This is a genomic window from Pseudomonas sp. SWI44, from assembly GCF_002947915.1.
Classification (GTDB): Bacteria; Pseudomonadota; Gammaproteobacteria; order Pseudomonadales; family Pseudomonadaceae; genus Aquipseudomonas; species Aquipseudomonas taiwanensis.
In genome coordinates this window covers 5,011,807-5,069,477 of sequence record NZ_CP026674.1, presented here as the reverse complement: position 1 = coordinate 5,069,477, position 57,671 = coordinate 5,011,807, and the positions used below count along the sequence as shown (strand labels likewise).

50 protein-coding genes (1 of these 50 running past the window's edge) are annotated in these 57,671 nt (G+C 61.0%); 28 read left to right on the top strand and 22 right to left on the bottom strand.

All coding sequences use genetic code 11. The annotated features are described in order from the left end of the window. Window position 1 precedes the first annotated feature (1 nt). Together C4Q26_RS23975 and C4Q26_RS23970 are read left to right on the top strand one after the other, a co-directional pair. Window positions 2-730: a TIGR03747 family integrating conjugative element membrane protein gene (locus tag C4Q26_RS23975; protein WP_104883709.1), complete on the top strand. Its 729-nt coding sequence runs from the start codon at window positions 2-4 to the stop codon at window positions 728-730. A gap of 259 nt (window positions 731-989) precedes the next feature. Further along, window positions 990-1,607: a hypothetical protein gene (locus C4Q26_RS23970; RefSeq protein ID WP_104883708.1), complete on the top strand. Its 618-nt coding sequence runs from the start codon at window positions 990-992 to the stop codon at window positions 1,605-1,607. A gap of 231 nt (window positions 1,608-1,838) precedes the next feature. On the opposite strand, the gene C4Q26_RS23965 is transcribed toward C4Q26_RS23970, so the two are convergent. Beyond that, a complete protein-coding gene (locus C4Q26_RS23965; protein WP_104883707.1) occupies window positions 1,839-2,048 on the bottom strand; it encodes a hypothetical protein in 210 nt (69 codons plus the stop codon). A 216-nt stretch (window positions 2,049-2,264) separates the two neighbouring features. Here C4Q26_RS23965 and C4Q26_RS23960 point away from each other — a divergent pair, with 216 nt between their 5' ends. From C4Q26_RS23960 to C4Q26_RS23880, 15 genes are all read left to right on the top strand, one after another. Then, on the top strand, window positions 2,265-2,591 hold the full coding sequence (locus tag C4Q26_RS23960; protein WP_104883706.1) for an RAQPRD family integrative conjugative element protein: 327 nt from the start codon (window positions 2,265-2,267) through the stop codon (window positions 2,589-2,591). Continuing rightward, window positions 2,578-2,817: a TIGR03758 family integrating conjugative element protein gene (locus C4Q26_RS23955; protein WP_104883705.1), complete on the top strand. Its 240-nt coding sequence runs from the start codon at window positions 2,578-2,580 to the stop codon at window positions 2,815-2,817. The genes C4Q26_RS23960 and C4Q26_RS23955 overlap by 14 nt, the downstream gene beginning before the upstream one ends. A gap of 15 nt (window positions 2,818-2,832) precedes the next feature. After that, window positions 2,833-3,210 (top strand): TIGR03745 family integrating conjugative element membrane protein, encoded by a 378-nt coding sequence (locus tag C4Q26_RS23950; protein ID WP_104883704.1) that lies wholly within the window; start codon window positions 2,833-2,835, stop codon window positions 3,208-3,210. Between the two features lie 7 nt (window positions 3,211-3,217). Then, the gene (locus tag C4Q26_RS23945) at window positions 3,218-3,619 is read left to right on the top strand and encodes a TIGR03750 family conjugal transfer protein (protein ID WP_104883703.1); all 402 of its coding nucleotides are present in this window, start codon (window positions 3,218-3,220) and stop codon (window positions 3,617-3,619) included. Continuing rightward, window positions 3,616-4,254 carry a PFL_4703 family integrating conjugative element protein gene (locus C4Q26_RS23940; protein ID WP_104883702.1) on the top strand — a complete coding sequence of 213 codons (639 nt, stop codon included), beginning with the start codon at window positions 3,616-3,618 and terminating at the stop codon, window positions 4,252-4,254. Before C4Q26_RS23945 ends, C4Q26_RS23940 begins: the two co-directional genes overlap by 4 nt. Continuing rightward, a complete protein-coding gene (locus C4Q26_RS23935; RefSeq protein WP_104883701.1) occupies window positions 4,254-5,060 on the top strand; it encodes a TIGR03749 family integrating conjugative element protein in 807 nt (268 codons plus the stop codon). Before C4Q26_RS23940 ends, C4Q26_RS23935 begins: the two co-directional genes overlap by 1 nt. Further along, complete coding sequence (locus C4Q26_RS23930; protein WP_104883700.1) at window positions 5,050-6,558, top strand: TIGR03752 family integrating conjugative element protein; 1,509 nt, start codon at window positions 5,050-5,052, stop codon at window positions 6,556-6,558. The genes C4Q26_RS23935 and C4Q26_RS23930 overlap by 11 nt, the downstream gene beginning before the upstream one ends. Further along, window positions 6,521-6,940: a TIGR03751 family conjugal transfer lipoprotein gene (locus C4Q26_RS23925; RefSeq protein WP_104883699.1), complete on the top strand. Its 420-nt coding sequence runs from the start codon at window positions 6,521-6,523 to the stop codon at window positions 6,938-6,940. The genes C4Q26_RS23930 and C4Q26_RS23925 overlap by 38 nt, the downstream gene beginning before the upstream one ends. Beyond that, complete coding sequence (locus C4Q26_RS23920) at window positions 6,940-9,681, top strand: conjugative transfer ATPase (RefSeq protein ID WP_104883698.1); 2,742 nt, start codon at window positions 6,940-6,942, stop codon at window positions 9,679-9,681. The genes C4Q26_RS23925 and C4Q26_RS23920 overlap by 1 nt, the downstream gene beginning before the upstream one ends. A 293-nt stretch (window positions 9,682-9,974) precedes the next feature. After that, on the top strand, window positions 9,975-10,886 hold the full coding sequence (locus C4Q26_RS23915; RefSeq protein ID WP_371919610.1) for a TIGR03756 family integrating conjugative element protein: 912 nt from the start codon (window positions 9,975-9,977) through the stop codon (window positions 10,884-10,886). Beyond that, entirely contained in the window at window positions 10,883-12,238 is a 1,356-nt protein-coding gene (locus C4Q26_RS23910) for an integrating conjugative element protein (protein ID WP_104883696.1), read from the top strand. The genes C4Q26_RS23915 and C4Q26_RS23910 overlap by 4 nt, the downstream gene beginning before the upstream one ends. Continuing rightward, window positions 12,235-12,540: a hypothetical protein gene (locus C4Q26_RS23905; RefSeq protein WP_104883695.1), complete on the top strand. Its 306-nt coding sequence runs from the start codon at window positions 12,235-12,237 to the stop codon at window positions 12,538-12,540. Before C4Q26_RS23910 ends, C4Q26_RS23905 begins: the two co-directional genes overlap by 4 nt. 9 nt (window positions 12,541-12,549) lie before the next feature. Further along, window positions 12,550-14,088, top strand: a complete 1,539-nt coding sequence (locus C4Q26_RS23900) for a conjugal transfer protein TraG N-terminal domain-containing protein (RefSeq protein WP_104883694.1) — start codon at window positions 12,550-12,552, stop codon at window positions 14,086-14,088. 833 nt (window positions 14,089-14,921) lie between these two features. Then, complete coding sequence (locus C4Q26_RS23890; RefSeq protein WP_104883692.1) at window positions 14,922-15,287, top strand: DUF3085 domain-containing protein; 366 nt, start codon at window positions 14,922-14,924, stop codon at window positions 15,285-15,287. A gap of 701 nt (window positions 15,288-15,988) precedes the next feature. After that, window positions 15,989-16,927: an ArdC family protein gene (locus C4Q26_RS23880; RefSeq protein ID WP_104883690.1), complete on the top strand. Its 939-nt coding sequence runs from the start codon at window positions 15,989-15,991 to the stop codon at window positions 16,925-16,927. Window positions 16,928-17,007: 80 nt separating this feature from the next. Here the strand turns inward: C4Q26_RS23880 and C4Q26_RS23875 are convergent, their stop codons facing one another. Both C4Q26_RS23875 and C4Q26_RS23870 read right to left on the bottom strand, forming a co-directional pair. Beyond that, entirely contained in the window at window positions 17,008-17,373 is a 366-nt protein-coding gene (locus C4Q26_RS23875) for a histone-like nucleoid-structuring protein, MvaT/MvaU family (protein ID WP_104883689.1), read from the bottom strand. A 127-nt stretch (window positions 17,374-17,500) separates the two neighbouring features. Beyond that, window positions 17,501-17,695, bottom strand: coding sequence for a hypothetical protein (locus C4Q26_RS23870; protein WP_104883688.1), 195 nt, complete (start codon window positions 17,693-17,695; stop codon window positions 17,501-17,503). 221 nt (window positions 17,696-17,916) lie between these two features. Here C4Q26_RS23870 and mobH point away from each other — a divergent pair, with 221 nt between their 5' ends. Beyond that, on the top strand, window positions 17,917-19,650 hold the full coding sequence (gene mobH / locus C4Q26_RS23865; RefSeq protein WP_104883687.1) for a MobH family relaxase: 1,734 nt from the start codon (window positions 17,917-17,919) through the stop codon (window positions 19,648-19,650). A gap of 103 nt (window positions 19,651-19,753) precedes the next feature. Here mobH and C4Q26_RS23860 read toward each other — a convergent pair whose 3' ends face one another. The 6 genes from C4Q26_RS23860 to C4Q26_RS23830 form a co-directional block, all read right to left on the bottom strand. Further along, on the bottom strand, window positions 19,754-21,976 hold the full coding sequence (locus C4Q26_RS23860; protein WP_104883686.1) for a DEAD/DEAH box helicase: 2,223 nt from the start codon (window positions 21,974-21,976) through the stop codon (window positions 19,754-19,756). Further along, entirely contained in the window at window positions 21,973-23,616 is a 1,644-nt protein-coding gene (locus C4Q26_RS23855; RefSeq protein WP_305888035.1) for a dsDNA nuclease domain-containing protein, read from the bottom strand. Before C4Q26_RS23855 ends, C4Q26_RS23860 begins: the two co-directional genes overlap by 4 nt. Window positions 23,617-23,863: 247 nt before the next feature. Beyond that, complete coding sequence (locus C4Q26_RS23850) at window positions 23,864-26,086, bottom strand: hypothetical protein (RefSeq protein WP_104883685.1); 2,223 nt, start codon at window positions 26,084-26,086, stop codon at window positions 23,864-23,866. 1 nt (window position 26,087) lies between these two features. After that, window positions 26,088-27,248 carry an ATP-binding protein gene (locus C4Q26_RS23845; protein ID WP_104883684.1) on the bottom strand — a complete coding sequence of 387 codons (1,161 nt, stop codon included), beginning with the start codon at window positions 27,246-27,248 and terminating at the stop codon, window positions 26,088-26,090. A gap of 995 nt (window positions 27,249-28,243) precedes the next feature. Beyond that, the gene (locus tag C4Q26_RS23835) at window positions 28,244-28,936 is read right to left on the bottom strand and encodes an aldo/keto reductase (RefSeq protein WP_104883683.1); all 693 of its coding nucleotides are present in this window, start codon (window positions 28,934-28,936) and stop codon (window positions 28,244-28,246) included. Window positions 28,937-29,093: 157 nt separating this feature from the next. After that, window positions 29,094-30,257 (bottom strand): MFS transporter, encoded by a 1,164-nt coding sequence (locus tag C4Q26_RS23830; RefSeq protein WP_256583316.1) that lies wholly within the window; start codon window positions 30,255-30,257, stop codon window positions 29,094-29,096. A 393-nt stretch (window positions 30,258-30,650) separates the two neighbouring features. Here C4Q26_RS23830 and C4Q26_RS23825 point away from each other — a divergent pair, with 393 nt between their 5' ends. The 3 genes from C4Q26_RS23825 to C4Q26_RS23815 all read left to right on the top strand — a co-directional run bounded on the left by C4Q26_RS23825 (window position 30,651) and on the right by C4Q26_RS23815 (window position 34,380). Continuing rightward, on the top strand, window positions 30,651-31,550 hold the full coding sequence (locus tag C4Q26_RS23825) for a helix-turn-helix domain-containing protein (RefSeq protein ID WP_104883681.1): 900 nt from the start codon (window positions 30,651-30,653) through the stop codon (window positions 31,548-31,550). 154 nt (window positions 31,551-31,704) lie between these two features. Further along, a complete protein-coding gene (locus C4Q26_RS23820) occupies window positions 31,705-33,336 on the top strand; it encodes an NAD(P)/FAD-dependent oxidoreductase (protein ID WP_104883680.1) in 1,632 nt (543 codons plus the stop codon). A 48-nt stretch (window positions 33,337-33,384) separates the two neighbouring features. Then, window positions 33,385-34,380: an alpha/beta fold hydrolase gene (locus tag C4Q26_RS23815; protein ID WP_104883679.1), complete on the top strand. Its 996-nt coding sequence runs from the start codon at window positions 33,385-33,387 to the stop codon at window positions 34,378-34,380. Between the two features lie 348 nt (window positions 34,381-34,728). Here C4Q26_RS23815 and C4Q26_RS23810 read toward each other — a convergent pair whose 3' ends face one another. The 4 genes from C4Q26_RS23810 to C4Q26_RS23795 all read right to left on the bottom strand — a co-directional run bounded on the left by C4Q26_RS23810 (window position 34,729) and on the right by C4Q26_RS23795 (window position 39,037). Beyond that, window positions 34,729-35,628, bottom strand: a complete 900-nt coding sequence (locus C4Q26_RS23810) for a phytanoyl-CoA dioxygenase family protein (protein WP_104883678.1) — start codon at window positions 35,626-35,628, stop codon at window positions 34,729-34,731. A gap of 100 nt (window positions 35,629-35,728) precedes the next feature. Beyond that, the gene (locus C4Q26_RS23805; RefSeq protein WP_104883677.1) at window positions 35,729-37,036 is read right to left on the bottom strand and encodes an alginate export family protein; all 1,308 of its coding nucleotides are present in this window, start codon (window positions 37,034-37,036) and stop codon (window positions 35,729-35,731) included. Between the two features lie 229 nt (window positions 37,037-37,265). After that, the gene (locus C4Q26_RS23800; protein ID WP_104883676.1) at window positions 37,266-38,294 is read right to left on the bottom strand and encodes an AraC family transcriptional regulator; all 1,029 of its coding nucleotides are present in this window, start codon (window positions 38,292-38,294) and stop codon (window positions 37,266-37,268) included. A gap of 101 nt (window positions 38,295-38,395) precedes the next feature. Continuing rightward, window positions 38,396-39,037 (bottom strand): TetR/AcrR family transcriptional regulator, encoded by a 642-nt coding sequence (locus C4Q26_RS23795; protein ID WP_104883675.1) that lies wholly within the window; start codon window positions 39,035-39,037, stop codon window positions 38,396-38,398. A gap of 311 nt (window positions 39,038-39,348) precedes the next feature. Here C4Q26_RS23795 and C4Q26_RS23790 point away from each other — a divergent pair, with 311 nt between their 5' ends. Then, complete coding sequence (locus C4Q26_RS23790) at window positions 39,349-40,419, top strand: AraC family transcriptional regulator (RefSeq protein WP_104883674.1); 1,071 nt, start codon at window positions 39,349-39,351, stop codon at window positions 40,417-40,419. Between the two features lie 63 nt (window positions 40,420-40,482). Here the strand turns inward: C4Q26_RS23790 and C4Q26_RS23785 are convergent, their stop codons facing one another. The 4 genes from C4Q26_RS23785 to C4Q26_RS23770 all read right to left on the bottom strand — a co-directional run bounded on the left by C4Q26_RS23785 (window position 40,483) and on the right by C4Q26_RS23770 (window position 45,151). Next, a complete protein-coding gene (locus C4Q26_RS23785; protein WP_158664912.1) occupies window positions 40,483-41,958 on the bottom strand; it encodes a cytosine permease in 1,476 nt (491 codons plus the stop codon). Window positions 41,959-42,341: 383 nt separating this feature from the next. Then, window positions 42,342-43,817 carry a cytosine permease gene (locus tag C4Q26_RS23780; protein WP_104883672.1) on the bottom strand — a complete coding sequence of 492 codons (1,476 nt, stop codon included), beginning with the start codon at window positions 43,815-43,817 and terminating at the stop codon, window positions 42,342-42,344. 13 nt (window positions 43,818-43,830) lie between these two features. Continuing rightward, window positions 43,831-44,055 carry a hypothetical protein gene (locus tag C4Q26_RS23775; protein WP_104883671.1) on the bottom strand — a complete coding sequence of 75 codons (225 nt, stop codon included), beginning with the start codon at window positions 44,053-44,055 and terminating at the stop codon, window positions 43,831-43,833. Between the two features lie 217 nt (window positions 44,056-44,272). After that, window positions 44,273-45,151: an NAD(P)-dependent oxidoreductase gene (locus tag C4Q26_RS23770; RefSeq protein WP_158664911.1), complete on the bottom strand. Its 879-nt coding sequence runs from the start codon at window positions 45,149-45,151 to the stop codon at window positions 44,273-44,275. A 272-nt stretch (window positions 45,152-45,423) separates the two neighbouring features. Between C4Q26_RS23770 and C4Q26_RS23765 the strand changes: the two genes are divergently transcribed. The 6 genes from C4Q26_RS23765 (at window position 45,424) to C4Q26_RS23740 (ending at window position 51,332) form a co-directional block, all read left to right on the top strand. After that, window positions 45,424-46,410 carry an aminotransferase class IV gene (locus C4Q26_RS23765; RefSeq protein WP_104883669.1) on the top strand — a complete coding sequence of 329 codons (987 nt, stop codon included), beginning with the start codon at window positions 45,424-45,426 and terminating at the stop codon, window positions 46,408-46,410. 65 nt (window positions 46,411-46,475) lie between these two features. Then, window positions 46,476-47,345: a phytanoyl-CoA dioxygenase family protein gene (locus C4Q26_RS23760; RefSeq protein WP_104883668.1), complete on the top strand. Its 870-nt coding sequence runs from the start codon at window positions 46,476-46,478 to the stop codon at window positions 47,343-47,345. Window positions 47,346-47,400: 55 nt separating this feature from the next. Continuing rightward, a complete protein-coding gene (locus tag C4Q26_RS23755; protein ID WP_158664910.1) occupies window positions 47,401-48,282 on the top strand; it encodes an NAD(P)-dependent oxidoreductase in 882 nt (293 codons plus the stop codon). 24 nt (window positions 48,283-48,306) lie between these two features. Continuing rightward, window positions 48,307-48,834, top strand: a complete 528-nt coding sequence (locus C4Q26_RS23750) for an NAD(P)-binding domain-containing protein (RefSeq protein WP_104883666.1) — start codon at window positions 48,307-48,309, stop codon at window positions 48,832-48,834. Window positions 48,835-49,341: 507 nt separating this feature from the next. Beyond that, entirely contained in the window at window positions 49,342-50,430 is a 1,089-nt protein-coding gene (locus tag C4Q26_RS23745) for an AraC family transcriptional regulator (protein ID WP_104883665.1), read from the top strand. A 101-nt stretch (window positions 50,431-50,531) separates the two neighbouring features. Beyond that, window positions 50,532-51,332 carry an SDR family NAD(P)-dependent oxidoreductase gene (locus C4Q26_RS23740; protein WP_256583315.1) on the top strand — a complete coding sequence of 267 codons (801 nt, stop codon included), beginning with the start codon at window positions 50,532-50,534 and terminating at the stop codon, window positions 51,330-51,332. Between the two features lie 166 nt (window positions 51,333-51,498). On the opposite strand, the gene C4Q26_RS23735 is transcribed toward C4Q26_RS23740, so the two are convergent. The 5 genes from C4Q26_RS23735 to C4Q26_RS23715 all read right to left on the bottom strand — a co-directional run. Next, window positions 51,499-51,957 carry a transposase gene (locus tag C4Q26_RS23735; protein ID WP_104883664.1) on the bottom strand — a complete coding sequence of 153 codons (459 nt, stop codon included), beginning with the start codon at window positions 51,955-51,957 and terminating at the stop codon, window positions 51,499-51,501. A gap of 616 nt (window positions 51,958-52,573) precedes the next feature. Beyond that, on the bottom strand, window positions 52,574-53,344 hold the full coding sequence (locus C4Q26_RS23730; RefSeq protein ID WP_177429847.1) for an SDR family NAD(P)-dependent oxidoreductase: 771 nt from the start codon (window positions 53,342-53,344) through the stop codon (window positions 52,574-52,576). Then, window positions 53,344-54,528, bottom strand: coding sequence for an acetyl-CoA C-acyltransferase (locus C4Q26_RS23725; protein ID WP_104883662.1), 1,185 nt, complete (start codon window positions 54,526-54,528; stop codon window positions 53,344-53,346). The genes C4Q26_RS23730 and C4Q26_RS23725 overlap by 1 nt, the downstream gene beginning before the upstream one ends. A gap of 24 nt (window positions 54,529-54,552) precedes the next feature. After that, window positions 54,553-56,664: a 3-hydroxyacyl-CoA dehydrogenase NAD-binding domain-containing protein gene (locus C4Q26_RS23720; RefSeq protein WP_104883661.1), complete on the bottom strand. Its 2,112-nt coding sequence runs from the start codon at window positions 56,662-56,664 to the stop codon at window positions 54,553-54,555. A 28-nt stretch (window positions 56,665-56,692) separates the two neighbouring features. Next, window positions 56,693-57,671 carry the 3' portion of an acyl-CoA dehydrogenase gene (locus C4Q26_RS23715; RefSeq protein WP_104883660.1) on the bottom strand. It continues 815 nt past the right edge of the window, so the window shows 979 of its 1,794 coding nt (coding positions 816-1,794); its start codon lies off the right edge, out of view; it ends in the stop codon at window positions 56,693-56,695.

Genomic DNA, 57,671 nt, shown 5'->3' with positions numbered 1-57,671 from the left:
TATGCCCACTACCCCACCTAGCCAACCTCCCGCACAACGACGTCCGGGGCTCATTTTCGGTACGCTCGAGCTATGCCTAAGGCTACTGGGCCTGCTGTTCGCCGCGCTGGTGTTCTCCATCGTGCTGGAGTTCGCGGGCATGCTGTGGTTCTGGCCGGAACAAGGCTGGCATCACAGCTATGCCATGTGGCAGACCGAGCTCGGCTGGCTCAGCAGCCACTTTAAGAGTTCGTTGCTCGTGCAAGAGCCGGCGCAAGTGACCGCGAAAATCCTTGAGCACCTGAACGACTGGATCGTAGTCCGTTCCGGCTGGGCGCAATCCGACGACTACTTGAAGCTGCTCAGTCACGCCCCCTCGCTTCAGGGGCAGTTTGCTCAAGTGTACGTCGTGGTACAGGACTACCTACTGGCGGCCATATTCATAGTCTTCACGTTCGTAGTGCGCCTGACCGTCCTCACCCTGGCCATTCCCCTCTTCCTCCTCGCTGTGCTCACCGGTGCGGTCGACGGGTTGATGCGCCGCGACTTGCGCAAGTTCGGAGCGGGCCGAGAGAGCAGCTTTGTCTACCACAGAGCAAAACGGGCATTGCGACCACTGATGGTCAGTCCCTGGATGATCTACCTCTCGTTGCCGTGGTCAATCAATCCCAACTGGATACTCCTACCCTGCGCCGCACTACTCGGTCTTATGGTCGCCATTACCGCCGCGGCATTCAAAAAGTATCTCTAACTGGCCGCAGTGCCTAATCGATTTTTTCGTTGTAGTGATGCGGCTAGAATTTCTGGATATTGATCTTCTGTTGAGCCGACGCGGTCTGTGTACCTATAAAAGGCCCTGGAGCCCACTGAACAAGAAAATCCGTTTCACCTACGCATCTTGAAGCCTCCGGCATTTTTTGACAGCCTTGTGTTGTCGATACTGCACCCCTCCAGACCGGCAATCTCTCAGACCCCGGAAACGTATTTGCACCGCACAGGCAGACCACACTGTGATTGAAATAAAGAAGCCGAAAGAAGAGGCTGTCGAACTTTTCACCCTACTGAAACAACTGTTCATCCTCGCGAACAGGCACTCGATCACTCGCAAGATGCTAATGGCAGCAGTGGGGATTGCGATTTCTGGCAGTTATCTTGGCACCGCGACCTACCAACTCCAAGATTATAGAGCGCGATCGGAAGCGTATTACAAGGCATACAGTTCACTAGAGGAAGAGCGGCGCATTCAGCACGCCCTGGATTACGTTCAACTGTGCATCGACACCCCAAAAGATCCAGAGACGCTATCCGCGTATTACTGCAAGCAGGCAGTCGATGCCTATCAGAACCTTTTTGCCCACTACCCCGGCAGTTACGGTGCGGAGAACATAGAGCGAGCAGCATATGGAGCTATGAAAGTCGATTTGAACAACAAACTGCGTTACGAACAGATCGACCGAACGCTCGGCGACACTCCACAAATGCAGGAGTTGCTCAAATATCTGCTCACCACTGCGGGTTTAGTAATTGCCCTGTTGCTGACCGTCACAGCGATGATTACCACCTATTACTTTTTCTACCGCATGAATCGCTCCTCCGTATCCACTACCGACGAGCCGAGCGATGCCTGATAAATTCTTGGCTTTCAGCCCCTAGAACCCGCTTATGGCGAATCACTCGTTGCGAAACAACTTACTTACCGCCATCCTCAACTCAACGCACATAGCTGGCTCCCGCCACGTCACCGCCGCGTGCGACCGAAATCATCAAGACAGGGCAGACCAACAGGTGATCTTCGCTGGTATCCCGTCAGCGAAGCCGTGGGCATGTCCGCAATCAAGGGATGAAAATGATTGAGCTTGTCAGTGAGACTCGCCAGCAGGTCCGCCTAGCGCTTTGAGCTGGTATTCGTTGACCGCCTGGAACTGTGCCTCGGCGATCAGGCGCAAACGCTCAACTTCCTCAGCAGGTTTGCCCGCAGCTTGCGCCTCGTGGAATCGCTTCATTGCGGTCACAGCATCTGTATACATGGGATGGTCTGGGTACAGGACTGGCGGTAACTTGTTATTCATCTGTTCTCCAAGCAGGCACGGGCGGACATTACATCATAGATGGACTTCAGTGCCGGGATGAACTGACTGCTTGGATATTCCCGGCATTCCTGCCCTACGACGATCCCAATCTATTGCGTCGATGCTCTAAAGCGAAGACCGGAAAATCCCTTTAGTTCATGCCAAAAACTGCCTGATGCCTCAGGGTAAACGCCAGATACACCGCGGGATTCCGCCATGAAGACTATTCATTATTTCTTTCTACTTACCTGTTTGGTGACTCTTGGTGCTGCGGCTCAAGACGTTCGCGAGCGCTCGGACCTGGGGCTTGCGCAGCGGCAAATCATGGCGATCGAACAGATGGCTGATCGCGCACGGAGCAGCCAGGTCAATGCTGATGGGGCTCGCTATCGCTTCGACTATCAGAGGTTTGCTGCGGATCTCCAACGCGTGCGCCAGGGCATCCACAAATACCTGTCGCCCTCCCGTGCACAGCCGGCCGAACTTACCGGTGATTATCGCGCTGAGACGCCCGATGCGGGGTCGTCCGATGAGCATGACTGACGTCCAACTCAGCGCGTTCTCGGCCGTGGCCGGGTTTACCCCGCAGCTCAGCTCGGTGCTATGGCGCTCATCGGTGCTGGTGCTGTCGTTGCTCTGGTGCGCCTGGGCTTTGTGGACAGGCTACCGCGGCTGGGCTGCCGGCAACCTCAATTTCGGCGCACTTGGCGGCAGCACGCTGCGCCTGGCGTTAGCACTGATCGTGCTGATGTTTTTCATGCTGTCGTAACCAGGAGACCTTGCCATGAACCTCTCCCGTCGTTGCCATCGCCCGCTCACCCTGCCGCGGAAGAGCTGTTCGAAAATCCTGCTCGGCGCCCTAGTGCTGCTGAGCTCGACGCTCACCTGGGCTGATCTGCCGACCATGGAAGCACCCTCGCGCGGCGAAGGAGCGGGACTGATCGACACCATCAAGAACTACGCCTACGACGGTGGGATCCTGCTCGGTCTGTTGATCGCGACCCTCGCCTTCCTGGGCGTGGCCTGGCATTCGCTCACCGTCTACGCCGACGTGCAGAACCAGCGCAAGACCTGGAAGGATCTCGGCGCCGTGGTCGGCGTCGGCGCGCTGCTGGTGGTGGTGATCCTGTGGTTCCTCACCAAAGCTGCGACGATCCTGTGAGGTTTCCATGTCCGACGCCCCTGCAACCCTGCCTGACGGCACGCTGACGTTCCTGCCTGAGCGCCTCAACCGCGACCCGGCTGTTTTGCGTGGCCTCACCAACGACGAGATGTGGGTCGCGCTGATTGTCGGTACCGGGCTGGGTGTGATCCTCGGCGCGCCGCTGGCGGTGGCCACCGCTTCCATCGCCACCCTTCCCACCTGCATGTTCCTCTGCATGGCGTTGGTATTGCTCGGCGGCGGCAAGCTGCTGCGCCGGGCCAAGCGTGCTCGTCCCGAAACCTGGTTGTACCGGCGCCTGCAGTGGCACCTGGCGGCGCACTGGGGCATCGGTAGCCACCAACTGATCCTGCATTCGGGTCCTTGGACCGTTCGGCGCACGCGCCGACCTGCGAGGACCGCCCCATGAGCCGCTTCCGCAACAAGGTGGATGCGCAGCAAGCGCATATCCTCAGCCTGCGCCTGGCCGTGGCGACCCTGGCGCTGCTGTGCAGTGTGCTCTGGTACGGCTGGCAATCCGCACCTTCCGAACTGACCATCCACGTGCCTCCGGATCTGCGCTCCGGCAGCACGCGCAAATGGTGGGATGTGCCGCCGGAAAACATCTATGCCTTTGCGCTGTACATCTTCGGCCAGCTCAACCGTTGGCCCACCGACGGCGAGGTCGACTACCACCGCGCCATTTTCGCCCTGCAGCCCTACCTGACACCGGCGTGCAAGACCTTCTTCGATGGCGACTTCGAGTACCGCAAGGCGGCCGGCGAACTGCGCGGCCGCGTGCGCGGCGTGTACGAGGTGCTGGGCCGCGGCTACAGCGATGATCCCGACCTGCGGGTAAAGCAGCTGGATAAGCACAGCTGGCTGATCAAGCTCGACCTCAATGCCGACGAGTACTACGCCGCCGAACCGGTGAAACGTGTGGTGGTGCGCTACCCATTGCGCGTAGTGCGCTTCGACGTCGATCCCGAGCACAACAAGTGGGGCCTGGCCCTGGACTGCTACGAAGGCACACCGCAGAAGCTGACGCTGCCTGGAGGTGCGTGATGATGCGTGTCTTGATCCTGTTTCTGGTGTCGGTGGCCGGGTGGTGTTCTGCCGCAGCCGCCGTCGAGGTCAGGTACTGGGACCGCCTGCCGCTCGCTGTGCCGCTGACGGTAGGTCAGGAACGTATCCTGATGGTGGATGAGGATGTCCGCGTCGGGTTGCCGAGTGCGATCACCAGCAAGCTGCGCGTGCAGTCGGTCGGCGGAACGGTGTACCTGCGTGCGTCGGAAGCCATCTCCCCTACTCGACTGCAGCTGCAGTCGGTGAAGTCGGGGGACATCATCCTGATCGATATCGAAGCACTAGAGGGTAGCGAGTCACTGGAGCCGGTCAAGATCGTTGCCCAGGCGCAGGCGCCGGACGTAGAAACTGCGAAGGATGCAGCGCCTGCAGCGACGCCAGTACCGATTGTGCTGACTCGCTATGCGGCGCAGAACCTTTATGCGCCGCTGCGCACCGTGGCGCCCTTGCCTGGTGTGCGTCGAGTCCCGCTAGGCGACTCCTCTGCATTCAGCACATTGCTGCCGACCGAGCACGTGGCTATCAAGGGCATCGCCGCCTGGCGGCTGGGTGAGTATTGGGTGACGGCGGTGAAGATCGTCAACCGTGGGCCGGCCAAGGTCACACTGGACCCACGTCACCTGCAGGCCATGCTGTACGCCGCCACCTTCCAGCACGAGCACCTGGGGCGCGCCGGCACACCTGAAGACACCACGGTGGCGTACCTTGTCACCCAGGGCGGCGACCTGAAGCACGCGCTGCTGCTGCCACCTCCAGCAACGGAGGCCGCCGATCATGAAAGCTAACGGTTTGCTGAAATGGCTGGTACCCGGGGTCCTGCTGGGGATTGTGCTGATCATCGGCAAATCCTGGGTGTCTGCGCCGGATGCTCAACCTGCCCATGATCCCGAAAACGCTGCCCTCAGTCCGGAACAGGCCAAAGCACTCGGCATCGCCGGCGACACGCCGCGCGATACCGTGGCCACGCTGATCGGGCAGGTCAAGGCGATGCGTAGCGAGATGCTGTCGCTGAAGAAAGGCAATGAGGCACTGCAGAACGAGAACAACCGGCTGCGCACGCGCGAGGGCAACATCGACAGCCGTATCCAGAGCACGCTGAGCAGTGTCACCCAGCAAGTCTTCGAGCAACGCCAGCAGGCCAACGATGCTCGTCAGAAGGCTGATCAGCAACACCGCGAGACCCAAGGATTGCTGTCCCGGCTCAAGGACCAGCTCACCAGCAAGCCCACCACGAAGTCCGACGTGCCGGTGGGCTTCGGTCTCGAGCCGGGTGACGAGCAACAATTCTCCGGGGCGCAACCACCGGCGGATGCAGTGCAGTGGATCGAACCGTCGAATACGCACGCCAGCCAGAAAGGGGCCGGCAACGCCGAGGGGCCATTATCGGCGCTGACGTCGAAGTTCAAGGATCTGCATGGCCTGGACAACAATGCGATCGATCGCGGCCAGGATCATCTACGTGCCGTAGCCAAAGGCGAGCGCGACCTGGGAAACACTCAGGATTGGGCCGAGGGTGCCAAGCCGGTCTACACCATCCCGGAGAACTCGACCCTGATGGGCTCGATCGCCATGACTGCCCTGATTGGCCGGGTGCCGGTGGACGGCACGGTGAACGATCCCTATCCGTTCAAGGTGCTGGTGGGGCCGGACAACCTCACCGCCAACGGCATCGACCTACCGGACGTGGTCGGCGCCGTCATGAGCGGTACCGCCGCCGGCGACTGGACCTTGTCGTGCGTGCGCGGCCAGGTCGAGTCGATCACCTTTGTCTTCAGCGACGGCACCGTGCGCACGGTACCGCAGCCGCAGAAGGTGGTCAGCCGCAACCGTAGCAGCACCCAGACCTCGGATACCGAAAAGACCCACGGGGGCCTGGGCTACATCTCCGACCCTTACGGCATTCCCTGCATCTCCGGCGAGCGCCGCTCCAACGCCCAGCAGTACCTGGGCAGTCAGAGCCTGATCACCGCGGCCGGCGCCGGCTTCGCTGCGGCGCTCGGCAGCGAGCAGACCAACACTTCCTTCATCAACTCGGCCAGCGGCAGCCTGGGGCTGAGCCAGAACAGTGGCAACAGCGCGCTGAACTCGGTCATCAGCGGTGGTATCGGCGACATCCGTGACTGGGTCAACAAACTCTACGGCGAAGCCTTTGCCGCCATCTACGTTCCACCAGGGGCCAAAGTGGCGTTGCACCTGGATCACGAAATCAGCATCGACTACGAACCCAAAGGCCGGAGAGTGAACCATGAAAGCCCATCCGTTTCGGTACTGGACCTGGATTAGCCTGCTGCTTTGCCTGCACATGGCGGGCTGCACCACCAGCAAGGACGAAATGTTGCCCCACGGCGAGCAAACCATGCTGGATATCTGGAACAGCGGCGGCTCGGTTGGCACGCAGCAGCAGTTACAGGAAGCGCGCGGCGAACTGCGCCGGCCGGTGCTCGATCCCGAGCGCCTGATCAAAGACCAGAGCGCCTACACCCGCACGGCGGCCAATGAGATCCGCGCCCAATTCCCGCGGCTGCCCAACCCGGACCTGGTGATGTACGTCTACCCGCACCTGGCCGGCACCCAACAGGCGCCAGTACCCGGCTACTCGACCGTATTCCCGCTGTACGAGAAGGTCCAGTACGCGCTGCCCGGCGAACGCCTGGACGATCTGTGATGGACGATGACGCAGATCGCGCCCCGCCACGCTGGCAGCCCTGGCGCGCGGCGCAGCGTCGGCGCGCAACGCGTGCGGATGAGGCCGCCCAGTATGCGCACAACCCCAGCTTCACCGACCACTTGCCCTGGGTCGAATACCTCGAGGAGCAGCAGTGCTTTCTGCTCGACGACAACCGCTCGGTCGGCGCCGTGTTCGAGTTGCAGCCGATCGGGACCGAGGGCCGTGAGCCCGAATGGCTGATGGCGGCACGCGATACGCTGGAGGATGCGCTGCAGGACAGCTTCGACGAGCTCGACCAAGCGCCTTGGGTGGTGCAGTTTTTCTGCCAGGACGACAGTGATTTTTTGCCGTACCTGCAGCGCTTGGAGCAGTACGTTACACCACGAGCGACAGGGACGCCGTTCACCCAAGCCTTCCTCGCGTCGATGCAACGACACCTGGACGCCATCGCCAAGCCGGGTGGTTTGTTCGACGACCATGTCGTGTCACATCTGCCCTGGCGCGGCAGCAATCGACGGATTCGGCTAGTGGTCTATCGCTGGTTGGGCGACCAGGCCGACGACGACGGGCAGAGCCCGGCTCAACTGCTGGGGAGGACCTGTGACAGCCTGGTGGCCTCATTGCAGGCCTGCGGGGTCAATCCTCACCGGCTTAACGGACGGGACTTCTACGCCTGGTTGCTGCCCTGGTTCAACCCGGCCCCTACCCTCACTGGCGAATCACCGGCGGCGTTCTATCAACACGTGCCCTACCCCGAGGCCGATGACGGCGATGGCCTGTCGCTGCCGTTCGACCATGACTTTGCCGAGCGACTGTTCTTCCATGAGCCGCGCTCGGACAGCGAGCAGGGGTTGTGGTACTTCGATAACCAGCCGCACGCCGTGATGGTGGTCGACAAACTGCGCAGACCGCCCCATATCGGCCAACTGACCGGCGAGACCCGCAAAGGCGAGGCGCTCAACGCGTTGTTTGACCAATTGCCGGAGCAGGCCGTCATGAGCCTGACCTTGGTGATCACGCCCCAGGACGTACTCGAGGAGCAGCTCAACCGCCTGGCGCGCAAAGCCATCGGTGAAAACCTGGCCTCGACCCAGACTCGCCAGGATGTGGAAGAAGCTCGCGCGCTGATCGGCCGCCAGCACAAGCTGTACCGCGGAACCTTGGCGCTGTACCTGCGTGGCACTGACGAACAACAACTGCGCCAGCGCTCGATCCAGGCGGCCAATGTGCTGCTCGGCGCCGGTCTGCAGCCGGTCCGCGAGGGTGATGAAGTCGCCGCGTGCAACAGCTACCTGCGCTGGCTGCCGATGGTCTACAACCCCGCCCGCGATACGCGCAACTGGTACACCCGATTGTTGTTTGCCCAACATGTCGCCAACCTGCTACCCCTGTGGGGACGCAGCATCGGTACCGGCAATCCGGGAATCACCTTTTTCAATCGTGGTGGTGCGCCCGTGTCGTTCGATCCATTGTCACGCTTTGATCGCTCCATGAATGGCCACCTGCTGTTGTTCGGCCCGACGGGCGCCGGCAAGTCGGCCACCCTGGTCTCGATCCTCATGCAGGTCATGGCCGTGTACCGGCCGCGGTTGTTTATCGTCGAAGCCGGTAATTCCTTCGGCCTGCAGGGCGACTACTTCGCCACCCTCGGGCTGACCGTCAACAAGGTTCAGCTCAAACCCGGCAGCGGCTTGAGCCTGGCCCCCTTCACCGATGCTCAGCGGCTGATCGAGCGCCCCGACCAGGTCGCCAGCCTGTCGACCGAGGACCTGGATGAGGTCGCGTCGGACAGTGACGAGCAACGCGATGTGCTGGGCGAGCTGGAGATCACCGCTCGCCTGATGATCACCGGTGGTGAAACCAAGGAGGAGGCGCGATTGACTCGGGCAGACCGCAGCCTGATCCGCGAGTGCATCCTTGATGCCGCCAGGCACTGCGCGGCCAGCGACCAGCAGGTCATGACACGCCATGTTCGTGATGCGCTTCGCGCGGTGGCCGGCGACGCCCATCTGCCCGACAAGCGTCGCGAGCGGGCCCAGGAAATGGCCGAGTCCATCGACCTGTTCTGTCAGGGCTTCGAAGGCGCGTTGTTTGATCGGCCGGGCACACCCTGGCCGGAAAGCGATGTCACGATCGTCGACCTCGCCACTTATGCCCGTGAGGGCTATGAAGCGCAGATGTCGATCAGCTACATCAGCCTGATGAACACGGTGAACAACCTCGCCGAACGCGACCAGTACCTCGGCCGCCCGATCATCATGGTCACCGACGAAGGCCACATCATCACCAAGAATCCGCTGCTGGCGCCCTTTGTGGTCAAGGGCACCAAGATGTGGCGCAAGCTCGGCGCGTGGTTCTGGTTGGCAACGCAGAACCTGGCCGACTTCCCCGACGCGGCGCAGACCATGCTCAACATGATCGAGTGGTGGATCTGCCTCAACATGCCGCCAGCGGAGATCGAGGAGATCGCGCGCTTCAAGAAGCTCACGCCGGCGCAGAAGACCCTGCTGTTGTCTGCGAGCAAAGCCTCGGGCCAGTACACCGAGGGCGTGGTCCTGTCGAAGCAGCTGGAGACACTGTTTCGCGCGGTACCACCGAGCCTGTACCTCGCCCTGGCCATGACCGAGCCCGAGGAAAAAGCCCAGCGCTGGCGGCTGATGGAGGAGCATCAGCAGTCCGAGCTGGACGCCGCCCTGCAGGTCGCCGCGGAGATCGATCGCCTGCGCGGCATGTCGTGAACACCTCAGTACCAGCGTAATTCGAAGCCCTTTCCCTCTATGAAAATCGACAGGAGTACATTTGTACTCCACTGATGTTTTCGCACTATTCGCAGCCTTCAGGTGAGCGACGGACGAAACCGATCACCCCGGCCTCGGTTTGTTCGTCTCGCTCTTTTGCCTGATCCGGGATGCTGCAGCTTGGCGCATGGATGCACACCGCTGCCACCTGCCGAGCGCTGCCCATGAACGTGACCGTCACGACCCCATGCAGAGCACCACAGCCCAAGAAGACTGATCGTGGCCGTGCGTTCATGGCGATCGCTTTGCTCGTGGCCGCCGAGCAGAGTCTGGCGCTGACCACACCCGCCATCATCGCCTCTGTCACTTCGCTGCAGTGCCTGGAGTACCGCGTCGTCGGGATCTGCTACTGGCTGCTGTGCACGCCGTTCGGCTGTACGGTGAGGAGCTCGCCCAAAGTCCGACACTTCATCCCCGAGTTGGTGGTATCGAGTTATGCCGACACCGGCGGCAACCCCTGGGACGAGATGTCCGCATTGTCGGCGCCAACGCCCCTGTCACAAGGCGGCGGTAACCTGATCACGCCTTCGCCACAGCGCAACAACCTGCCCCGCTTCAAGAATGTCGACGGCATCGGGCATCCCGGTGGCGCCGCACTGACAGCCCTGGCCCACAGTTTCGGCTATGCGTGTCCGAGCGGGGCGGTGCCGCTTGCACCCTACTACCTCAGCACGCTCGATCCGCTGGCCTGGCGTCAAGCCATCCCCGAGTCCGTCTACCCACAGGCACTCATCCCGGGCATGCGCGAGATTGGCAGCCAGGCCCTCGACAACATGTGGGGCAGCGTCTACCCACGGCAGGGTTTTCTGGTACAGCCCGACGACTTCAAGGCCGCTGCGGTGATGGCACAGCGCGCCAGCGACTTCATCACCCGCGTTGGCCAGCCGCACGTGTATTTGCCGCTGCAGCCAACGCCAGCTCCGGGCTATTGGCCGCCGCAACCGGTGATGGAGAGCAACGTCAACAACCACCGCTGGCAGTTGCTCGCACCGGTGATTCAGAACACCTGCGCCATCTTCCCCAGCCCGACGATCCAGAGTGCCGATGGCGCCTATGCCTGGTCGCTGTGGCGGCCCTACCGCTGCTGCCAGCGCATGGGGCAGACCTTTCTGTTCAGCATCGACTTTGATGGCGGCCAATCATGAACACCCTCTCGTTCGGACTGGCATGCTTCCTCGTGTGCGCCGCCGGCCATGCCGCCGAGAACGGCTACCACCTTGGGGATCAGGCCCAGGTGTTGGACGACCGCGTGATGTACACCATCGGCGGCGGATCGGCGGCGGGCGCGCCCTCCTCGCTCTACCGACCCAGCGGGCTCGGCGTGGGCCTGTCCTGGCGCGCGAACATGATGTGCGGAAATATGAACCTGTCCAACACCCTGCAGAATCAGCTCAACGGTGCCACGCAGGGTTTCCAGCAGATCATGGGCAATGTCATCCAGAACGCCACCCAGGCGGTGATGTCCTTGCCGGCGATGATCATCCAACGCGCCAACCCCGGGCTGTACGAGCTGCTGAGCAACGGCGTGCTGCAGGGGCGCATCGACTTTGACCGTTCAAAGCTCACCTGCCAGGCGATGGCGGCCAGAATGGCGGACAAGGTGGACCAAGCCGGTTGGGGAGCGCTGGCACAGAACCAGGAAATGCAGCACAACCTGGAGCAGTCCGACGGGGATGCCGTGGTGGCGGTGAAAAACACCGAATCGAACAATGGCAACAATGGCATCAGTTGGGTCGGCGGGCAGAAAGCTGGCGGCCATGGCCAAGCGCCCATTCGGGTGACCTCGGACGTGGTCAAGGCGGGCTATAACCTGCTGCACAACCGCTCGGTCGAAGACACCTCGGCCATCGGCTCAGGTTGTCAGACTGGCGCGATCTGCCAAGCCTGGTCGACCCCCGAGGAGGCATCCGAATGGGCCACTCGGGTGCTCGGAGAAACCGAGGTAGAGACCTGCGACGACTGCGAGACGTTGCGCGTCAGCGCGGGTGCAGGCCTCACGCCGCTGATCCAGGAAACCTACACGCAGCACCTTGAAGGCCTTGAGCGCATGCTGTCGGGTGCTGAGCAGCCTACACCGGAAAACCTTGGCAAAGTCTCCAGTCCTTTGCTACCAGTCTCGCGCGGGGTCATCGAGGGCCTGCGCGACGACCCTGACCAGAACCTGCTGGCCCGGCGCTTGGCCAGTGAGACCGCGCTGTCAAGTGTGATCTACAAGGCGATGCTGCTGCAGCGTACGTTGCTGGCCGGCAGCCGTGAGCCCAATGTGGCATCGGCGCAGCCCGCCACCACCGCCCTCGACAGCAATGGCGAAACGCTGGAGCGCGAGATCCGCCTGCTGCAAACGGAACTGCAGGTACGCCAGTTGCTGGCCACCAACACCGCCAGCTTGGTCCTCGATCGCCACGCCGGTGGCGCAGACGCTTCCCGCAGTATCGATCAGCGCGATCCGCAGCCGGACCGCCTGCGCCGGGCTGAACAAGAGAGGGGCACGCCATGATGTCGTTTTCTTTGAGGACCACGGTCATCCAGGTCCTGCTGATCTTCGGCGCCATCGTGGCCATGTTGCTGATTGCCTGGATGGCGCTGCACCTGACCGACGCCCAGCTTGATGGGGTCGAACCGGCGCGGGTGAAATCACCCTATTTCGCCTACTGGCGCGCCCTGCTGTACACCCTGATCTTCGCCGGCTGGTCTGCGGTGCTGCGCTTGCGGCCAGCGCCCGAGGAGCAGCAACGGCTCAGGCGCCTGGGACTGATTGGCTTCGCCTCGATCATCCTGGTCGAACTGTCGCGCGAGTGAGGTGCAGCCATGAACATGAGCACCAACAGCTACCTTGAGTACTACCTGTCGCTGCTGGCCTGGATCATCAACAACGGCATCTGGAACACGCTGGCAGACACGGGGCTATTCGCCGCACCGTTTGGCGCAATCATCCTGCAGGAATGGTTATCGGCCCGCCAACAGGGTGCCGACGAGGGTAACAAGGGATTACTGTCGATCCCCCGCGTCGAGAACCGGTTGTGGATGAGCTACGTGGTCATCCTGTTTGGCTGCATGCCGTTCTTCCCGTTGAACCTGTCCTCGGTGACCTTCGATGATGCGGCGAGCCAGCGCTGTGGTGTGTCGATGGCCAAGCCCGCCGACACGGCCTGGGGCACGACGTTCAACACCATCGGCGAGAAGTCAGCGAATGTGCCGGTGTGGTGGTATCTGGTGCATGCCATGAGCAAAGGCATCACGGCCGCGGCCACCGCGTCGATTCCCTGTGCACCCGACATTCGCGCAATGCGCATGGAGATCGACAGCTCGCGGATCAACGACCAGGTGCTGCTCCAGGAAGTCGCCGACTTCACCCGCGACTGCTACGGCTTTTCACGCTCGCGGCTGTTTACCAATCGCCCCGAGCTAGACGAATCGCAGAGCTACGATACGTCCTGGATCGGCTCTTCGTACCTGCTCGACACGCCGGGTTACTACGACACGGATCGCTCGCGCACACCCAGGGTCGATTGGCCGTACGACGAGATGCGGGATACCTCGCTGCCCCGGTTGGACAACGGCGCGGGCTTCCCTACCTGCAAGCAATGGTGGAGCGATGCCACGGTCGGGTTGCGTGATCGTCTGGTTGCCAAGGTCGATCCAAACCTGCTCACCCAACTGCGCGGTTGGCTGACCGGGCGGACTACCACCGAGATCGAAGACGCCACCCTGCGTGAACTGGTGAGCCCAAGGCAGCAATCGTTGAGCATGGCACCCGGGCAAGTATTCCAGGACTATGGCAGCAGTGCCCGAGGTGGTTCATTGACGCAAGGGCTCAACAACCTCGCCACCAACACCGGCCTGGCCCTGGGTTCGTTCAGCAATTTCCCGGCGATGAATGCGCTGCGCGCGGCACTGCCGATGGTTCAGGCCTTTCTGATCATGGGCACAATCATCAGCCTGCCGCTGGTGCTGCTGATCAGCACCTACCAGCTCAAGGCGCTGATGACGATCACCTTTGCACTGTTCACCCTGCACATGCTGACATTCTGGTGGGAGCTCGCACGCTGGATCGACTCAAGCATGCTGGACACGCTGTACCACCGAGTCTCAGCCACGGATCAGGCGCTGTTGTCATTACCTACTGCAGGGCTCATGGATGGGACAGTCACCGCGCAGGTGATCGAGTACGTGATGGGTGCAATGTTTCTTTTACTGCCAATGTTTTTTATCGGTGCAATGAGTTGGGCGGGATATAACGTGGGGAGTGGTATCCAAACTCTACTGACAAGAGGTACTGAGGCTGCTCAGACCCAAGCAGGGAAAGGGTCCTCTCAAGTCATGGGGGGTATTCGCAAATTGAAGTAGTGTGCTATCTGAGCGAGCCGTGGTCGTCGTATAACTCTGGATATTTGCTTTGATGTTGAGGATGACTTACCTCGTGCACACCGGGTTCTTCATCCTCATTGGACGCCGAAATGGGCAGTGCCGCAATGGCCCACACAGCCAGCACTCCAATAGCCAGGAAAATCGCTATGGATGCCACAGCAAGCAAGAGGATCAACTTGAAAACCTGCATACTGACTCGCCGATACCTGAACGGGACGGACGTCAAAATCGGGGAGTGCATAACTCTGGCTTCAAGCTGATTCACTAGGCGACCCGCACGGCCTGCGACACGAATCAAATATTTGCCGAAAGGAGTACGGTTGGACGTTAAAGACGATGGAGTTGTCATTTATTACCCTCCGTTTCCTTCTCCAGATTCGTGGCCAAACCGCTACAGGAAATTTGGATCCAAGCTTTAGCTTACTCCTCTCCCGCAGTTTTCCATGACCGTTGATCGCGTGAGTTACGCTAATCATCGCCAGTGGCACTGCATGGATCGAAGTACGCCTTTCGAATGAAAATCACCATTGACGCGATGCCCATCCGCTTGATAAACCAACTGTGCAATCGCTGGTTTTCCAGCGCCCCAGGTAGCCTTAACCTTCAAGGCTACGTCACTCCGGTGATGGTTATCCCCAAATGCGATTCGCGTTCGGCAGCTCGCATGGTTACCGCTTCCACGGTGATGAACGCTCTCTAATCCTCTGGCTCACCGAGCCTGCGTCTTTGACGCGACCTCACTCAATCCATTCCAGTGCTGGGAATTCCCCCGCACGGGTGGCATTCCTCCGCACCCTCTGGAGAATCTCACCATGCTGCGTTTCACAGGCACTGAACTTCATGCCGTGTTGGCCGAGGCCGCTATCAATGGCTGCAGGATCATTTTGGTCAAGGACCACGGTGTCTACCTCATGTCAGAGGTCGGCGAGAACAAACCGGATGGGGGCGGCCGCAAACGCGTGGCCTACGCCACCGGCTGCAACCCTGACGTCGACGACTTCGATTCCTGGTGGAATCGCGCTCAGGACGAATTTGGTGGCGATGATTTCGCCGAGTACTTCGACATTGATGATCCTGTCCTGGCCAGTCTTCGCGGGACAGCAGGATCACTGGTGATTGAAGCCACTTCCACCCACGTGTACTTGGCCGCTGAGGTTAACCCTGAGGGAAAATCTTGAAGGCTGCTGCAGGCTTTACCCACGTCCAGAAGCCCCTCGCAACGGAGCCCCTCTGGACGTATTTCGCACCACATTGCGAAGGATTGAAGAGTGCCGTTGGTCAGGCACTTGAGGTCGATTGTCCTCCTTGGAACGCTCTGGACAGACGCGCCTATGTGGGTTGCGGATTGGAGATTGACCTCCCCTCCGAGAGCGTTTTAATACACGCACGATCCCTGCTCGCTGCGTAGCGAGCAGATCCACACAAAAGCCCTGCTGAGGGATCGCAGAATCCGCTGCCCGGAGGTTCCAATGTCCAGGAACAGCCCCTTCTCCACCGCCGTGGTACTGAGCCCAGGCGTATGGCGACAGCTCGTTGGAGCCGCCACAGACAACGACTCCGCTAGGCAATCAGCACAGCGCTTGGCGGCCCTGCTCGACAGCGTCCTGACCTCAGCACCCCGTACTGTGCAGTGCCCGGTCGAGCTGAAGTGCCATTCTCCGCAGCGCGAAAACACATCACCTGCGTCCGTCCCACCACAGTTACAGCTGGCTCGCATCACTCCACGCAGCGGCCCGGCTTTCCTATTCATCCGGCTGGCCGATGAGATCACGGTAGACATCGCCGCTCTCTGACCCCACCAGCCCATCCACTGCCCCTTTCACCCCACCCGGGAACACTTCCCGGTCGGGCGGCGTTCCCCTTCACAACGGAGAACGTCATGTCCGATATCTACCTGGACGTCACCAACAAGATCGTCAGCGCCCTGAGTCAAGGTGTGATCCCGTGGATCAAACCCTGGACCACCACAGGCTTGCATGCTGACTCGCCTTTTCCCATCAACGCCATCACCCGGCGCCCTTACGCTGGCATCAACATTCCGCTGTTGTGGGCCGAGGCCCGTCTGCGCGGTTTCCGCGAGGATCGTTGGCTCACCTTCAACCAGGCGCGCAAGGCCGGTGGCCATGTGCGCAAGGGCGAGCAATCGACCCTCGCGGTGCTGTACAAACCCATGAGCAAGGAAGCGCATGACGAGGACGGTCAGGTCGTTCGTGATGAACAGGGCAACATCAAGATGGTGCAGTTCGCGCTTCTACGGACGCATTGCCTGTTCAACATCGAGCAGACCGAGGGCTTGCCTGACGAAGAGCCAAGTCGCGACGAAAACGACGCACAAGCAGCCTTCATCGATCATGCCCCCGCCGAGCGACTGCTGGTCGCCAGTGGCGCCCGAATCGAGCATCGCTATGGCGATGACGCGTTTTATCAGCCAGTACGTGATCTCATCCAGTTGCCCACCAAGGCTCAGTTCGAGGACGTCGGAAGCTACTATGCGACGGCTCTGCATGAACTGACACACTGGTCGGGTCACCGTTCGCGTCTGAACCGCGAGGGCATCACCGGGGGGCATGCGTTCGGCTCCGCAGCGTACGCTTTCGAGGAGTTGGTTGCGGAGATGGGCGCTGCATTTCTCTGTGCGCTGACCGGCACCCAGGGTGAGCTGCGTCACGAGGAGTACCTGGCCTCCTGGCTGAAAATCCTCAAGGAAGACAAGCGGGCGATTTTCCGCGCCAGCGGCCAGGCCCGTGAGGCGTCCGAATACCTGTTGGCGCTACAGTCCGATCAGGCCATTGAAACGACTGAACAACTAACAGCGTGACACTTCAGCAAAAAGGCCCCATGAGCGGGGCCTTTATTTTGCCCATTGTCGGGCATCCGCCGCTGCGTCTGAGCACTCGATTACTGCAGCCAGCCCTCGACGGTAGCCGAGCCGTGCTCCTGCTTCCACTGCTTCAGAATCTTGTGGTTGCCGCCCTTGGTTTCCACAATTTCGCCGCTGTGTGGGTTCTTGTAGCGTTTGACCTCACGTGGCTTGCGCTGAGCGCTGGTGGAAGCGGTCGCGGCACTCACGCTCACGCCCTTGGACGGGTCCAGAATGGTGATTACCTGGCGCAGGTTCATGCCGTACTCTTCCAGCAAGGCCTTGAGCTTTTGTTCAAACTCGATTTCCTGCTTCAAGCCAGAGTCGTTTTTCATCGCGTCCAGCTGTTGAAGTTGTGCGGCCAGTTGCGCTTCCAGTGCTTTAAATTCGGCAAGTTTGGACATTTGAAATCTTTCCTACGGTTGAGACATGTGAGCAGATAGTACCTGAGTTCTCAAATACTAGCCGAGAGTTTATTCTCACTTCCCGCTAACTTTTTAAACCTCAAATCCCACACATTTATGTGACTGCTCAGTCCGCCAAGAACTGGCAGAGATGACCCACTAGTTCTCGAGGCGCAGGACTGTTGCCGATCTTGAACAGCATATCGCGCTGACTGCGTGGCAGTTTTTTTGCGCAGCGCTTGGCGGCGGATCGAATGGCAGCATCCGTACCATGAATCCGGTCGGCCAGTAGCACGATCAAAACGGCATCGCTCAACGTCATCAGGCCACCTGCCCCCATATGATGCCGGACAGTCTACTCCCCGGGAAAAGGACAGGCCATTCCGATTCAACGACTATCCCGATGCACCTAGCTTCGGATTTGCGCGTTCGCGAAAAGGACCAAGAGGGTAAAGGGTAACGGCGGCAATGGAAGGGCGCGCAAGGGTAAGAGCTCTATCCGAAAAGGCAAAAGGACCCTCTGAATGCAAGGTAGGTAGCCCGATGAAGCGCTGGTGGTTCAAACATCAAAAAGGCAATGCCGCGGAGCCCACGCTCCCTCCTGCGCCCGATGGGTTTCTCATCCCCCTCCCCGCGGACTCCCTGCTCTGTGCCGACCACCGGAAAAAACTGCTGGAGCGCATCTGGCAATACACGGCGCTCTCTCAGCCTCAGTTCGATCATCTCTACCTCGAACCGATCCGCCGTTACGCCAGCTATGTGCAGCAACTCCCCGCCAGCGAAAGCCACCACCATGCCTATCCGGGCGGCATGCTGGACCATGGCCTGGAACTGGTGGTCTACAGCCTGAAGTTGCGCCAGTCGTACCTGCTACCCAGCGGCGCCGCACCGGAAGACCAGACCGCGCAGGCCGACGCCTGGAGTGCGGCGATTGCCTACGGCGCCCTGCTCCACGACATTGGCAAGATTGCCGTCGACCTGCAGGTGGAGTATCAGAATGGCGAGGTGTGGCATCCCTGGCACGGTCCATTGAACCAGCCCTACCGCTTTCGCTACGTGGCCGGTCGCGACTACCAACTGCACGGCGCCGCTACGGGACTGCTGTACACGCAAATTTTGGCGCCCCGTCTGCTCGACTGGCTTAGCCACTACCCGGTCTTATGGGGCCACCTGCTCTTCCTACTCGCCAACCACTACGAGCATGCTGGCACCCTCGGGGAACTGGTGCTGCAAGCTGATCGGGTATCTACCGCGCAAAACATCGGTGCCAACCCGACAAAGGCCCTGCTGGCACCTAAACACTCACTGCAGCACCATCTGCTTATGGGCCTGCGCCACTTGATCAAAAATGAGTTCAAACTCAACCAGCCCGGTGCGGCCGGCTGGCTCACCAAGGATCATCTGTGGCTGGTCAGCAAGACCGCCACCGACAAATTGCGAGCCTACCTGCTGGCTCAGGCGGTCGACGGAATCCCCTCCTCAAACATCGCCTTGTTCGATGAGCTGCAGTCACATGGATTGGTGGACACGACACCAGAGGGCAAAGCGGTATGGCGCGCCACCGTCACCGATGGTGAATGGGTACAGCGTTTTACTTTCCTCCGCCTGCAGCCAAACCTTATCTGGGCCAATGAGCCCAGGCCAGACTGCTTTAGTGGCAAGGTTGAGCCGATGATAGACGGTACCCTGCCGACCGGTGAAACCAGCGAGCCATCTCAAGATCGGCCGCCAGTAACACCAGAAGCCAAGCAACCCGGAGCCGTGCTGCGAGATCAGGAATTCGATTACCTCGACGAATTGATGGACATGCTGGAAGAGTCGAACGACGAGATTGAACCGAGAAAGGGAGGACTGGAATTAGCAACTGCTCCCTCCAGCGCTACCGTGGGAGAGAAATTCATTGAGTGGTTGTACAAAGGAATCCACAGTCACCGATTATTGATCAACGACAGCAAGGCCAAGATTCACACCGTGAAAGGCACCTTATTCCTGGTCACTCCGGGCATTTTCCAACGCTACGTTACAGAGCAAACAGGAAACGTAAGAGCGGGTAACAGCATCGATATGTGGCGGCGTGTTCAACGTGAATTTGAGAAGTTGGACATACATCAGAAAACACCCAACGGCCTGAATATATGGGCCTGTAAAGTACAAGGCCCACGCAAAACCAGTTCGCTCAACGGTTACCTACTACGTGAAGTCAATAGCGCGGTCGGCATCCCTACAGCTGATAATCCATTCCTATCGCTGGACCGATCAACCGTTAACAAGATATGAAACCGACCGGTGTGAGGATTACATCTGCATAATTTAAGATTCCCTGGATGCAGTTTTACACACTCAATGGTACCCAGCCTAAAAATTACACTGACAATTTATCTCAAGCATTACTCAGCGCACGCCTGACGAAGCTCTTGTCGACGAACCCCATAAGCCCCCAGGCCTGCTCGTGCTGCCGGAGATAGTCTGCCAGCTCATCCACGCCGGCACCTTCTGGGAACTCCAGCAACTCAGACATGCGGTGCAGCGTTTGGATGGGGATCCCAATCTCTTCTAGGGCATTCACACCTGGCGGCAGATGAAGGTTCTCGAAGCCCATCCTGACGTAGCTGTAGTCAATCGTGCTGCGGATGCCCTTCTTGGTCGCGTGCAAGCGAACCACGTCCTCCAGCAGTCCCAGCACCTTGGGAATGGTGTAGCCGAAGGTGTTGCTCACCAGCTTCAGGTCGTTGTTGAGCCCGCTAGAAAGGGTCAGCTTCTCATCAGCTTTATTCCGTTTTTGCCCCGTCCTAACCCGCTTTTCATCATCCTTGATCCGCTGTTTGGTGTATTCGATTTGGCCTTTCAGGTAGTCCGAGTAACTCTCTGCTTTCTGATAGTTCGTCAGCTTGGCCAAGATGTTGTCGGGGGTTTTGGTCTGCAGCCCATTCGTGGAAAACGCCCTAGGCACGAGCTTGCTGCAAATCGTGGCCAAGGTGGTCAGAAAGCCTGGCGCTGGCGACCAATGGAACAGGAGGGACTCGAAGTCGTCGTCGATGAGCATCTCTACCATGCTGTAGAGCTGCTCGAACTGTTCCATCCTGAAGTAAGAGTGCTTCTTGACCAGGTCGATGGAAAAACGATCCTGCGCGAATGCAGCTTCAAACCTGTCCTGGGAGTATTCGAACAAATGATCAGGCTGTGCGCTGGCAAGCAGATTGAGGGGCGTGTCCGCGTCCTGAATCCCCAGAGGCACATCGACCTCCTGATTCAGGTTGTCTTCCGGAACATCTTCCAGGCAGAAGACTTTGCCTACGAAATGGATGCCCATCCGGCCCGCACGGCCCTTGATGTTACCATGGGTGAATTTGTCGATCCCCCGGGTGCCGTTACGGTTGTCGTAAATGACAACGTTCTTCGCAATCGTGTTCACCCCCTCAATGATGGTGGCGGTGCACAGTAAGAACCGAAGGTCACCGGCATTGAAGCGGTCGGCGGTGTACTGCTGCAGCGCCCTGGGGAGACCGCCAAAATGCAGGCCAATGCCGTTCCTGAGGGCGTAGGTGTAGTCCCACTCCGGGTCAAACTCCTCGGCAACCCAGTCAATATGCTCACTCTGGAACGGCTGGCCATAGCCAAGCCGGACAAGTTCGCGGGCTACCTTGCCAGCAACGCTGGACGACTTGCAGTAGATGATCGTGGCGCCTTCGCACTGGGGGGCAATAGTTGCCAACATCGCCAGCTTGCCTTCGTCATCATTGGCATCCACACCGAACGTCTGCACATCAACCGCCACGGTGTTGAAATCGGCGGAGATGAACGTGTGGTCGTACCCCAGCTCCGTCAGACCCCGGATGCTGTTGATGAAGGGCCCTGTGAGGTAGAACTGCTTGGACACCTTGAGCAACTTGCTAAGCGCGATGTTCAGCTCAATGACACGCTCGTCTTTGAAGTCGGTGGTGCCGTTTTTAAGCTGCTGGAAGGCCAGCTTGTAGAATTCGTCGATAACGAAAAGGTCGATGGCCTTGATGTCATCCCGCTCGTTGACCCGCTCCTGGGTCAGGACGTACACGACCCTCTCGCTGCGGCACTCTTGAGAGCTGTGGTGGATGATCTGATAGACCTCACCAAAGCGCTCCTGAAGACGTCTGCGCGTCTCGTCAGCCAGAGCGACCGTGGGTACCACCAGGACGACCCGATTGAAACGACCGAGCCCGAGGAGCGAGTCGACGATGGCACTCTTGCCCATGCTGGTGGGGGCACTGAGCACGACGTTGCGGCCAGCCTTGAGCAGGTCGAAGATCCGAAACTGCATCGAATGAAAGACGAAATCTTCCGAGAACGGCGTTCGGTACACGTCCAGAGCAATCCGGTCACCTTGGGACAGCTCAGAAAACTCTTTCTTGAGATAAGGGAACAGCCCAGCCTTCCTGACCATGTTGCGCACAATGCCAGCGTGGTCGGTAAATTTCTCTCGGGCATCGAGAGCCCGAATTGTTAGGTCTCTACCCAGGGAGGTGGAGACTGGGTTGGACAGGAGGGAGTTGACCGCTGCTAGGTAGCGGAACGCTGAGAACCCATCACTGCCCAAGCTCAGTTTTGCTGCATCGTAAACTTCGGTCACACGGCCTCCCTGACCTTCTTGTCGACCAACTGGGTCAACGTCTCCAAACTCGGAGCTGGGTAGATGAACACGTCGATTGTGAGCTCTGCGAACGTTGGGTCGTGTTCCAAGTCATCGACAAAAGCTTCGAAGAGAGCTGCCGTTTCTTGCTCCAGATGATCCTCATGCCCCGGTGTTTCGGGATCAGTGAGCAGCGTCGAGTCGTACCCAATGAACAGTACAAACCGGAACCGATCCAAGTGGGCGTCGAACGGGTGGCTCTCGTCCAGGATGGCATCAATGTCGTGGGACAGTAGATAGTCGTCATCCTTGATGTCGAGTATTTTGCCCCGAGCCTCGCCGAAACACTTGCCGATCTCTTCGTAGAGCTGTTCGCGGATCTCAGGCAGCCGCGTGGTGATGTTGGCTGCGGTCACAAGCTCACTGAAACCGACCCAGAGCTGATCCCCTTCTGGGTCTCGGCGAACGATATGGACGTTTTCAAGGATCTTTTCTTCATCCTTGCCTTGGAGATAAAGCAAGCATGGGATGGGCTGGCTGGCATGCATCTGTCGGATCGTGGCATGAAGAAGCACCCGCCCAAGGAAGGAGCGGACGTCTGCAATGGAGGCGAACACCATTTTCTTAAGACGCTGCCCCTGCTCGACAATCGAGAGCTTGTGGATGTCTGCCAGCTCGTTGGGACGGAGGAAAACCTCATCCAGCCATTTGCATACGTTGTCGACGATGTGCTTGTAGCGGTAACGCTTCAGGCTGTACTGCTGGTGCAGGACGCGACCATTGCGCTTGGCGCACGGAGTGGCCAGCGCGTTGCGGAACGGAACCAGGATATGAGGAAGAGGCCGTTTGACGTAAACCTTGCGACCCGCGCGCTTCTGATCTTCCTCCACATGCCCCAGGAACCAGGCGTTCAAATCGGAGCGAAGGTAGGATTTATTGTCAACTGAGTGGATTCTTCGAGACATAGCACCCTTACGAGTGACTGCGTCCAGTATGCCACGCCAAATGTCCTCCGCTGCGGCTTCAGTGCTCAAGATGACGCCGTGAAGGTCATACGAAGCCAGCCGGATGTTCCGGATGCCCAGCAGCTCAATCTCGCGCATGGTTCGGAAGACTTCCCAGCACGCAGCGTCAACCCACGCCGCCACGTCCACCCCGCTGGCAGCGACATAATTTGAGGTTCTGGTATTCAGGTAGTCGACCAGCTCATCGCGCCCGGGTTTTCCGTCACGCTCATCACGGTTGATGAGTAGGTAGTCGAGGGTGACGTTGACAGGATGCTCCGTGACGATCCTGAATTTCCTTGGAACCGCGAGCTTGGGTTCACAGTCCATGGACTTATGTAGGATCGAGCTGCGGGCGAGCTTTTTCTTGCCGGCACCTGTACCGAGGACAACGAGATCGCTTCTTGCCCAGTGGGCCTTCGCAGTGGTTTTAACCTGCACGAACTCAACGAAATCATCGCAGACAATATCGATGTCATCGGTGACTTCGCACCGAACGCGTTGTATGGTCTTGTCCCGCAACATCTGGGTGACGTAGTAGGCAGCGACACAATCCTGGAAGATGAAGCCGTGCTTGGCAGCGACTCCGCCGGCATCATTAGGTTCCATCTCGACGTCCATGGCAGCTTTGGCCATGGAATTTATGGCAATCCCGCTCTTCCGTCCAGATCATTGGTGGCATTTTGACGCATGCTGCGTGAGTCAGCAGTCTAGTGACGCGCCTTCTCCACGTCGCCGAGCTTCCCGGCGCACCAATCTAGCAGCCCTGCAACTCGACTACTCGAAAGCCCAGCCCAGCCATTATGAGGGCTAGGCTATGACTGGCAAATCTAGGCCTGCAGGTAACGGACGGCCAGGAGCCAACGATTTACGCATTTATTGATCACAAGGGAGAGTCGCACTCTGGATCCAGCAGATAAGGGATCTCCGGCACGTGCGGCGACAGGATCTCGATCAGACTAGCCCGCAGGCGGCTATCGACGTCCTTGTGCAGGCGGATCTTCGCGATCGCCAATGCCATCACGAACTCCATGGCGGCCTCACCGCGCTCTTGCCCATACCCTGCGGCGACGCGTTGGATAATGTCCGCCATCGACAGGCTGTGCGTCTCGTGAGCCCTGTAGTCCAGCTCCGCAGGCACGGCAGCGCGCAAGAATGCGGCCTGGATTACGCCATCGTCAAAGCGCGAGAACACATCCGGCGAGAGCAATACTTGCTGCAGCTCCCCGGACTCCAGTCGCTTGGCATTCTGCACCTTATCGCTGTACCGGGCGTTCTGCAGAATCCATAGGATGGTGAGGTAGATGTCCGTCGACGTCGATCCTCGTACATCTTTCTTGCCGTCGACAAACGCAAAGCCACGGCTCAGGGTCATCGGATCACCAGTGTGGCTACTTGGCCAGAATGGGTGCAGACCAAGCCCACCCTTGGCGGCGTTGTCAAATACTTCCATGCGCTGAGTGATGGCCGGCGAAAAGGTGTTCGCGAACGAGTATAGAGAACCTAGCAGTCGCTGCTCTTCGACCCAATGGCTAGTGCAGGCAAGCTCGGCTGCCGGGATTTCCATGAAGGTCTTGAAAACATACCGGCTATGATCTTTGGCCGGCTGCGTCAGGTTGCTCTGCAAATCTTTCATCAGCACATAGCTGCGACCGAAGAGAGCACCAGTGATGTACAGCCGGGTGCCCAATAGCTGTGCAGTACGCAGACGGCGACTTACGCTCTGCAGACGCGACCCGCGCTCGGCAGCAGCGGCAATGACGATGACTGAACCTTCGAAAGCTACGTTGGGGTTGAATTTATCGAAAGACACCTTGTTCGCGACTGTGACCCCACAGGTCGCAAGATAAGCGATCGCCCGATCGGCCAGCGCTTCACTGGCCGCGTCGTCATCGTGGATGATGCAGCGGGTGGACGCGACAGCCTCCTCCAGCAGTACCCTGTCAAACCACACACCAAAGTCGCTGGCAGCCACCAGATTGTCTTTATCGACGCATACCGTCCGAGGCCTCAGTCCTGGTCGGTCATGGGCGAAGCAGCTGAACAGGTTGGCGCCCATGAACGAGTAGAACTTGGACTGCAGCAGGGCTGGCGCATGATCAGTGCCGATATTCAGCAGCTTGGTCTCGCTGTGCTCGGCGACGAACCGCTCGCCATGGATCCGAATCAGACGAATCCCACCTGCTTCGCCCTCCCCTAGCATCTCGAAGTCTTCGGGCTGCTTCAGCGTATGCAAAACCGAGCAGGACTTCGATGAGCGCTCAAACGAAAGGATGGTCGCAACGCGCGAGGGCGAAGCGCTATTCACCTTAATCCATTGCTGCGCGAGGCCGCACTGGGTCGACGCGGAGATGAGGCACAGAGCCGAGACCGCCTTGGGTAGAGGCCCGTCCTTGATGAGGCCTTCGTGCGAATGGAAAGACCGGATGTTGGCAAAGCCAGACTGCCCAAACCGCAGCAAGAACATCTGCATGGCCATTGCCAAGGGCAGCAAAGCGATCGTGTCCAGATACAGGGTGTCGGGCACCCCCATCCCATCTTTCGTAGCTTTCTTAATGAAGGGCAGGCAGACAAACGCCAGGTAGTGGGCGTGCAGGCTCTCGGACAGCAAGTCTTCCGAACGGATGAAGTAGTTCGAGGCCCGAGACGACGGCTTTGAGTAGAAGAAGCCTGCCGGCGCCTTTTTCAGCACCTTCGAGCGCTCGACGAGGTGTGTCAGGCCAGTCTTCGCAATGACATCGGAGTTGCCCTTGATGAGCGCCTCGAACTGCTGCTTGGGGCCTGATATGTGAACGTACTCGGTGATGGCGCCGTTCACATCGTAAAATGCACACGCGTAGGTGCGAGGCGACCCAGGGCCTTTGCGACTGAGCTCCGCCATTAGGGGCGATGTGGCGTCCGCCTGATGAGTGCGGAATTCGTCGAGGGTGTACCCTGGCATTAGGAACACCACTAGGTCAGGCAGGACGTAGCCAGCGAGCTGATGCTGCAAGGCGTGTGCTGCTTGTGTGTCGGTAAGCAAATCAGGGCCGGTAAAGAACACCACGACATGAACTGGCTTGCCGGCTGGTCGCAACTCGACTTCAAAATCCATGAGATCGAACATGTCAGTTCACCGGAATGCAGATGGTGAAGACAGTGCCTTCAACAGCGGCCAGCACCCGGCCACCGTATCGAATCGACGGATCGAACTCCATAACCTCGTCACTTCCTTGAAATGCCTGATGCAACGAAAGCCGCCCCGTCCGGACACGAACGAACGCCTTGAGCTTGTTGAGTGCCTGGACAGCATTATGCAGCCCCATGCCTGAGGTCGGCGACTGCGGCTTGGAGGTGACGTGCTTCTTAAAACAATCGAGGGTGGCTTTCAGCTCAGCCTCAAGGCTCAGCGCCTCCAGGCTTTCCACAGGCCGCATCTCCTTGGCTGTCAGCCAACGACGTGCCAGCCCCGGGCCACTGTCAATCACCGAGATCTCCAGGAAGTCCAACACCTCAGCTTTCAAGAAGTGCCTCAGGATGAAACGCGCCAGTTCGGGCTCGTTATCTGAATACTCAAGCGCATCCTGACGACTCATTCGGTTGAGTTTGATGGAGGTGCCGCGCAGCGCCTTCTTGTACTTGACTCCTTCGACATCCGTGACCGCGTGCTGGTCCGCGTTTGAAATGAGTTCCCAGAGCACGCTGCCCAGCGCAGGTAAGCCTGATTTGAGTAGCGTCCCCCGATCCCCCCGTGCGTTCATCAACATCGACGATTGCTCGACCAGCGTTGAGAACCAGGACTTTGGCTGTACCTTGGGCTTGGCATGCTCAAAGTAAAAGGGTTTGATGAACTCACGCTTGGCGTGATTAACGCTGAACAGATTGATCACTGTGGGCCGGGCGCCACGCGTGCCCGCCGTGTATCGCAGCTCACCTTCAAACATCGCATCGACCAAAGGCCTGATGGCGATCAGCGCTGCTCGTCGATCGATGACTTGGTGATCCTGGGCATGAACTTCACTGCACATGATCAACGCGGAGAAGCCGGCAGCGGTCTGGGCCAGTTGCGTGATTTGCGTCATGGCGTCTTCGCCAGCAGATGCGTACAGGTGAAGGACGGTTTTTTCGCACGCACGTGCCCAAGTGACGATGAACTGAGCCAATGCCGCGTCAACGCCCAACCCACCACCGTGGCTCATGGTGATAGGAAGCCTGAGGTTGGGATCCGTACCGTGCGACTGGTAAAGATCCTCGATCTCATAGATGTTGAGCTTTCGGCTGATTTGCATTCACGCCCCTCACATTCCATCGTTGACCTAGCATTATCGACTCACTCGAGCAGTCAATGCCATGACCTACTTTTTGCTCCAAAGCTGCGCCAGAACGGGCAGCACTCGCGGAAGACGCGGCTGACTCTACGCGATACAGAAAAATTAGGCGACGACCTGAATCATCCAAATCTGCTATTCATCAATTCAGTGCTTGTTACAGCACAAGGCCCATGGCTAGAGCTTCAATGGTCGTGTGGGGTGATGGGTCGGCGGAAACGGGGTTCGCAGTATGTGTGAGCTACAGGCCTGCACTCGAGCTGGCCAGTGTCAGCAGGCATCGATTATGCAGATATGGAACCGAAACCGCTTCAAGCGTGAACGATATTCCAATATTGAACCGCTATTGAAATGCCCCTCGCTTGCTTGAACCAGCCGCACCTATGAACGTAGCCCGTCCATCAAAATCCGCAGAAAACCAGAGGAAGCCAAACTAAAAGTGGGGGACCAGATGGGGGACCAAAAACGTCTAGATACAAAAAAGCCCTGAAAAATCAGGGCTTTGATGAAAATTAGTGGCGGAAGCGTAGGGATTCGAACCGTAAGCGTCCGGCCAAGTCACCTTCCGAACTCCAGCTTAAGGGCAATGGTCGCCCCGTATTTTAAGTGAAGGCAATCGTTCCTATTGCCTATGACCGAGCAAGTGGCCCGGTGAAATGGCCATCCTCGGATCCTTAGGGCTGCGCGCAGTTTATTCAGTAGTCGCTTCAATGATCCGCATCGATGCGATCTGGGTGGCCACCGAGCCGATGGACATGCGCGCCGATATCGAACCGCATTAGCTCGGGTGATCACGGTGTTCGGTGAGGCGAAGCCCCACTGCGCTTATCTGTTCTCCACTCGCTGGGCTACTCCCCAGCCATCCTAGAATCACGGCGTACTGCCGAAAAGGCCATGGCCCACCTCGCTAGCCGTAGCATGGTCTCGGCTAACCCCTTTGCAAAACCCGTCCGGGTTTAGAGCCCCATTTCGATGGTGTCCGGGTCAGGCCCCAGCCGTGCGGTCTGCTTGACCCGGGCAATGGCTTCCATGTCCCGGCCGCATAGCTCGAAATCGAACACGTCCAGGTTCTCTGCCATGCGTTGCGCGTCGGACGAACGCGGGATGGCCACATGCCTACTCTGCAGGTGCCAGCGCAAAATCACCTGAGCCGCAGTTTTGCCGTGGCGCTGGCCAATTTCGGAGAACAGCGGCAATCGCAACAGCTCGCCCCCCTGCCCTAACGGGCTCCACGAGGCGGTCACGATCCCTCGCTCATGACACCAGCGGCTCATCTCGACCTGATTGAAATCCGGATGGATTTCGATCTGATTGACTGACGGAGTAATGCCAGTGTCTCCGATAATGTGCGTCAGGTGCTCGACATTGAAGTTGGACACGCCGATGGAGCGCACCCGCCCTTCTTCCTTTAGCCTTACAAAGGCTTTCCAGGTCTCGCGATACGCGGCTTTCTTCGGAATGGCCCAGTGAATCAGGTACAGGTCCAGGATTTCTAGACCCAGCCGGCGCATGCTGGCGTCGAACGCTTGCAGGGTGCTGTCAAATCCTTGGTCGGCGTTCCACAGCTTGGTGGTAATGAAGATCTTTTCCCGGGCAATGTCGCTGTCGGCGATCGCACGGCCTACCCCGGCTTCGTTACCGTAACTCATGGCCGTATCGATATGCCGGTACCCAGCGGCCGGTACTTCGCTGCTGGTGGACGGTGGTTTTACCGCACAGTAAACCTGCACAAGGGGGAGCGTCAAAACGCGATCGGCCAGGCCGCATCGCGTTTTCGGCTTTTATCGATACATCGCGTGTTTCAATTCAAGCAGCGACCAGCGCACGATGCACTTTCTTTCTGCCCCACACCCATGCCAGCAATGCTGTGCCAACGACCAGGCAGGTGCCGAAAGCGGTCATGGCAGGAAGCAAGCCTACTTTATCGGCCAGTACACCGCTCGCAACGGTTGGGATGGAAAAACCCACATAGGCGTAGGTGAACAGCCCGGCTGTGGCCCTCGCCCGGTTTTCGGGGGCAAGTGACGTCACCTCAAGCAGCGAGCCCAAGTAGGTAAAACCGTAGTTGGCTGCGCTGGTCAGGCAGGTGCCGATCAGAACCCAGCCAACAGACCCGAATTCAAGGCCGACCACTATGGTGATGAAGCCGGCGGGGATCAGCAGGAAACCCAGCGCCAATGAAGTGGTGTTGCTCATACGGCGAGCGAATGGCTGGCAGAGAAATCCCGTGAAAATCGCCAGGAACACCACCATCCCGGTCCAACTGCCCAGACCGATAGCCTGCAACTGCAGCGGCACCACCGCGATCACCACGCCGCTGGTCGACCATGCCAGCACCATCGCCAGCCCGTAGACCCACGTCCCTGGGGGAAACACGGGCAAGCGCAGCAACGACACAACGCTGGGCTTGTCGACCTTGGTCATGGCCAATGTGATGACCGCCAGAACAGGCGCGCTGATAAACAGCAGCACATAACTCAAGGGCATCAGCGATTGACCTTGCATAAACAGGCTCAAACTGGTGGCCAGCGCGCCGCCACCGAAACCCAATGTAGTGGCGGAAGTGACAATAAGTGCCGCGCCACGAGGATCTGAACCACCGAGAATTTCTGCCATATAGGCATTCCCGGCGGTGGTGACCAAACCTGTGCCGATCCCCAGCATCAAGCGGGCGACGACCAGGCTTTCCCATGATGGTTTGATAACCAGAAGCGCCGTCGCGGCGCTCCCCAGAAGAAGTGCAATCGAGACTGGAATCCGCCGCCCAATCCTGTCCGACAGCCCGCCCAGCAAAAGCAAGGTTGGCATCAGCCCCGCTACGTAAGCCGCGAAGGCGACGGTTACCGCTGTGGTGCCGACATGGCTTTCGGCGGCGTACACAGCGTAGAGAGGTGCTTGCAGATTCACCGCAAACGTTGCAAGGAACAGGGCGAGGGCGAGTCCTACTGCAGAGAATTTTCGATTTATCACGAGGCGGTCCATCGTCATTGGAGTGGGTTATGCCGACCACGAGGGCAAAAACCGGCGTCAGGCACAGGGTTGTGCACTTGAAATACTGGGTTTGGCCATGCGGTCGCAACAGGTCGGGGGGGGCCAAAAAAAAGCATTTCAAGGACAGACCCGGCTACAGGCGATTGCCTTGCGCCTGCGCGGTGAGCCTCACGCGGGCGTATTTGCCCAGGCGGGTGGAAAGGCACTGCCGTTCGGCTGTTGCTGGACGCACTATGCAATCACGCCGCGCCTTGACGGCCCGGCGGCGTCCACCCCGGCGCTGCGAATATCCACCTCGGGGTTGATGCCATCATGCCGCGCAACGCGCTATAACCGATCAGACACCCTCGAAAGGCCCCGAAGAGGTACGCCATGACGACGCTGATCACCCCGTACCAGGTACCCGACTGGGTGCACCCCACTACACTGGCCGGCAGCGACGCCCAGGGCTGGCGCGACGTGATCCAGCGTTCCTACCGCCTGGAGGCGCTGGAGGTGTCGGGGCCGGCCATCGATCACTATGCGATCATGCTGCAGCGCTCCAGCCCCACCATGCTTGCGCGGCGCTGCGGCACGCAGTGGCAGCGCCACACCTATCGTCCCGGTGATGTGTCGCTGCTGTCGATCGACCAGCCGGCGGATTGGTGCTGGGAAGACCGGCTGGAGGTGTCGCATATCTACCTGAGCCGGGCTCTGGTGCTGCGGCTGTCGCAGGAAGTGTGCGGGCAAAGCGTTTCCCACGTGCAGTTGCACGACCTGGTCGCAGTCAGCGACCCCGTGCTCTCGGCAATTGCCACCGCGATCACTGCCGAAGCCGAGTGCCCTGCCCCCGGCGGCGCGCTGTATGCCGAAGCCCTGGCGACGCAATTGACGGTGCACCTGCTTCGGCACTACTCAAGCCTGGTGCACGCCACCGCACGCGGTACCGCCAGGCTCGATGGCGCACGGTTGCGGGCTCTGCTTGGCTACATCGACGACCACCTTCACCAGTCGCTGTCCATCGCCTGCCTGGCCGACCAGGCAGGCATGGGCGTGTGGGCATTCTCCCGGGCGTTCAAGGAAGCCACTGGCAGCCCGCCTCACCTGTACTTGATCGCCGAGCGGGTCAAGCGCGCCCAGCGCCTGCTGGGCGGCACCGCAAACCCGCTGAGCGAGGTCGCCAACCTGTGCGGGTTTGCCGACCAGGCCCACATGACGCGCCTGATCAAGGCCCGTCTTGGCGTGACCCCACGGCAACTGCAGCGCCAGGACACCCCTGCGGCGGGCTGCTGACCGGCCACCCGATTATTCAATAAAACGCACCGTTTGCTTCAAGCCACCCCTCGCCCACCCTCAGTACGCTTCCAGCAAACCGGTGGCCCCTTTTCGGGCTGCACCGGTTGGCATTGACGCTTCGCCGATTATAAAAACAATAGCTGGAGGACGTATGAACAACGCATCTGCTGTGCCCTCTCACACCCTGCATACCTACGACGCCGTGATCATCGGTGCCGGCATTGGTGGGCTTTACCAACTTTATACACTGCGCGAAGCCGGCCTCAAGGTGCTGGCCATCGACGCCGGCACCAACGTGGGCGGCACCTGGTACTGGAACCGCTACCCGGGCGCCCGTGTCGATTCCCCCAGCCATGTCTACCAGTACTGGTTCTCGGAGGCGCTGAACAACGCCTGGGACTGGAGCGAACGCTTTCCCGCACAACCGGAAACCGAGCGCTACCTGAACTTCGTGGCCGACCGCTTCGACCTGCGCAAGGACATTCAATTCAGCACCCGCGTGCAGTCCTGCACCTTCGACGAAGCCAAGGGCCGCTGGCAGGTGGTCACCGACCAGGGCGCACATATCGACGCCAAGTACCTGATCTCCTGCGCCGGCACCTTGTCTACCCCGCTGAAGAATCTGTTCGAGGGGGAGCAGGACTTCCAGGGCCAGGTCTACCACACTGCCCGCTGGCCCAAGCAGCCGGTGGACTTCACCGGCAAACGCGTGGGCGTGGTGGGCACCGGCGCCACCGGCATCCAGGTGGTGCAGACCATCGCCCCCCAGGTGGGCTCGCTCACCGTGTTCCAGCGCACCGCGCCATACACCATCCCCATGCGCAACCAGCGCTACACCGATCAGGACCGCGCCAGGCTGAAGGCGCGCTTCCATGAAATCAAGGCTCAGGCGCGCAACAGCTTCGTGGGCTTCGATTTCGACTTCACCTACGGGAGCTACCACGACGCCTCGCCACAAGACCGTCGCGAAGTACTGGAGATGCTCTGGGATGACGGTTCGCTGGCGCTTTGGGCGGGCTCCTACGGCGAAATCTTCAACGACCAGGCGGTGAACAATGAAGTATCGGCCTTCGTTCGGCAGAAGATGGCCGAGCGCATCAAGGACCCGGCCCTGATCAAGCAACTGGTGCCTACCGACTATGGCTTCGGTACCCGGCGCGTGCCACTGGATACCGGCTACCTGGAAACCTTCCTGCGCCCCAACGTCAAGATCGTCGACATCAAGGCCGCGCCCATCGAGCGTATCGTTGCCAACGGCGTGCAAACCGCCGACGGCGCCATCCACGAGCTGGACGTGCTGATTCTGGCCACCGGTTTTGACGCCTCCACCGGTGCGTTGACCCAGATCGACATTCGCGGGCGCGACGGCCAATTGCTGCGCGATGAGTGGTCCCAGGACCTGCGCACCACCCTGGGGCTGATGGTGCACAAGTTTCCCAACCTGTTCCTCACCGCCGCACCGCTGTCCCCTGGAGCGGCGCTGTGCAACGCGCCGACCTGCCTGCAGCATCAGGTGGAGTGGATTACCGCGTGCATTCAGTCCCTGGAGAAGAACCAGCGTCGCTCGATCGAGCCGACCCTGGAGCAGCAGGACCAATGGGTCGCGCACCATGACGAAATGGCCGCCACCTCCCTGCTGGCCAAGACGCGGTCCTGGTACACCGGCGGCAACGTTGCCGGCAAACCCAAGCGCCTGTTGGCCTATGCCGGAGGCGTCAACGTGTACCGCGAGCACTGCGACGCCGTGGCCGCCGAAGGTTACACAGACTTCCGCATCAATTGACCCCTGCGCGCCGGCCTGCAGGCCGGCGCCTTAACCACGGGTAGGCTCATGAATCCGCATCCCTATTACAACCCTGACCTCCACGGCGCTTATCGGCTGATCAACATCGGCGATCTCGACCTGGTGTGCGGGCAGACGCTCCACGACTGCACCCTGGCGGTAGCCACCCATGGCCGTCTCAATGACCGCAAGGACAACGCGGTGCTGATCCCCACCTGGTATTCGGGCACCAGCAAGATCATCGAGGACGTATTTATCGGCCCCGGCCGGGCGATAGACCCGGACCAGTACTTCGTGATCGTGATCAACCAGATCGGCAACGGGTTGTCCAGCTCAGCACACCAACACGCGGGCTTCCCGGCCATCGACATCGCCGACGATGTCAGCGCCCAGCACCGCTACATCACCCAGCACTTGGGGCTGACCCGTCTGGCCCTGGTGATGGGCGGCTCCATGGGAGCACAGCAGACCTTTGAATGGGCGGTGCGCTTCCCGCACATGGTTCAGCGCATGGCCGCCATTGCCGGCACGGCACGGACTTCAGAGGTGAACAAAGTGCTGGCCGACGCCATCATCGACGGCCTGCGGGTGCAGCCGCCTAGCGCGGGGCTGAGCCAGCATGCGCGGCTGATGACGCTGTACGGGCTGAGCGCGGCGTTCTTTGAACACCAGCACTTCAAGCCCTTGGGCTTCGACAGTGTCGACGCCTTTGTCGACGGGTTCATGAAGCCATACTTCCTGCCCATGGACCCCGGAAACCTGACCACCATGCTGCAGAAATGGCGGGCCGCGGACGTCGCGCACCTGGCGGGCGGCAATGTGCGCGACGCCTTGCAGCGCATCACTGCCAAGGCCCTGATCATGCCCATAGACCAGGACATGATCTTCCCGCCCTCGGCCAGCCAGGCAGACGCCGAAATGATCGAGGATGCCGTTTTCCATGTGTCACACAGCCCCGCAGGCCATCTTGCACTGTTTGGCATTGACAACGATTGGGTACAGGAGGTGGATGGTCAGTTGTTCGAGTTGCTGGCCCGTGAGTAAAACGTGGTTGGCCACCGCGTCATCCCAACTTGGCCAGCGCTCACCTTTTATCAGCCCTGCACCTCGCTAAAATGGGCAGGTTCGCTTCAGTGCGACGCCGGACAGGCTTTGCGCCTTACCACCGCTCCACGGGCCTGTCCGGTCCTTGGTCAATACCCTTGATATTCAGGCGCCTCCGGGCGCCTTTTTTTGTGCGCCGCTGCCGCTGCCGCCAGGCTGCACGGGCCCTGTGCCTCACTGAAAATCTCCAGCGTACCCAATCGCCTGAGCAGCCTTCGGCAGCGGCTACAGGTTATGCGGGCCATGAAAAAGGGCAGCGCTTGGCTGCCCTTTGATGAACCGGTCGCTTCAGGAGACGGCCTTCACTAGCCCCAGCGATTGCGCCACATCGTCGGCCTGCAGGTGCACCTGCGGGCTGACCATCTTGCCACCGTGCTCTACCCAGCCCATGAAATTCTCGCCCGCGTCCCAGCCCAGCAGGCGCTGTACGTCCTCAGGCAGTTCCTTGAGCGTGTCGAAAGGCACCGACAGGTACTGGTTTTCTTCCTGGCGTACGCAACCCAGGTCAATACCCATGGTCAGCCCAGTGCGCGGCTTGTCGCTGGAGTTTGTGCCGCCGCCGTGGTATGTGGAGCCGATGAACAACAGCGCCGAACCCTGGGCCATTTCGGCGTCCACGGTCTCCTCAGGCGATGGGCAGCGCTCGTCATCCCATTTATGGCTACCAGGGATGACCTTGGTGGCGCCGTTAGCCTCAGTAAACTCGGTCATTGCCACCATGATCTGCAGGCGTGCCTCACGGCCATAGTTGGGATGGCGCCACAGGAAGCTGGTGTCGTCGCGGTGCAGTGGCTGCTTGCCCTGCCCTGGGTGAATCTGGATAGCCTGGGTCATGCCGATCTGGATCTGCGGCGTCACCGTGGTGCGTTCCTGGCCAAACCAGACCTGAATCGGTTTCTGCAGGATCTTGCGCGCAGCGCCCAGGTACAGCGGGTGCATGACCACATCCACCATCCGCCGGCAACGGGCGAACAGGCGGCTGGCACGGCGGGTGGAGGTGCCGACGAAGAAGTTCTCGTGGCCGAATATAGAAGTGTCCAGCGCCGCGTCGATTTGCTGCTTGAGCTCCTTGAACGCATCGGCGTCCAGGAAGTCGGCGATGATGACGCCACCGTCGCGCTCAATGATCTCCACCACCTGGTCGACGGAGGCGCTACGTGGCAGCGTAACGAGTGAAGGCTTGGACATGGTCGTGTTCCTTGTGAAGAAAGTCTGGGGAAAATATAGGGCTGCGCCCCGGCGGCTCACAGGTGCCTGTCAGCCAAAAAACCGGGGAACAGCGGCCATGTCAGAAGCTCCAGGTGACACTGGTTTCAAACAGGCTGGAACGGTTGTTGTCGCCGTACATCTGCTTCGCTGCATCGCCCGGCAAGGCCATGCCGTACAGCGCGCTGAGGGTGACGGTCGGGGTGACCGTCCAGTTGGCGTACAGGTCCACCTCATTGCCGAAATCACGGCTGGTGACGCCATTGGTGCTCGCGTTCTCAAGGCGGTAGTGATAGCCGATCAGACCCAGCCCCAGCTCTTTTTGCGGTTGCAGCGCCAACTTGAGCATGTCGATGTCCAGGTTGGTATTGAACAGCATGTATTCACCCACGATCTCACCCTGGTACCAGGTGCCGTACTCGCCACCGTAGCCGTAGGTCATCGGGTCGTAGTCGTCGGAGTACTGGGTGCGGCGATAGCTGACGGTCGGTGTCCACGGCAGGTCGGTGAAGGCGTAGTTACCCTGGGCATACCAGCCGTGGGCGGTCTTGTGGTCATCGCCGCCGCGCTCCCAGACGTACTCGCCCGCCAGGGTGAACTGCGGCACCGCGCTGAACGGCGTGCCCTTGGCGCGCAGGTCGTAGACGTCAACGCCATTGCGGGCGGCATTGTCGGTATCCAGGGTATGGTAGTAAGTGGCACCCAGGGTGCCCCACGTGTCGCGCCACTCAAGGTTGGCGCCGCGCAGGCGCAGGTGTTCCTTGTAATCCAGGTAATCGATGTTGGCATTGGCGCGCAGGTCGAAAAGGTCGGCGTGTACCTTGCCGGTGTTCAACTGGGCAATCAGGGTGTTGCTGAAGGCGGTGCGCGGACCAATCCAGGCGGCGCCATCCTTGCCTTGGTCGGTGTGACCGTCGCCGATCAGGAAGCCATTGTCGATCATGAAATTCTGGCGACCGGCACTCAGGGTGATTGCGTCCTTGCCCAGGGACGGGAACAGGTCGGCACTTTTCCAGCCGACGTAGGCCTGCTCCAGGCTGATGCGCTCCGGGTCGTCATGGGTCAGCCCGGCGGCGTCGCTGCCGCCGCGGGTCATTGCACCTACCGCTGATACGCCGCCAAAGAAGGTGCCGATGCTGGTTTGCGGCCCGGTCAACTTCAACCCCGGCAGCACGAAGCCCTCGAAGCGGCTGGAGGTGCGATCCACTGTCAGCCCGGCACTGCTGGTGCGGCCACCAAAAGCCTGATTCCTGTCATAGAGATACGCCGCGCCCACGGTCATGCTCGGTTCCACCAGCACATCGCCGATCTGAAAGCTGTCGAGTGCGAAGCTTGCGCCTGCGTACATCACTCCGGCACCCGCCGCCACACTGCGAACCAACACTTTCATAGCTGCCCTTCCCCATTAGTCGATGATACAAACTGGCTAGTTGCGGCAGATTGTCTGGGTTAAGGGCGGCGGGCTGAAGGCGCAATCGGGTCAAAAAAGGGGATCAAACACGACACATGGACGCGCAGTTGTAGCCGCTGCCGCCAGGCTGCGCTGGCCCTTGCGTACAATGGAGATGTTCAGTGAGGCACAGGGCGTGCGCAGCCTGGCGGCAGCGGATACTGGATGGTCAGTGACGCACTTGCGAGCGGTATTGCGAGGGGGTGCAGCCGCTCCAGCGCTGGAACGCGCGCCTGAACGCGGCCGGTTCACTGAACCCCAGGTCTTGGGCAACGCGCGCAATCGGTACCTGGCGCACCAGCAATTCCTGGGCGCGCTGGTACCGCGCCTCCCCCAGCAGTTCATGAAAACTGGTACCCGCCGCGCGCAGGTGGCGCTGCAGGGTTTTGCTGGAGCAGGCCATGGACGCGGCAATATTGGTCAGCGAGGGAGAGGTATCGAAACGCGCGCAGATGGCCGAGCGCACGATGGCGAGGAAATCGCGCGGGCTTTCCAGGCGCGATTGCAACGTGGAGCAGCGGGCCTTCATCTCCAGGTGGGAAACCGCGTGGGCGCAGGGCAATGGGAAGTCCAACCAGCGGGCATCGAACGACAGGCAGTTGGCCTTGGACGTATCGAAGCTCACCGGGCAATTGAAATACCCATGGTACGGCGCGGCGTCCGCCTGTTCGGCGCCATTGAAGTTCACGGCCAGCACAGGCAAGGGTTGGTACAGCAGATCGGCGATGACGCTTTGCAGCGCCGTCAGGCTGAACTCGATCGCCAGCCGGTGCAATTGGTCGTCCACGTCAAAATTTGCACTGACGGTCAACGATGCCACGCCCCGTTCCTGCACCAGGCCGAGACTGAAACCCGTTCCCAAAGGCAAAGGGTATTCGAAGAACAGCGCCAATGCTGCGCGCAAGTCACGGCTGGACAACAGGGTAAACCCGAACAGGCCGTAGGCCGCCAGGCGGCAGCGGCTACCCAGCTCCAACCCCAGGTGCGCGGCACCGGTCAGGCGCAGGGCATTGCGCAGAATCACCAGCTCTTGCGCCGGGGTAATCAGCTTGTCGGCGTCGTCCAGGTCTGCAGCAAGCACCTCGGTACCTGTCAGCAGGCTTTCGCTGGAATGGCCCAATCCGGTGACATAGGCGTTGACCAAGGCAATGAAATGCAAGGTCGCCAGTCGATCGATGTCATCACAAAGCGTCGGCATAGATCCCTCATCCTGGGTGGGCGTTCAGCGCAGAGCATAAAGCTGCACGGGCAAGCACCAACAGGTGAGCAGTGACCTAAAAAACGGGTAGCGGTGGCCGGTCAGCCGGCGCGAATCATCAGCAGCCACATGTGCAGGGTGGTGGCCAGGGTTTCTTTCCAATGCTGTTCCAGCGCGCCGATCTGCTTGTTGTAGAACAGCAGGCCTTCAATCTGCGAGGCAATGAGCGTGGCGAAAATTTCCGAGCGCGGCACCGTGAGTTGCGGGTTCACCTCCCGTATCAGGGTTGAAAGCACCCGGCAGAACTCACCGTAGATGGCCTTGAGGTGATCGCCGATGGCCTTGTCGTGCTCGGCCAGGGCCCAACTCTGGAACGAGAACGATGCAATCCAGGGGTCCAGCGCCGCAGTCATGTCCTGTTCGATGACTTCGATCAGGCGCTGCTCGGGGGTCATCGCCGTGTTCTGGGCAATTTCCACGAACTGGGTGACGAACACCTCGATTTTCGCGCGAATCATTGCCAGCAGCAGGTTCTCGGTGGTGCCGCAGTAATGCTGCAGGTTGCTCAGGCTGATGCCCATCTCGCTGGCCACCCGGCGCGCCGAAAACTGCGCATAGCCATCGCGGACAAACAGCATCGCGGCCGTCTCGATGATTTCTTCGATGCGTTGCACACGTTTCTTTTCGCGGGGGCTGGCGGTGCGCTCGAACAGCGACTCGGCCCGCGAGGCTTCACTAAACATCGACAATGCTCCAAAGCGTTTATTTCCGGGTTACAGCATGCCTGCGGGCGGCGCCAAGGCGCAACCTTGGCGGCAATGGCCATGACTGCAACAAAATCGTCACGACGGATCTTGACTTAGGTCGCATGACCGTATCTTATAGGTCGTGCGACCTTTTATCAAATCAAGGCGCCGAGCCACGAGAGCGACCGATCGCCACGCTTGTGCAACACCCCAGCTTTCGCCCTCCCCGGCCTGCCATAACCGAGTGAAACCATCCCCCTCCAGCCTTTTGCTGGAGTTGCGCATGGCAAGTCGACGAGGGCAGTCCGATGGTATCTGTAGAAGCATCTCCCATTACCCCGCAAGACAAAGTGTTTTCGACGGCCGAATGGCAGGCGCTGGGCAATCACTGCGCGGCGCACGACGTTACATCGGGCACGCCCCACACTCGACTGTCACTGGACCAGTGGCTCACCACGTTGACCCGCCACTGCCAGGCCGATGTCGATCCGTTGCTGGCTTTGCGCGTGGGCCAGGACATGCACCTGACCGCCTACGGCATGGTGGGCTTTGCCCTGCTCAGCAGCGCCAACCTGCGTGAAGCCCTGGAGGTCGCCAACCAGTTCGCCTTGCTGATGAACCTCAAGCATCGCCTGCTGCTGAGCGTGGACGGCGATTGCGCGCACATCCTGCTGCAGGAGTCCTTCCCGTTGCTGGGCGCGGCCAGGCACTACAGCACCTTGTTGGAGTCAGCCAAGCTACTGACCCTGCTGGGCGATATCCTCGGCCACGGTTTCACTGCCCAGCAGGTCAGCCTCAATGTGGTAGGCGATACCCGAGACGCGCAGGCCATCGCCCGCACCTTGGGGGCGCCCACCTACCTCAACAGCACCGAGAACCGCATCAGCTTTTCGCGCCAGTTTGTCGAACAGCCATTGCCGCAATCCCATGCAATGACCTATCAGTCCTGCGAGGCGGTGTGCAGGGACCAGATGCGCGAACTCAGCCAACGCTACGACCTGTGCTACCAGGTGCAGAAGATGCTGCTGGCATCCCCTGAACACATCCCCTCGCTGACGGAGGTTGCCTCGCGCTTGCACCTGTCGCCACGTACCCTGCGCCGCAAACTGGAAACCACGCAGAGCTCTTACAACCAGATCCTGGAGGATGTACGCAAGAAACTCGCCATCCGCTACCTGCTCGACACGCCGCTGACCACCGAGGCTATTTCGGAGAAGCTCAGCTACAGCGATGCGGCCAACTTTCGTCACGCCTTCAAACGCTGGACCGGTACTGCCCCTCGGGCGTTCCGGGCGCAGTACCGTGACAATGACTGGACCATGCCGGCGCCGCATACCATGCCAGGGGATATGGGCAATGTCCGCTACGCCCCAGCTTGACCGCCCTTCAACAAAAAAGGCGTCCCGCATGGGACGCCTTTTTTTGAGCCTGTAACGGTTACATCACAAGCCTACCGACACCCGTTTCGCGGCCAGCCGCGCCACATCGCGGTAGCCACCCTTCTGGCTTACCGTCGTGACCAGGCGCATCGCCAGGTAATAGGCCAGTACGCACACCGCCATTGTCGGCATGGTCGCCCCCACGTAACGGAACGACGGGCCCACGGCCAGGGTCAGCGGGTCGAACAGCGCCAGGTACACCACGGCACCGAAGACGATGGTGGCCATGGCCACCCAATTGACACCGCCCCAGTACCAATACGCCCCTTCGGCATTTTTCACGAACAAATGCGCAGGCAGCACGCGCTGGCGGCGCAACACCAGGTAATCGGTGAGCATCACGGCCGCCATACCGGCGAAGATCGCGCTGTTGTAGGCCAGCCAGTTCATCACATGGCTGATCAGCCACTGCGTGTTGAAGGCCACCACCAGCCCTGGCAACAGCAATACCAGGATGATCATGTCCCAGCGCATGCGGGCGAAGAAGCGCACCTGCTGCACCGAGACACCGGCAAAATAGAAGAAGCTGATCAGCGTGCCCAGATTGGCCAGCAGCAACAGCGAGACGATCACCGTACCCAGCCCGTTGCCGGCCGTCTTGACCACCCACTCGGCAGGCTCAGTGGAGCCTGTGGCCACGGCGGCCAACGCACCTACAGCCGTCGTGAAGCCCGCACCAATCAACCCTGCCCCCAGCAGCGACGGCGTGATCAAGTGCTTGCGCTTGCGGATCAGCCGCGCGATACCGCCGAAGAACGGCACGCTGGTCAAGGCGTTGGACGCGCCGAATTCCACCCCGTAGGCCAGTTGCTGCAACGGATCGTTGCTGTAGGCCAGCTTGGCGTCGACGTTGGTGTGCAGCAGCGCGCCCAAACCGGTGTCGCGGGTGATCAGGTACAACAGCACGCAGGCAATCACCAGCACCGCCGGCGAGGTATAGCGCGTGAGCAAGGCAACCATGGCCGGACCCTTGCGCAGTAGGATCCACACCAGCGCCAGCATCAGCACCGAGACCAGCGCGACAAAGCCATTGTCGATTTCGCCGCCGGGGTTGAAGAGAATTTGCTGCAAGCGCCCTGCCGCCTGGCCGGTCATGGCAATCAGCACGAACGACCAGCCCAGAGTGGACACCAGGATCAACGCCAGCAACAACGACGAGCCGCGGGTGCCCATAGAACTCTTGGCGGCGTCTACCGGGTCCACGCCGTGGCGGTAGCAGATCATGCCGGCCGCAAGGTAGGTAGGCACCAGCCCCACGATCAGGCCGATCAGGTAACCGGCGATACCGATGGAGGTATTGCCGATATAGGCGATCGACGCCCCGAACAGGTAGTTGAAGCTGGCCGCGCCGATAGCAACGCAGGCGGCCAGCAGCGACCCGAAATTATTGTAGAGTCGGTCAGCACCTTGCACGGGCAACCGCCCGGCCAGGGACTCACGCGACATTGCACTGCTCACATCCGCACCCGAATTGCTCATGAGATTCCTCTGCTGAAACATCGACAACACAGGCTTGAATTATGCGGGGGCTGCACGTACTCAACAGGTGCGGCGCGGCCAAATTACCGGTGATCGCCCACAAACGAAAAAGCCCGTAGCCGCCGCAGGTTGCACGGCGCACCGGGTACGCTGCAGATTTTCCGGGAGGCACAGGGCCCGCGCAGCCTGGCGGCAGCGGCTACAGGCCAGCAGCTTGTAGCCGCTGCCGCAGGCTGCGCGGGGCATCGGATACGCTGCAGATTTTCAGTGAGGCACAGGGCCCGCGCAGCCTGGCGGCAGCGGCTACAGGGCGACAGATTGTAGCCGCTGCCGCCAGGCTGCGCGGGCCATTAGAGACGCTAAAGAGCGTCAAGTGAGGTGCTTTACAGGCCGACAGTAACCTTCTTCGCTTTCCATTGCGCAAGGTTGCGGTAACCGCCCTTCTCACTCGAAGCAATCACCAGCCGCATGGCCGCGTAGTACGCCACGATGCACAGGGCAAAGGACGGCATCGCCGCGCCCAGGTAGCGGAACGAGGGCCCTACCGCCAGGGTCATGGGGTTGAACAACGACAGGTAGGAACACACCCCCAGCACAATCACGCCCATCGCCACCCAGTTCACGCCGCCCCAGTACCAGTAGGCGCTGTCGCGGGTCTTGACGAACAGGTGGGCCGGCAGCACTTGCTGACGACGCAACAGCAGGTAGTCGGTCAGCAGGATGCCGGCAATGCCGACGAACATGGCGCCGTTGTACGCCAGCCAGTTCATCACGTGGGCGATCAACCAGTCGGTCTGGAACGCCACCACCAGCCCGGGCAGCAACAGGATGCCGATGATCATGTCCCAGCGCATGCGGGCAAACACGCGGATTTGCTGCACCGACACGCCCGCCAGGTAGAAAAAGCTCACCAGGGTGCCCAGGTTGGCCAACAGCAGCACGCAGACGATCACGGCGCCCAGGCCATTGCCGGCGGTCTTGACCACCCACTCGGCAGGCTCGGTGGAGCCGGTGGCCACCGCTGCCAGCGCCCCTACGGCAGTGGTAAAGCCCGCACCCACCAGGCCTGCGCCCAACAGGCACGGCGTGACCAGATGTTTACGCTTGTGAATCAGCCGCGCCATGCCGCCGAAGAACGGCACGATGGTCAAGGCGTTGGAGGCGCCGAATTCCACCCCATAGGCCAACTGCAGCAGCGGGTCGGTGGTGTACGCAAGTTTGACGTCGACGTTGGTGTGCCACAGCGCCGAAAAACTGGTATCCCGGGTGATCAGATACAACAGCACGGCGGCAATGATCAACACGGCCGGCGACGTGTAGCGGGTCAACATCGCCACCATGGCCGGGCCTTTCCTGAGCAGCAGCCAGACCAGCACCAGCATCGCCACCGCCACCACGGTGACCACTTGCGGGTCGATGCTGCCACCAGGATGGAACAGCACCTGGTACAACCTGCCGGCGGCCTGGCCGGTCATGGCCACCAGCACGAAGCCCCAACCCAGTGTGGTGATCAGAATCATGAACAGCAGGAGCGCCGAGCCACGGGTGCCCAAGGCACTCTTGGCAGCGTCCACCGGGTCCACGCCATGCCGGAAACTGATCATGCCAGAGGCCAGGTACATCGGCCCCAGGGTCATCATCAGGCCAATCATGTAGCCAATGATGCCGATGGCCGTATTGCCGATGTACGCCAGGGAGGCGCCGAACAGATAGCTGTAACTGGCAGCGCCCAACGCAATGGCGGCGTTGAGCAACGGTCCGAAACTGGTGTAAAGGCGCCCGCTGCCCGCCACGGGCAAACGGCCCGCCAGGGTTTCCCGGGAAATCAGCCCGCCTACATCTTCACCTGAAGTGCTCATGGTCAACCCTCGATCAGATGTAGAAGCCCACCAGGGCCCACAGGACAATACCGGCGATAAACCAGGCGGCGGCGCTGAAAATGATCGAGCCCGTGGGCAGGCTGGTTTCATCGCTGAGGTTTTCGGGCGAATTCAAGGCGACCAGGCTTTTGACCAGATCAAGGTCAAGGTCACCGATCGACTCATCGATCAGGAAGGAATGGTCGCCGGCAATATGAAGGCTGGATGCGTCACGCATGAGCTGCTCCTGAAACACGGTAGAGGGCAGGAATTCTGGAAAGTCGTTGTTGTTATAAGCGCAGCGGCGTCCTGGCAGGGTGGGCCGTTTTCAGGCCCGGTCATCCGCTTCCATCGGACGCTTCGATTATGCGCCGGCCACTTTCGGCAAACAGGTGCAGAGGGGACATTTTGCGGGATGTTGCGCCTCCTCTGCCAACCTGCCGCCCAGTGGTCGATCAGTCGGGGCGACGGAACACTTCGTAGACCGCCGGCAACTCGTCGACTTCATGGCCGCGAGCGGCCGTGGTGTCGACGCAATCGGCGAACAATTGCAGCAATCGGTAATCGACACCGGCATTGCGAGCACGCTTGAGCAGCGACTGCACGCCCAGCGAGTGCACGTGAATCGAGGCTTCGTTGCCCGAATAATCCTGCGTATCAATGGCTTCGATGCTGCGCTTCCAAGTGCTCTCGATCACCGGTTTGAACGCGGCCAGGGCGGTCTTGAAGTCCTTGATGTCGACCTGCTCGGCCTGCAGCATCGCCGCGCTCTGCATCAGCGCGAAGGTGTTGCCGTAGTACATGGTCAACAGGCTGCCATCGAGCAGGTTGGCCGCCGACGGTTTGGCGCCGACGTAGGTCATGCGCCCGCCCAACAAATTCAACGCCGCTTCATGGCGCGCCCACACGGCCTGGGGGCCGGACACCAGCAACAGGCACTCCGGGCCACCGACCTTGGTGGGGTAATCCATGATTGCGCCGTCCAGGTAGTCCACGCCGATCTCGGCCGCCCATTGAGCACCCGACTCGGCCTCCTTGCCGTCACCGGTGGTCAACTGCACCACAGTCTTGCCCTTGAGCAGCGCAGTGACGCTGCCCTGATGGAACAACGCATTGCTGGTGGCGTAGTCGGCCAGGCACACGATGATCAGGTCTGCCGCACTCACCGCCGCCTCGAAGCTGGGTGCGGCGCTGGCACCCAGGGCTACCAGCGGTTCCGCCTTGGCCGCAGAGCGGTTCCACACCGTGACGTCGTGGCCTGCCTTGATAAACGGCGGCACCAGGGCTGCCCCCATTTGCCCCAGACCAATGAACGTTACCTTTGAACCCTTCATGCCCATTCCTCTTTGCTGGAAAAAGATGCGCGGCGTCCACCGCACGGCACGAAGACTGTAGGTACCCGGGGCCCGGCAAAACAGGTGACAGGCGGCCAACATAGGGCTCCCCACAGGACAGGTGTCGACACGCTGCAGCGTGGCCGCATCAACGCCGAAAATTGGCCCCTGCTCACCTGTTGGGCCTCGCCCGTGGCGCCCTACCATGAGCCCACAAGCACCAGTCAGGCGGGGCGCGCCCCGCATCTCACCCTTGGAAGAGAGAGCGAACGATGAGCATCATCCAGGCAGAACACATCATGTTGAACGACCCGGCACACGTGCGGGTACCCTTCGATCCCAAGTACGGCCATGGCTCGGCGTTCATCAACGGCACCTACGTGGACCTGGACAACGCTGCCATCCCAATGGCCGACCTGGGCTTCACCCAGGCTGACGCCTGCTACGACGTGGTCAGCGTCAGCAAAGGCTACCTGTTCCGCCTGGAAGACCACCTGGAGCGTTTTGAAAGCGCCTGCGCCAAGTTCCAGTTGACCAACCCGTACACCAAGGCTCAGACCACCGAAATCCTCATCAACCTGATCAAGCAGGCCGGGGCCAAGGAAGCCTACGTGTGGTGGGCGGTGACCCGCGGCTTCATGCCCGATGGCGGCGACCGTATCAACCCCAAAGCCTATGAAAACCGCTTCTACGCCTTCGTGGTGCCGTACGTCTTCATCGCCGATGACGAACAGCGCGCCCGCGGCATCGACCTTATGGTCAGCAAACAATTCATCCGCATCCCACCCAAAGCGGTGGACCCTACGGCCAAGAACTTCCACTGGATGGACCTCAAGCTGGCCCTGTTCGAAGCCAAGGCCGCCAACAAGGAATGGTCGGTACTGTGCGACGCCGATGGCTACCTGACCGAAGCGCCGGGTTCCAACATCTTCCTGATCAAGGATGGCGCACTGTACACACCGGATTCCGGCTGCCTGGAAGGCATCACCCGCAAGACCACTCTGGAGCTGGCCGCGCAACTGGGCCTGCCGCTGCACGTGGAACGCGTGCACGTTGAACAACTGCTCAACGCCGATGAAGCCTTCCTGACCTCCACCGCTGGCGGCGTGATGCCGATCAATACCGTCGACGACCGCGTATTGGGTGGCAAGGCCGGCCCGGGTGAGCTGACCACCCAACTGCACAATCTTTACTGGACCCAGCGCTGGGATGGCTGGCTGGGCACCGCCGTGGACTACAGCGAACCGGCTGCCGTTTAAGTCCGTCACCGGAGGGTGGCCACGCCGCCCTCTTCCTGCGTCTTCTTGCCCCCGACAGGTAGTTTATGGCCAGCGCATTCAAGAAAATCACCCTCGATACCCCCAAGGAAGAAGTACTGAAAATCCTGCGTGAAGACGCAGGTGTCATCATCAAGGGCATGCTCACCGCCGACCAGGTGGCGCGTTTCAACGCCGACGTCCAACCTGAGCTGGACAAGATCCCCGCCGGTTCGTCGAAGACCAACGAGGGTGCCCAGGACTTTCACGGTGCCAACACCAAACGCCTGACTAACCTTGTGACCCACAGCAAGACCTTCCGCGAAGAAATCATCGACCACGACAAGGTCCACCAACTGGCCCACGCCATTCTCAGCCCTTGGTGTGACACCTACTGGATGGGCACCGCCCAGGTCATCGAGATCGGTCCGGGCAACAAGGCCCAGCCGCTGCACCGCGATTTCGAAAACTACATGGCGTTCAAGGAAATGGGCATCAAGGCCCCGGACGTGATCTGCAACTTTCTGATTGCCCTGAGCCCCTGCACCGAAGAGAACGGCGCCACTCGCATCATCCCCGGCAGCCAGTACTGGCCTGACTACGATGATCGCGGCACGCCGGAAATGACGGTCCCCGCGGAACTTGAACCCGGTGATGCGCTGTTCTTTACCGGCAAGATCTCCCACGGTGGCGGCGCCAACGTGACCACCGATCAATATCGCCGCGCCGTGGCCTTCACCTTCAACCTCGGTTGGCTGGTGCCCGAAGAGGCGTACCCGTTCGTGGTGGACATGGGGCTGGTGCGCACCCTGTCCCCGCGCGTACAACAGATTCTGGGGTTCCGCTCGTTCACCGCCGACCTATATGGCCTGCCAGGCCTGTGGCAAGTGAACTATGAAGAAATCGCCGATTATATCGGGCTCAACACCCCTACCTGATGCCTCCGCGCCCTGGCTACCCGGGGCGCTCCCATTTCCTGCGCCGAGGTCCACCATGTCTGCTTTGATCAAACCATCCGTCAGCGTCCTGGGCCTGGGTGCCATGGGCGGCACGCTGGCCCGCACGCTATTGAAGGCCGGGTTCGACGTCACCGTCTGGAACCGCAACCCGGAGCGCGCCACGGCCCTGGTGCACGAAGGCGCACGCCAGGCGCCCAGCGCTGGTGAGGCGATCCAGTCCAGTCCCCTGACCATCATCTGCATGATTGACAAGGCTGCGGCACTGAGCGTGCTGCAAGCGCTGCCCTCGGCGCTGAGCCTGAGCGGCAAGACCCTGGTCAACATGAGCACCGGCACGGTCGACGACGTGACCTTGAGCGCCGAATGGGCAACGCGCAGGGACGGCCGCTACATCGACGCCGGCATCATGTGCTACCCCAAGGAAATCGGCCTGACCACTACCACCATCCTCTATTCCGGTGACATCGACGCATACCATGCCCACAGCCAAACTCTGAAACTGCTGGCAGGCAACCCGAAATTCCTCGGTGCCGACCCCACGGCCTGTACCCCGGCGTACCTGGCCTTGTACGCCTTCTACTTCGGCGCCTTTGCCGCCTGGCTCGAGGGCGCGGTACTGGCCTCAACCGCGGGCGTGTCAGCAGATGCCTTCAAGACCCTCTCGCCAATCATGACCGACATGCTGGTGGAGGGCATCAACACCGCCGCCGAGCGCATCACTGCCAGCAACTACAGTGGTGAACAGGCGTCGGTAGACGTGCACGTGGCCGGGCAGGAAGTGGTGCTTGATGCACTGGTGCGCGCCAAGGCGCCGCATGCCAGCACCGACGCCTACCTCACTTACTGCCGGCAGGCCCAGACAGCTGGTATGGGCGACCTGGACATCGCCGTGCTGTTCAAAGCCATGCACCCCTGAACCCATCTTGCCCGGGACCCGACCATGACTACCCTCACCCAACGCGTCGCCATCATCGGCCTTGATCACATCGGCAGCACCATTGCCCGCACCTTGGCCAACCAGGGGTTTGAAGTGGCTGGGCTTGACCCGCTGCGCGCCAACCAGGTGGCACCCTGCGACGGGTTCACGCTGGTGCGCAACCTGGAGCAGGCCATCGACAGCAGCGACGTGGTGATCACCTGCTTCCCCGACCAATTGCTGATGAACGCCCGGCTGTGCAGCCCCGAAACGACCTTCGGCCTGCACGGCAAAGCGCTGATCAGCTTCAACACCAGCCAGACACGGCCAGCGGCTTCAGCACGTTCCATGGGCGAGTGGGCGCGCAGCGAACACATCGACTACTTGGAAATCAGCCTCCATGGCGACGCCGATGCCATCGGCCAGCACGCCTGTGAACTGCTGTGCTCCGGTCCGTGGAAGGCCTACCAGCGGTTGCAGCCGCTGTGCCGCACCCTGAGCCCGGCCCTGACCTACCTGGGCAGCGACTGCGGCGCCACCCTGGACGCCTGATTCCCCCGCCCGCCGTAATCCTGTAGCCGCTGCCGCTAGGCTGCGCTGGCCCTCCCACTGAAAACCTTCAGCGCACGCCGGGGCCCGCGCAGCCTGCCGGCAGCGGCTACAGCCGTTCATCGAAATTAAACCGGCGATCGAACATCTGTCACTTGACCTAGGTCGGTCGACCGTATTTAATCGGTCACATGACCTAGCAAGTGCAACTGTGCTTGCCCTGGCCAGTTTTGATGCATTGCCTACCTGATAGACCAACAACAAGACAGGGCGCTGAACCGCAGCCCTGAAAAAGGTCAGGAGATAAAAATGAGGTCAAAGACCCGTCCCGGCGCCGTGGTTTTGCCACGCCCGAACCTGCTGTACGTTGCCCTTGCTTGCTACCCGTCAAGATCACCCCCGGCCTGCCCACGCCACCCCTGAATGTCCGAATGAACCGACGCGGATGATCCGTCGCCACGGCGATCGCTCGCAGTCACATTGGCTTGGCTACACCGTGAGGGCAGTACGATGGGACAGATCGAAACCACACCTATCACCTTGGATGACAAGGTCTTTTCCACTGCGGAAATCCTCGCGGCAGCCGGCCTGCTGGGCAGTGAAGCGCAGTTGAGCGAATGCCTGGCCGCAGGGGGCATGTCCCTGGCTGACCTGGCCAATCCGCAGAGCAAAATCTCGCTCAATCAGCAATCCTCGATCCACGCTGCCTTCAATCGCGCCGCCGCCAACCCGCTGCTGAGCCTGCAGGTAGGCAAGCGCCTGCACCTCACCTCCTACGGCATTGTCGGGTTTGCCATGCTCAGCAGCGCCACCTGGCGCGAAGCACTGGAAACCGCCAGCCACTTCGGCCTGCTGATCAACCTGAAGATGAGCCTGCACCTGCAGGTCGAGAACGATGTTGCGATGCTGCAGCTCAGTGACCAATACGGCCTGATCAGCCCGGAGAACGCCTTCTGGTACCACCTGGAAGTGTCCAAGTTGCTGACCCTGCTGCAAGACATCCTGGGCCGCGAGTTCGCCTGCGAAGGCATCGAACTGGCGGTGCAAGCCAATGCCCAGGAGCAAGCCGATATTCAAGCCAGCTTCGGCGTTCCGGTCAGTTTCACCCGCGAGCGCACGGCCATTCGACTGGCCGCTCACTGGCTGGACAGTAAGCTGCCACAGTCCAACAGCATCACCCACAGCAGTTGCAAGGCCAACTGCCAGGCGCAACTGCGCGAGATCGTGCAGAAGTACGACATCAGCTATCAGGTGCAGAACCTGCTGCTCAATTCCGGTGACTGCATTGCCTCGCTGTCCGACATTGCCGACCACCTGCACCTGTCGCCGCGCACCCTGCGCCGTCGTCTCGATGCCTTGGGAACCTCCTACAACGCCCTGCTGGTGGAAGTGCGCAAGAAGCTCGCAATTCGCTACTTGCTGAACACGCCCATGACCACCGAAGCCATCTCCGAACAATTGAACTACAGCGATGCCGCCAATTTTCGCCATGCCTTCAAACGCTGGACCGGCCGTTCACCACGTGAATACCGCGTACTGAACAATGGCGGCAAATACGCTTCGCGCTTTGCCCAGCCTGCCGCCTACGGCATGGCCTGAACACCCGAGCACCACCCCCGGCATCGACCCCTTCCACGAACAAGGGGTTGGATGCCGGTTTTATTCTGCAGCGCCCATTCAACCTGAAGTGGAGCCATTAGATGGACATGAATCTGGCTGGAAAAGTGGTTGTCATCACCGGTGCCAGCACCGGTCTTGGCCGTGGTATCGCCCTGCGTCTTGCCGATGAAGGCGCCAGCCTGGTAATCGGCGACATCAACGAAGCCAGCCACCCTGGCGGGTACGATGAGCAACCCGACCTCACCACGGCCGCGCTGATTGCCGAGCGTGGCGGCCGGGCTCTGTTCCAGCATTGCGATGTCACCCGCAGTGGCGACCTGACCGCCTTGGTAGAGGCTGCCACCCGCGAATTCGGTCGTATCGATGTCATGATCAATAACGCCGGGGTTTATCGCGATGGCAAGCTGATCCATGATTTCAGCGAAGCAGAACTGGACCTTTGCCTGAACGTCAACGTCAAGGGTACCTTCTTCGGCGCCCAGGCTGCGGTTCGGGCATTCCTGCAACAGGGCGGTGGCGGCAACATCATCAACCTGGTTTCAACCGCAGGGCTTGGCGGCCACCCGTGGCAGTCGGTGTACAACATTTCCAAGGCCGCGCAGGCCAACATAACCCGCTGCCTGGCCATTGAATACGGCCATGAAGGCATCCGCGTCAACGGCATCTGCCCCACTTACGCCAAGACCGCACTGACCCGCGCCCTGCTGGAACAGCCGGGCTACGTGGATGACTTCAGCGAAAGTATCCCCCTCAAGCGCTGGGGCGAAATCAGCGACGTCGCCGACCTGGCCGTGTTCCTGGCCTCCGACCGTTCCAGCTACATCCACGGCGCGTTGGTGCGCATCGATGGCGGCGAAACCCTGTCGCGCTACTCCGTATAACCGGTAACCGCTGCAACCCCTGAAAATCTTCACCGAACCACAGGCCCAGCGCAGCGGATACAGATCTAACCAGCACTCTGTAGCCGCTGCCGCCAGGCTGCGCTGGCCTGGGTGAACCCCGAAGATCTTCAGTGAGGTACAGGGCCAGCGCAGCCTGCGGCAGCGGCTACAGCCATATGGCGTCCCAGAGGGGGTAGTCACCCAAGCGTTCTACCAGGCCGGCGCGCAAAGGGTTGGCGACCACGTAACGAGCCGCATGCTTGAGGTTGTCTTCCGTACGCAGCGCCCGGTCGTGATAGCCCTTTTGCCAGAGCCGCCCTTGCCCTTGGCGGGCAAGGCTGATGGTCAAGCTGCTGCGTGATTTGACTCGGCACATCAACTCTCCCAAGGTGCACTCGCGCAATTCGATCAACCAATGCACATGATCGGGCATGACCACCCACGCCAGCGAGCTCACCAGCCCCTGCTCATGCGCGCCGCGCATTTCGTGAACCAGCAACCGGCCTAACCGCCAATCGCTAAAAACCGGGCAACGGCCGTCAGTGACAGCCGTCAGAAGATAAACCCGTCCCGCTTCACTCCAGCGCCCCTCGCGCAACCGATGCCCCAAGGTACGAGTTCGCATCCTTGCGTCTCCTTCGTCAATGGAAACGCAACCTTAGAGCGCTCAGCCCATCGCGGCACCCTCCAAATCAACAGCAGATATGACAACCATGTAGCCGCTGCCGCCAGACTGGGCAGGCCTGCGTGAAGACTGGGGATTTTCAGTGAGGCATAGGGCCTGCGCAGCCTTCGGCAGCGGCTACAGGTTGGAGCCGATACTTGTAGCCGCTGCCGCCAGGCTGCGCCTGCCTGAGTGAACCCTGGGGGATTTTCAGGGAGGCATAGGCCCTGCGCAGCCTTCGGCAGCGGCTACAGGTTGGGGCCGATACTTGTAGCCGCTGCCGCCAGGCTGCGCGGGCCTGAGTGAACCCTGGGGGATTTTCGGTGAGGCATAGGGCCTGCGCAGCCTTCGGCAGCGGCTACAGGTTGGGGCCGATGCCTGTAGCCGCTGCCGCCAGGCTGCGCGGGCCGGGGGTGAACACTGGGGATTTTCGGTGAGGCACAGGGCCTGCGCAGCCTTCGGCAGCGGCTACAGGTTGGGGCCGATGCCTGTAGCCGCTGCCGCCAGGCTGCGCGGGCCGGGGTGAACACTGGGGATTTTCGGTGAGGCACAGGGCCTGCGCAGCCTTCGGCAGCGGCTACAGGGTTGAGACCAGGTGGCCGCCGTCTACTGCCAGGGTGGCACCGGTCATGAAGTTGCCGGCCTCGCTGGCCAGTAGCAGCAAGGGGCCGTCAAGCTGCGGCAGCTGCCCCAGTCTGCGCATGGGCACCGCCGATTTGATGTAGGCCTGGCCCTTCTCCGAGTTGAAGTAGCTGTCGTTCATCTCAGTCTGGAAATACCCGGGGGCGATGGCGTTGACGCGGATGTCGTACCGCGCCAATTCCAACGCCAGGGCCTTGGTCAACTGCAACACTCCGGCCTTGGCCGCGCAGTAGTGGCTCAGGCCGTTGCCCACGCGCTCGCCCAGTATGGAAGCGATGTTGATGATGCTGCCGCCCTGCCCGGCCTTGGCCAGGCGCTGGGCCGCGCACTGGGCCACGCGCCAGACACCGTCCAGGTTGGTGGACAGCATGGTGCTCCAGTCCGCCTCGCTGACCTCCAGCGCTTTCACCGCACCGCCAACACCCGCATTGTTGACCACCACATCGACCACGCCAAACGCGCGCTCCGCTGCATCGAACGCCGCCTCCACGCTGTCGCGTGAGGTCACGTCCAGCGCCACCGCCAGCACCTCGCCGCCTAGCTCACGCAGGCGTGCGGCCAATGCCTGCAAGCGCTCCTCACGACGCGCGGCGATCACCACCCGGGCGCCGGCGGTTGCGACCACCTGGGCAAAGTGCTCGCCCAAACCGCTGGAAGCCCCCGTGACCAGCACCACCTTGCCCTGCAACGAAAACAGAGTATTCATCACAACACCTCGAACAGGCCGGCGGCACCCATGCCACCGCCCACACACATGGTAATGACGACGTACTTCACGCCGCGCCGTTGCCCTTCCAGCAAGGCGTGCCCGACCATCCGCGCGCCGCTCATGCCGTAAGGGTGGCCAATAGCGATAGCACCGCCGTTGACGTTGAGCCTTTCATTGGGGATACCGAGCTTGTCCCGGCAGTAGATCACCTGGCAGGCAAACGCCTCGTTAAGCTCCCACAAGCCGATGTCTTCCACCCGCAAGCCATGCTGCCTGAGCAACCTGGGCACGGCCAGCACGGGCCCGATGCCCATTTCCTCCGGGGCCAGGCCCACCACTGCAATCCCGCGGTACAGCCCGATAGGCTCCAGATTACGCCGCTGCGCCAGGCGCCCATCCATCAACACAGAGGCACTGGCGCCGTCGGACAACTGGCTGGCGTTGCCAGCGGTGATGCAGCCCCCCTCCACCACCGACTTGAGCTGGGCCAGGTCCGGCAACACCGTACTCGGACGGTTACCCTCATCCAGGTTGAGAGTCACCGGTTGCAGGGTGACTACACCGCTGGCCTTGTCCTGCACCGACTTCACGGTACTGACCGAAATGATCTCATCGGCAAACCGTCCCTCCCGCTGAGCGGCAGCCGTACGCTGCTGGGATTGCAGCGCATAAGCGTCCTGCTGCTCCCGACTGATGCGGTAGCGCTTGGCCACCCACTCAGCCGTCTGCAGCATCGGCATGTAGGCGTGGGCGGCATGCTGTTCCACCCGCAGGTCACGCTCGGCGAATGCCCATTCCATGTTGCGCGCCTGCACGGCACTGATGTTCTCCTGTCCGGCGCCGATGGCCACGCGCATGCCGTCATGAATGATCTGCTTGGCCGCCGTGGCAATCGCCATCAGCCCCGAAGCGCACTGACGATCAATGGTCTGCCCGGCCACGCTTAGCGGTAAACCCGCTGCCAGCGCACTCATGCGTCCCAGGTTCCAACCGGCCGTGCCGCCAGGCATGGCGGTGCCCATGACCAGGTCCTCGACTTCGCCCGGCTCGATACCAGCCCGCTCCACTGCGGCCGAAATGGCCAGCGCCGCCATGCTGGGCGACTTGAGGGTATTGAAAGCACCCCGGTACGCCTTGGCGATCGGCGTGCGGGCGGTTGAAAGAATGACAGCCTCCGACATGGATGGATCTCCTGACTGGAACGTTCAAAGACGCTGAATATGAGTGTGGTGTTCAGCCACCAGACGCTGCAGCAAGGCAGCAGGCTGGAACCACATCTGGCCGTAATCGCCCAACTGCTCGCGATAGCGTTCGATACCGGCCAATACCCGCCCAAGACCCAGTTGCTCGGCATAGTGCAGCGGCCCGCCCAGCCAGGCCGGGAAGCCGTAACCGTTGATCCACACCAGGTCGATATCACCGCTGCGCTGAGCGATGCCTTCATCCAGCAGCTGCACGCCCTCGTTGATCAACATGAACAGGCAGCGGTCATGGATTTCCTGATGGGAGATCACCCGACGGGCAATGCCCAGCTCGCTGGCCAACACCTCGGCGCACGCCACAACTTCATAGTCCTCGATGCGCTCGCGGCCGTTGTAGCGGTAAAAGCCGCGACCGGTCTTCTGCCCATAATGCCCCTGGGCAAACAGCTCGTCCGCCAGCTTGCAGTAGCTGGGATCATGGGCGATGGCCTCGCGTCGAGACTCGCGCACGCGGTAGCCGACATCAATGCCGGCCAGGTCGTACATCGACAACACGCCCATGGCCAGCCCCAGCTCGGTGAGCACACCGTCGACCTGGGCCGGGGTGGCACCTTCCAGCACCAGCCGGTGGGCTTCCCGTGCATAAGGTTCGAGCATGCGGTTGCCGATAAAACCGAAGCACACCCCCGACACCACGGCAATCTTGTCGATGCGCCGCGCCAGGTCCAGGGTAGTCGCCAGCACTTGGGCCGAGGTGTCGCGGCCGCGCACCACCTCCAGCAAGCGCATGATGTTGGCCGGGCTGAAGAAATGCAGGCCAATCACGTCCTGGGGCCTGCGCGTGACGGCCGCAATCAGGTCCACATCCAGGGTCGAGGTGTTGGTGGCCAGGATCGCCCCCGGCTTGCACACCTCGTCCAGGATGCGGAAAACGTTCTGCTTGATCGCCAGGCTTTCGAACACCGCCTCGATTACCAGGTCGGCCTGGGCAATGTCGGCATACTCCAGGGTGCCAGTGATCAGCGCCATGCGCTCATCCAGTTGCCTGGCGCAGAGCTTGCCGCGCTTGACCGCGCCATCGTACTGCTGGCGGACATGGGCCAGCCCACGGTCCAGGGCTTCGCCCTTGAGTTCCAGCAGGGTTACGGGGATGCCGGCATTGGCGAAATTCATGGCAATGCCGCCGCCCATGGTGCCGGCGCCGATCACCGCCACGCTCGCCACCGTACGGCGCGGCGTGTGCTTGTCGACGCCCGGCACCTTGAGGGCCTCGCGCTGGGCAAAAAATTGATGACGCAGCGCCGCTGACTGGGGCGACGACTCCACCTGGGCGAACAGCGCCTGTTCCTTGGCCAGGCCCTGGGCCAGGCTGCCCTCGCAGGCGCCGCGCACCGCTTCCAGCGCCAACCGGGGCGCCAATTGCCCGCGCCAGCGACGGGCGTTGTTGGCGGCGTGTACGCTGAAGAAATCCGCTGGCAGGCCCTGGGCAGGGTTGACATGGGGCCAAGGCCGCTGCGCGGGGGCAGAGGTTTTCAGCACATCGGTGGCAAAGTCCACCGCTGCGCGAAGCAGATCATCGTCATTATCGACCACAAGGTCTATAAGCCCCAGCGCCTGGGCCTTGGTCCCGCTCACCGGTTCGCCGGTAATAATCATCTCCAGCGCTGCCTGGGCGCCAATCAGGCGCGGCAGGCGCTGGGTGCCACCGGCGCCGGGCAACAGGCCGATGCGGGTCTCCGGCAAACCCAGGAGGGCGCTGGCCGTGGCCAGGCGGTAGCCGCAGGCCAAGGCCGTTTCCAGGCCACCGCCCAAGGCCGCGCCTGAGATCGCCGCGATCACCGGTTTGGGCGACTGCGCCAGGCGCTCCAGCAGGTCGGCAAGGCCCGGCGTGGCAAAGGCCGCCGGGGTGCCGAACTCGCTGATGTCGGCGCCGGCGCTGAATGCCCGTCCCTGGCCATGGATGACCAGGGCCCTGACCTGGGGGTCATTAATAGCGTGTTCGAAGGCCTCGGCCAACGCCTGGCGCAGCGCCTGGCCCAACGCGTTCACGGGTGGCCGGGCCAGTCCGATCAGTGCTACCGGGCCCTCGCGGCAGTAGTCAATCAGTGCAGTCATGGGAAGGCTCCAACAAAAAGGTCAAAGGTCAGAACCAGTGGTTCTGCATGTCATGGCAACTGCGGTTGCCCGCGCACAGCAGCTGGGCGATGCCCGGCAGTACGGCCAGTTCCCACTCCAGGTAGTAACGGGCCGTGTGCAGCTTGCCGCGGTAAAAATCTGCCTCCGCGCCTTGCGCGCCCTGGCTCAGGGCGGCTTCGGCGAGCATGGCCTGGCGCAGCCACACCCAGCCCACCAGCACCCGGCCGAACAGGTCCAGGTAGGCCGTGGCGTTGGCCAGGCCGCGGTCGACGTCCTCGGCCACCTGCTGCTGCAATGCGGCGGTCACTTCGCGCAGCACCGTCAGGCCCTTGGCCAGGTGCCGCGCCAGGGGCTGGCAGTGTTCCAGCCGGGCGGCTTGCTGCAGGCTGTCCTCCACCTGCGTCAGGAACAGCGTGTAGCCCCGGCCGCCCTTGAGCCCCAGCTTGCGGCCCAGCAGATCGAGGGCCTGAATGCCTTCGGTGCCTTCATGAATGGGGTTGAGGCGGTTGTCCCGGTACAGCTGCTCCAGAGGGTATTCCCGGGTATACCCGGCGCCGCCGAGGATCTGGATGCCCAGGTCCGAGGCCACCAGGCCGTAGCGCGACGGCCAGGTCTTGACCATGGGCGTCAGCAAATCCAGCAACTGCGCCGCGTCGTCGCGGGCCTGGGCGGTGGTGCCGGTGTGGGCATCTTCCACCAGGCTGCTGGCGTACAGGCACAGCGCCAGGGAGCCCTCGGCGTAGGCCTTTTGCATCAGCAGCATGCGCCGCACATCGGCGTGTTCAATGATCGGCACTTGGCGCGTGGCCGGGTCCTTGCAGCTGGCCAGGCGACCCTGGGGCCGTTCGCGGGCGTAGTCCAGAGCATGCAGGTAACTTTGGTAGGCCAGGCTGGCCGCGCCCAGGCCCACGCCGATACGCGCCTCGTTCATCATCTGGAACATGTAGCCCAGGCCCTTGTTGGCCTCGCCCACCAGGTAGCCCACG

Coding starts and splice junctions, on each gene's coding strand:
- C4Q26_RS23935 (WP_104883701.1), top strand. CDS start 4,254: ATGATGCGTGTCTTGATCCTGTTTCTGGTGTCGGTGGCCGGGTGGTGT.
- C4Q26_RS23720 (WP_104883661.1), bottom strand. CDS start 56,664: ATGACTGCACTGATTGACTACTGCCGCGAGGGCCCGGTAGCACTGATC.
- C4Q26_RS23780 (WP_104883672.1), bottom strand. CDS start 43,817: ATGAGCACTTCAGGTGAAGATGTAGGCGGGCTGATTTCCCGGGAAACC.
- C4Q26_RS23810 (WP_104883678.1), bottom strand. CDS start 35,628: ATGTCCAAGCCTTCACTCGTTACGCTGCCACGTAGCGCCTCCGTCGAC.
- C4Q26_RS23880 (WP_104883690.1), top strand. CDS start 15,989: ATGTCCGATATCTACCTGGACGTCACCAACAAGATCGTCAGCGCCCTG.
- C4Q26_RS23725 (WP_104883662.1), bottom strand. CDS start 54,528: ATGTCGGAGGCTGTCATTCTTTCAACCGCCCGCACGCCGATCGCCAAG.
- C4Q26_RS23775 (WP_104883671.1), bottom strand. CDS start 44,055: ATGCGTGACGCATCCAGCCTTCATATTGCCGGCGACCATTCCTTCCTG.
- C4Q26_RS23925 (WP_104883699.1), top strand. CDS start 6,521: ATGAAAGCCCATCCGTTTCGGTACTGGACCTGGATTAGCCTGCTGCTT.
- C4Q26_RS23965 (WP_104883707.1), bottom strand. CDS start 2,048: ATGAATAACAAGTTACCGCCAGTCCTGTACCCAGACCATCCCATGTAT.
- C4Q26_RS23770 (WP_158664911.1), bottom strand. CDS start 45,151: ATGAAGGGTTCAAAGGTAACGTTCATTGGTCTGGGGCAAATGGGGGCA.
- C4Q26_RS23850 (WP_104883685.1), bottom strand. CDS start 26,086: ATGTTCGATCTCATGGATTTTGAAGTCGAGTTGCGACCAGCCGGCAAG.
- C4Q26_RS23870 (WP_104883688.1), bottom strand. CDS start 17,695: ATGACGTTGAGCGATGCCGTTTTGATCGTGCTACTGGCCGACCGGATT.
- C4Q26_RS23825 (WP_104883681.1), top strand. CDS start 30,651: ATGACGACGCTGATCACCCCGTACCAGGTACCCGACTGGGTGCACCCC.
- C4Q26_RS23955 (WP_104883705.1), top strand. CDS start 2,578: ATGAGCATGACTGACGTCCAACTCAGCGCGTTCTCGGCCGTGGCCGGG.
- C4Q26_RS23975 (WP_104883709.1), top strand. CDS start 2: ATGCCCACTACCCCACCTAGCCAACCTCCCGCACAACGACGTCCGGGG.
- C4Q26_RS23915 (WP_371919610.1), top strand. CDS start 9,975: ATGGCGATCGCTTTGCTCGTGGCCGCCGAGCAGAGTCTGGCGCTGACC.
- C4Q26_RS23740 (WP_256583315.1), top strand. CDS start 50,532: ATGGACATGAATCTGGCTGGAAAAGTGGTTGTCATCACCGGTGCCAGC.
- C4Q26_RS23745 (WP_104883665.1), top strand. CDS start 49,342: ATGGGACAGATCGAAACCACACCTATCACCTTGGATGACAAGGTCTTT.
- C4Q26_RS23910 (WP_104883696.1), top strand. CDS start 10,883: ATGAACACCCTCTCGTTCGGACTGGCATGCTTCCTCGTGTGCGCCGCC.
- C4Q26_RS23845 (WP_104883684.1), bottom strand. CDS start 27,248: ATGCAAATCAGCCGAAAGCTCAACATCTATGAGATCGAGGATCTTTAC.
- C4Q26_RS23750 (WP_104883666.1), top strand. CDS start 48,307: ATGACTACCCTCACCCAACGCGTCGCCATCATCGGCCTTGATCACATC.
- C4Q26_RS23960 (WP_104883706.1), top strand. CDS start 2,265: ATGAAGACTATTCATTATTTCTTTCTACTTACCTGTTTGGTGACTCTT.
- C4Q26_RS23930 (WP_104883700.1), top strand. CDS start 5,050: ATGAAAGCTAACGGTTTGCTGAAATGGCTGGTACCCGGGGTCCTGCTG.
- C4Q26_RS23790 (WP_104883674.1), top strand. CDS start 39,349: ATGGTATCTGTAGAAGCATCTCCCATTACCCCGCAAGACAAAGTGTTT.
- C4Q26_RS23800 (WP_104883676.1), bottom strand. CDS start 38,294: ATGCCGACGCTTTGTGATGACATCGATCGACTGGCGACCTTGCATTTC.
- C4Q26_RS23805 (WP_104883677.1), bottom strand. CDS start 37,036: ATGAAAGTGTTGGTTCGCAGTGTGGCGGCGGGTGCCGGAGTGATGTAC.
- C4Q26_RS23755 (WP_158664910.1), top strand. CDS start 47,401: ATGTCTGCTTTGATCAAACCATCCGTCAGCGTCCTGGGCCTGGGTGCC.
- C4Q26_RS23760 (WP_104883668.1), top strand. CDS start 46,476: ATGGCCAGCGCATTCAAGAAAATCACCCTCGATACCCCCAAGGAAGAA.
- mobH (WP_104883687.1), top strand. CDS start 17,917: ATGAAGCGCTGGTGGTTCAAACATCAAAAAGGCAATGCCGCGGAGCCC.
- C4Q26_RS23795 (WP_104883675.1), bottom strand. CDS start 39,037: ATGTTTAGTGAAGCCTCGCGGGCCGAGTCGCTGTTCGAGCGCACCGCC.
- C4Q26_RS23815 (WP_104883679.1), top strand. CDS start 33,385: ATGAATCCGCATCCCTATTACAACCCTGACCTCCACGGCGCTTATCGG.
- C4Q26_RS23875 (WP_104883689.1), bottom strand. CDS start 17,373: ATGTCCAAACTTGCCGAATTTAAAGCACTGGAAGCGCAACTGGCCGCA.
- C4Q26_RS23905 (WP_104883695.1), top strand. CDS start 12,235: ATGATGTCGTTTTCTTTGAGGACCACGGTCATCCAGGTCCTGCTGATC.
- C4Q26_RS23920 (WP_104883698.1), top strand. CDS start 6,940: ATGGACGATGACGCAGATCGCGCCCCGCCACGCTGGCAGCCCTGGCGC.
- C4Q26_RS23835 (WP_104883683.1), bottom strand. CDS start 28,936: ATGAGTTACGGTAACGAAGCCGGGGTAGGCCGTGCGATCGCCGACAGC.
- C4Q26_RS23855 (WP_305888035.1), bottom strand. CDS start 23,616: ATGGCCAAAGCTGCCATGGACGTCGAGATGGAACCTAATGATGCCGGC.
- C4Q26_RS23945 (WP_104883703.1), top strand. CDS start 3,218: ATGTCCGACGCCCCTGCAACCCTGCCTGACGGCACGCTGACGTTCCTG.
- C4Q26_RS23900 (WP_104883694.1), top strand. CDS start 12,550: ATGAACATGAGCACCAACAGCTACCTTGAGTACTACCTGTCGCTGCTG.
- C4Q26_RS23730 (WP_177429847.1), bottom strand. CDS start 53,344: ATGAATACTCTGTTTTCGTTGCAGGGCAAGGTGGTGCTGGTCACGGGG.
- C4Q26_RS23950 (WP_104883704.1), top strand. CDS start 2,833: ATGAACCTCTCCCGTCGTTGCCATCGCCCGCTCACCCTGCCGCGGAAG.
- C4Q26_RS23735 (WP_104883664.1), bottom strand. CDS start 51,957: ATGCGAACTCGTACCTTGGGGCATCGGTTGCGCGAGGGGCGCTGGAGT.
- C4Q26_RS23765 (WP_104883669.1), top strand. CDS start 45,424: ATGAGCATCATCCAGGCAGAACACATCATGTTGAACGACCCGGCACAC.
- C4Q26_RS23820 (WP_104883680.1), top strand. CDS start 31,705: ATGAACAACGCATCTGCTGTGCCCTCTCACACCCTGCATACCTACGAC.
- C4Q26_RS23785 (WP_158664912.1), bottom strand. CDS start 41,958: ATGAGCAATTCGGGTGCGGATGTGAGCAGTGCAATGTCGCGTGAGTCC.
- C4Q26_RS23940 (WP_104883702.1), top strand. CDS start 3,616: ATGAGCCGCTTCCGCAACAAGGTGGATGCGCAGCAAGCGCATATCCTC.
- C4Q26_RS23890 (WP_104883692.1), top strand. CDS start 14,922: ATGCTGCGTTTCACAGGCACTGAACTTCATGCCGTGTTGGCCGAGGCC.